General features: G+C 59.3%; 55 protein-coding genes (1 of these 55 cut by a window edge). 6 read left to right on the top strand and 49 right to left on the bottom strand.

Going from position 1 to position 57,671, the window contains the following annotated elements:
• The 13 genes from PD282_RS08460 to cymR form a co-directional block, all read right to left on the bottom strand.
• Positions 1 to 153, bottom strand: the beginning of a protein-coding gene (locus tag PD282_RS08460) for a peptidase U32 family protein (protein ID WP_274650075.1). Its footprint begins 1,098 nt before the window's first position; 153 of the gene's 1,251 nt are visible here — the first part of the coding sequence; the start codon lies at positions 151 to 153; the stop codon falls past the left edge of the window.
• Positions 154 to 185: 32 nt separating this feature from the next.
• Positions 186 to 1,130 carry a peptidase U32 family protein gene (locus PD282_RS08455; RefSeq protein WP_274650073.1) on the bottom strand — a complete coding sequence of 315 codons (945 nt, stop codon included), beginning with the start codon at positions 1,128 to 1,130 and terminating at the stop codon, positions 186 to 188.
• Positions 1,130 to 2,263 carry an endolytic transglycosylase MltG gene (mltG, locus tag PD282_RS08450; protein WP_274655102.1) on the bottom strand — a complete coding sequence of 378 codons (1,134 nt, stop codon included), beginning with the start codon at positions 2,261 to 2,263 and terminating at the stop codon, positions 1,130 to 1,132. The genes PD282_RS08455 and mltG overlap by 1 nt, the downstream gene beginning before the upstream one ends.
• 126 nt (positions 2,264 to 2,389) lie before the next feature.
• Entirely contained in the window at positions 2,390 to 2,689 is a 300-nt protein-coding gene (locus tag PD282_RS08445; protein WP_274650071.1) for a DUF1292 domain-containing protein, read from the bottom strand.
• Positions 2,690 to 2,726: 37 nt separating this feature from the next.
• A complete protein-coding gene (locus tag PD282_RS08440) occupies positions 2,727 to 3,029 on the bottom strand; it encodes a DUF1292 domain-containing protein (protein ID WP_274650069.1) in 303 nt (100 codons plus the stop codon).
• A 9-nt stretch (positions 3,030 to 3,038) separates the two neighbouring features.
• The gene (gene ruvX, locus PD282_RS08435; protein ID WP_274650067.1) at positions 3,039 to 3,455 is read right to left on the bottom strand and encodes a Holliday junction resolvase RuvX; all 417 of its coding nucleotides are present in this window, start codon (positions 3,453 to 3,455) and stop codon (positions 3,039 to 3,041) included.
• A 21-nt stretch (positions 3,456 to 3,476) separates the two neighbouring features.
• Positions 3,477 to 3,743 (bottom strand): IreB family regulatory phosphoprotein, encoded by a 267-nt coding sequence (locus PD282_RS08430; protein ID WP_274650065.1) that lies wholly within the window; start codon positions 3,741 to 3,743, stop codon positions 3,477 to 3,479.
• Between the two features lie 49 nt (positions 3,744 to 3,792).
• Positions 3,793 to 6,429 (bottom strand): alanine--tRNA ligase, encoded by a 2,637-nt coding sequence (alaS, locus tag PD282_RS08425; protein WP_274655100.1) that lies wholly within the window; start codon positions 6,427 to 6,429, stop codon positions 3,793 to 3,795.
• 448 nt (positions 6,430 to 6,877) lie between these two features.
• Positions 6,878 to 7,948 (bottom strand): AI-2E family transporter, encoded by a 1,071-nt coding sequence (locus PD282_RS08420; protein ID WP_274655098.1) that lies wholly within the window; start codon positions 7,946 to 7,948, stop codon positions 6,878 to 6,880.
• A gap of 150 nt (positions 7,949 to 8,098) precedes the next feature.
• Positions 8,099 to 8,293 (bottom strand): hypothetical protein, encoded by a 195-nt coding sequence (locus tag PD282_RS08415; protein WP_274650063.1) that lies wholly within the window; start codon positions 8,291 to 8,293, stop codon positions 8,099 to 8,101.
• Entirely contained in the window at positions 8,290 to 8,841 is a 552-nt protein-coding gene (locus PD282_RS08410) for a PRC-barrel domain-containing protein (protein ID WP_274650061.1), read from the bottom strand. The genes PD282_RS08415 and PD282_RS08410 overlap by 4 nt, the downstream gene beginning before the upstream one ends.
• Positions 8,842 to 8,857: 16 nt before the next feature.
• Positions 8,858 to 10,012 carry a cysteine desulfurase family protein gene (locus PD282_RS08405; protein ID WP_274650059.1) on the bottom strand — a complete coding sequence of 385 codons (1,155 nt, stop codon included), beginning with the start codon at positions 10,010 to 10,012 and terminating at the stop codon, positions 8,858 to 8,860.
• 15 nt (positions 10,013 to 10,027) lie between these two features.
• Positions 10,028 to 10,447 (bottom strand): cysteine metabolism transcriptional regulator CymR, encoded by a 420-nt coding sequence (gene cymR, locus PD282_RS08400; RefSeq protein ID WP_274650057.1) that lies wholly within the window; start codon positions 10,445 to 10,447, stop codon positions 10,028 to 10,030.
• Positions 10,448 to 10,681: 234 nt separating this feature from the next.
• On the opposite strand from cymR, the gene mnmA reads away from it, so the two are divergent.
• Positions 10,682 to 11,833: a tRNA 2-thiouridine(34) synthase MnmA gene (mnmA, locus tag PD282_RS08395; RefSeq protein WP_274650055.1), complete on the top strand. Its 1,152-nt coding sequence runs from the start codon at positions 10,682 to 10,684 to the stop codon at positions 11,831 to 11,833.
• Positions 11,834 to 11,894: 61 nt separating this feature from the next.
• On the opposite strand, the gene PD282_RS08390 is transcribed toward mnmA, so the two are convergent.
• From PD282_RS08390 to hisS, 7 genes are all read right to left on the bottom strand, one after another.
• Complete coding sequence (locus PD282_RS08390) at positions 11,895 to 13,238, bottom strand: hemolysin family protein (protein WP_274650053.1); 1,344 nt, start codon at positions 13,236 to 13,238, stop codon at positions 11,895 to 11,897.
• A gap of 243 nt (positions 13,239 to 13,481) precedes the next feature.
• Positions 13,482 to 14,792 carry a replication-associated recombination protein A gene (locus PD282_RS08385; protein ID WP_274650051.1) on the bottom strand — a complete coding sequence of 437 codons (1,311 nt, stop codon included), beginning with the start codon at positions 14,790 to 14,792 and terminating at the stop codon, positions 13,482 to 13,484.
• Positions 14,793 to 14,956: 164 nt separating this feature from the next.
• On the bottom strand, positions 14,957 to 16,309 hold the full coding sequence (locus tag PD282_RS08380; protein WP_420832279.1) for an Nramp family divalent metal transporter: 1,353 nt from the start codon (positions 16,307 to 16,309) through the stop codon (positions 14,957 to 14,959).
• 202 nt (positions 16,310 to 16,511) lie between these two features.
• On the bottom strand, positions 16,512 to 17,195 hold the full coding sequence (locus PD282_RS08375; protein WP_274650049.1) for a YdeI/OmpD-associated family protein: 684 nt from the start codon (positions 17,193 to 17,195) through the stop codon (positions 16,512 to 16,514).
• Positions 17,192 to 17,947 (bottom strand): tRNA threonylcarbamoyladenosine dehydratase, encoded by a 756-nt coding sequence (locus PD282_RS08370; protein ID WP_274650047.1) that lies wholly within the window; start codon positions 17,945 to 17,947, stop codon positions 17,192 to 17,194. Before PD282_RS08370 ends, PD282_RS08375 begins: the two co-directional genes overlap by 4 nt.
• Positions 17,948 to 17,966: 19 nt before the next feature.
• Entirely contained in the window at positions 17,967 to 19,775 is a 1,809-nt protein-coding gene (aspS, locus tag PD282_RS08365; protein WP_274650045.1) for an aspartate--tRNA ligase, read from the bottom strand.
• Between the two features lie 27 nt (positions 19,776 to 19,802).
• The gene (hisS, locus tag PD282_RS08360; RefSeq protein WP_274650043.1) at positions 19,803 to 21,062 is read right to left on the bottom strand and encodes a histidine--tRNA ligase; all 1,260 of its coding nucleotides are present in this window, start codon (positions 21,060 to 21,062) and stop codon (positions 19,803 to 19,805) included.
• Positions 21,063 to 21,798: 736 nt separating this feature from the next.
• On the opposite strand from hisS, the gene PD282_RS08355 reads away from it, so the two are divergent.
• Positions 21,799 to 22,545, top strand: coding sequence for an SDR family NAD(P)-dependent oxidoreductase (locus PD282_RS08355; protein WP_274650041.1), 747 nt, complete (start codon positions 21,799 to 21,801; stop codon positions 22,543 to 22,545).
• Positions 22,546 to 22,880: 335 nt separating this feature from the next.
• Here PD282_RS08355 and PD282_RS08350 read toward each other — a convergent pair whose 3' ends face one another.
• From PD282_RS08350 to PD282_RS08305, 10 genes are all read right to left on the bottom strand, one after another.
• On the bottom strand, positions 22,881 to 24,404 hold the full coding sequence (locus PD282_RS08350; RefSeq protein WP_274650040.1) for a coproporphyrinogen III oxidase: 1,524 nt from the start codon (positions 24,402 to 24,404) through the stop codon (positions 22,881 to 22,883).
• Positions 24,405 to 24,490: 86 nt separating this feature from the next.
• Entirely contained in the window at positions 24,491 to 24,667 is a 177-nt protein-coding gene (locus PD282_RS08345; RefSeq protein ID WP_274650039.1) for a hypothetical protein, read from the bottom strand.
• Positions 24,668 to 24,801: 134 nt separating this feature from the next.
• Complete coding sequence (gene dtd, locus PD282_RS08340; protein WP_274650037.1) at positions 24,802 to 25,245, bottom strand: D-aminoacyl-tRNA deacylase; 444 nt, start codon at positions 25,243 to 25,245, stop codon at positions 24,802 to 24,804.
• A 17-nt stretch (positions 25,246 to 25,262) separates the two neighbouring features.
• Positions 25,263 to 27,446: a RelA/SpoT family protein gene (locus tag PD282_RS08335; protein ID WP_274650035.1), complete on the bottom strand. Its 2,184-nt coding sequence runs from the start codon at positions 27,444 to 27,446 to the stop codon at positions 25,263 to 25,265.
• A gap of 270 nt (positions 27,447 to 27,716) precedes the next feature.
• Positions 27,717 to 28,229, bottom strand: coding sequence for an adenine phosphoribosyltransferase (locus tag PD282_RS08330; protein WP_274650033.1), 513 nt, complete (start codon positions 28,227 to 28,229; stop codon positions 27,717 to 27,719).
• The gene (recJ, locus tag PD282_RS08325) at positions 28,226 to 30,658 is read right to left on the bottom strand and encodes a single-stranded-DNA-specific exonuclease RecJ (protein WP_274650031.1); all 2,433 of its coding nucleotides are present in this window, start codon (positions 30,656 to 30,658) and stop codon (positions 28,226 to 28,228) included. Before recJ ends, PD282_RS08330 begins: the two co-directional genes overlap by 4 nt.
• Positions 30,659 to 30,717: 59 nt before the next feature.
• A complete protein-coding gene (locus tag PD282_RS08320; protein WP_274650029.1) occupies positions 30,718 to 31,629 on the bottom strand; it encodes a cation diffusion facilitator family transporter in 912 nt (303 codons plus the stop codon).
• 27 nt (positions 31,630 to 31,656) lie between these two features.
• Positions 31,657 to 32,583, bottom strand: coding sequence for a protein translocase subunit SecF (secF, locus tag PD282_RS08315; protein WP_274650027.1), 927 nt, complete (start codon positions 32,581 to 32,583; stop codon positions 31,657 to 31,659).
• Entirely contained in the window at positions 32,573 to 33,841 is a 1,269-nt protein-coding gene (gene secD, locus PD282_RS08310; protein ID WP_274650025.1) for a protein translocase subunit SecD, read from the bottom strand. The genes secF and secD overlap by 11 nt, the downstream gene beginning before the upstream one ends.
• 88 nt (positions 33,842 to 33,929) lie before the next feature.
• Positions 33,930 to 34,169: a post-transcriptional regulator gene (locus PD282_RS08305; RefSeq protein WP_420832278.1), complete on the bottom strand. Its 240-nt coding sequence runs from the start codon at positions 34,167 to 34,169 to the stop codon at positions 33,930 to 33,932.
• Between the two features lie 343 nt (positions 34,170 to 34,512).
• On the opposite strand from PD282_RS08305, the gene PD282_RS08300 reads away from it, so the two are divergent.
• Positions 34,513 to 36,147, top strand: coding sequence for a putative polysaccharide biosynthesis protein (locus PD282_RS08300; protein ID WP_274650022.1), 1,635 nt, complete (start codon positions 34,513 to 34,515; stop codon positions 36,145 to 36,147).
• A 42-nt stretch (positions 36,148 to 36,189) separates the two neighbouring features.
• Here PD282_RS08300 and PD282_RS08295 read toward each other — a convergent pair whose 3' ends face one another.
• Positions 36,190 to 36,939: a YetF domain-containing protein gene (locus tag PD282_RS08295; protein ID WP_274650020.1), complete on the bottom strand. Its 750-nt coding sequence runs from the start codon at positions 36,937 to 36,939 to the stop codon at positions 36,190 to 36,192.
• Positions 36,940 to 37,211: 272 nt separating this feature from the next.
• On the opposite strand from PD282_RS08295, the gene PD282_RS08290 reads away from it, so the two are divergent.
• Positions 37,212 to 37,595: a TIGR04086 family membrane protein gene (locus PD282_RS08290; RefSeq protein WP_274650019.1), complete on the top strand. Its 384-nt coding sequence runs from the start codon at positions 37,212 to 37,214 to the stop codon at positions 37,593 to 37,595.
• Between the two features lie 132 nt (positions 37,596 to 37,727).
• A complete protein-coding gene (locus PD282_RS08285; protein WP_274650018.1) occupies positions 37,728 to 38,588 on the top strand; it encodes a phosphatase PAP2 family protein in 861 nt (286 codons plus the stop codon).
• A 157-nt stretch (positions 38,589 to 38,745) separates the two neighbouring features.
• Here the strand turns inward: PD282_RS08285 and yajC are convergent, their stop codons facing one another.
• The 16 genes from yajC to PD282_RS08205 form a co-directional block, all read right to left on the bottom strand.
• Positions 38,746 to 39,090, bottom strand: coding sequence for a preprotein translocase subunit YajC (yajC, locus tag PD282_RS08280; RefSeq protein WP_274650016.1), 345 nt, complete (start codon positions 39,088 to 39,090; stop codon positions 38,746 to 38,748).
• A 16-nt stretch (positions 39,091 to 39,106) separates the two neighbouring features.
• A complete protein-coding gene (gene tgt / locus PD282_RS08275) occupies positions 39,107 to 40,240 on the bottom strand; it encodes a tRNA guanosine(34) transglycosylase Tgt (protein ID WP_274650014.1) in 1,134 nt (377 codons plus the stop codon).
• Positions 40,241 to 40,258: 18 nt separating this feature from the next.
• A complete protein-coding gene (queA, locus tag PD282_RS08270; protein WP_274650012.1) occupies positions 40,259 to 41,305 on the bottom strand; it encodes a tRNA preQ1(34) S-adenosylmethionine ribosyltransferase-isomerase QueA in 1,047 nt (348 codons plus the stop codon).
• Positions 41,306 to 41,313: 8 nt separating this feature from the next.
• Positions 41,314 to 43,419, bottom strand: a complete 2,106-nt coding sequence (locus tag PD282_RS08265) for a SpoIID/LytB domain-containing protein (protein ID WP_274650010.1) — start codon at positions 43,417 to 43,419, stop codon at positions 41,314 to 41,316.
• Between the two features lie 7 nt (positions 43,420 to 43,426).
• On the bottom strand, positions 43,427 to 43,876 hold the full coding sequence (locus PD282_RS08260; protein WP_274650008.1) for a thiol-disulfide oxidoreductase DCC family protein: 450 nt from the start codon (positions 43,874 to 43,876) through the stop codon (positions 43,427 to 43,429).
• 46 nt (positions 43,877 to 43,922) lie between these two features.
• A complete protein-coding gene (gene ruvB, locus PD282_RS08255; protein ID WP_274650006.1) occupies positions 43,923 to 44,960 on the bottom strand; it encodes a Holliday junction branch migration DNA helicase RuvB in 1,038 nt (345 codons plus the stop codon).
• Positions 44,961 to 44,983: 23 nt separating this feature from the next.
• Positions 44,984 to 45,619 (bottom strand): Holliday junction branch migration protein RuvA, encoded by a 636-nt coding sequence (gene ruvA / locus PD282_RS08250; protein WP_274650004.1) that lies wholly within the window; start codon positions 45,617 to 45,619, stop codon positions 44,984 to 44,986.
• Complete coding sequence (gene ruvC / locus PD282_RS08245) at positions 45,616 to 46,119, bottom strand: crossover junction endodeoxyribonuclease RuvC (protein ID WP_274650002.1); 504 nt, start codon at positions 46,117 to 46,119, stop codon at positions 45,616 to 45,618. The genes ruvA and ruvC overlap by 4 nt, the downstream gene beginning before the upstream one ends.
• A gap of 265 nt (positions 46,120 to 46,384) precedes the next feature.
• Positions 46,385 to 47,014 carry a BofC C-terminal domain-containing protein gene (locus tag PD282_RS08240; protein WP_274655092.1) on the bottom strand — a complete coding sequence of 210 codons (630 nt, stop codon included), beginning with the start codon at positions 47,012 to 47,014 and terminating at the stop codon, positions 46,385 to 46,387.
• A 147-nt stretch (positions 47,015 to 47,161) separates the two neighbouring features.
• A complete protein-coding gene (locus PD282_RS08235; protein ID WP_274650000.1) occupies positions 47,162 to 49,273 on the bottom strand; it encodes a LysM peptidoglycan-binding domain-containing protein in 2,112 nt (703 codons plus the stop codon).
• A 169-nt stretch (positions 49,274 to 49,442) separates the two neighbouring features.
• Positions 49,443 to 50,324: a branched-chain-amino-acid transaminase gene (gene ilvE / locus PD282_RS08230; protein WP_274649998.1), complete on the bottom strand. Its 882-nt coding sequence runs from the start codon at positions 50,322 to 50,324 to the stop codon at positions 49,443 to 49,445.
• A 69-nt stretch (positions 50,325 to 50,393) separates the two neighbouring features.
• Positions 50,394 to 51,260 (bottom strand): prephenate dehydratase, encoded by an 867-nt coding sequence (pheA, locus tag PD282_RS08225; RefSeq protein ID WP_274649996.1) that lies wholly within the window; start codon positions 51,258 to 51,260, stop codon positions 50,394 to 50,396.
• On the bottom strand, positions 51,257 to 52,231 hold the full coding sequence (gene thrB, locus PD282_RS08220; protein ID WP_274649994.1) for a homoserine kinase: 975 nt from the start codon (positions 52,229 to 52,231) through the stop codon (positions 51,257 to 51,259). Before thrB ends, pheA begins: the two co-directional genes overlap by 4 nt.
• Positions 52,232 to 53,299, bottom strand: a complete 1,068-nt coding sequence (gene thrC / locus PD282_RS08215; protein ID WP_274649992.1) for a threonine synthase — start codon at positions 53,297 to 53,299, stop codon at positions 52,232 to 52,234.
• Positions 53,300 to 53,345: 46 nt separating this feature from the next.
• Entirely contained in the window at positions 53,346 to 54,632 is a 1,287-nt protein-coding gene (locus PD282_RS08210; RefSeq protein WP_274649990.1) for a homoserine dehydrogenase, read from the bottom strand.
• A gap of 22 nt (positions 54,633 to 54,654) precedes the next feature.
• The gene (locus tag PD282_RS08205; protein WP_274649988.1) at positions 54,655 to 55,092 is read right to left on the bottom strand and encodes an ACT domain-containing protein; all 438 of its coding nucleotides are present in this window, start codon (positions 55,090 to 55,092) and stop codon (positions 54,655 to 54,657) included.
• 153 nt (positions 55,093 to 55,245) lie between these two features.
• On the opposite strand from PD282_RS08205, the gene PD282_RS08200 reads away from it, so the two are divergent.
• Positions 55,246 to 55,431 (top strand): hypothetical protein, encoded by a 186-nt coding sequence (locus PD282_RS08200; protein WP_274649985.1) that lies wholly within the window; start codon positions 55,246 to 55,248, stop codon positions 55,429 to 55,431.
• On the opposite strand, the gene obgE is transcribed toward PD282_RS08200, so the two are convergent.
• Positions 55,422 to 56,744: a GTPase ObgE gene (gene obgE / locus PD282_RS08195; protein ID WP_274649983.1), complete on the bottom strand. Its 1,323-nt coding sequence runs from the start codon at positions 56,742 to 56,744 to the stop codon at positions 55,422 to 55,424. The two genes, PD282_RS08200 and obgE, sit on opposite strands and share 10 nt — an antisense overlap.
• A 14-nt stretch (positions 56,745 to 56,758) precedes the next feature.
• Positions 56,759 to 57,496 carry a Spo0B domain-containing protein gene (locus tag PD282_RS08190; RefSeq protein WP_274649981.1) on the bottom strand — a complete coding sequence of 246 codons (738 nt, stop codon included), beginning with the start codon at positions 57,494 to 57,496 and terminating at the stop codon, positions 56,759 to 56,761.
• Between the last annotated feature and the right edge of the window lie 175 nt (positions 57,497 to 57,671).

Here is a 57,671-nt window from a genome sequence, read left to right as displayed (position 1 = left end):
CAGGCCGTATTTTTGCCCTCCGATATAGACCGCATCCGCGCCGTAATGAACGGCGAATTTCAGCTTCTCCAAATTACCCGCCGGAGCGAGCAGCTCCGGCTTGGCGAGGCGGTGCCTTTTCCCTGTCAAACGCGGCTTTGTTTGTGTTGTCATGACTTGTTTCACCTCCTGTTGCTTTGCTTTGTTTAATAGACCTGCTCCTTATAGAAAAAGCCGTAAGACAGCTCGCGGTGCGGATCCTGTACGGCGCGAATTTCATCCAGCCAGCGCTCCTGGAATTCGTAGCTCGCCGGATTGGCACAATACGCGTCGATAGCGGCCCGGTAATTCCGAATGACCGTCTCGTTATACTCGGGCGTCTTCAACAGCCCTTCGATGCGGAAGCTGTCGATCTCCGCTTCCATCAGCTCGTGCAGGTTCTCGATCATGCAAATATCGTCCGAGCTCATGATATGGGTGCCGCCGGCGTCCTCGTAGATCGGAAACCGTTCATCCGGCCGCTCCGTCTCCACCAAAACCAGGCCTTCTTCGATCGTTCCCGCAGGCGCATTCGGCGGCAGATCGCCGCGGTCCTCCCGGTGCTTGAAATAGTTTTGAACGAGCGGCCGCTTGGAATGGTAAATGTTCGTCGGGCCGTGCACCTGAACCTGAACCTCGAGCTGCGTATGCCGTTTCGCTTCGATAATCTGCTCCAAGTTCAGCTCGCGTGCCGCGACAAAGCGGGTAGCCCCGCGCCGGCCCCAATAATTGGCCGTTTCGTAGTTCGTCGACGTCATCTCCGCGTTCCAATGCAGCTTCATGGACGGCGCCGCTTGCCGGACGGCCATCAGAACGGCGGGATCGCCGAACGTAATGGCGTCAACGCCAGCATCGGCAACTCCGTGCACGTAATCCGCGAGCGAAGCGACAGCCGCATTGTCCAGCACGTTCGTCATCGCGGCGTAAATGCGTACCCCTCGCGGTTTTGCCAGCCGTACGGCATCGGCGATCTGCTGCAGGCCGAACTCCCCCGGCAATCGGACGCCGTAAGGGGACTCCCCGACGATGAAGGCATCCGCTCCGGCATTCATATAACGCTCCAGCTCTTCCAGCGAGGCGGCGCCGGTCAGCAGCTCCGGTTTTCGCACCATTATGTTGCGCCTCCCTGCTTCGCGATTTCGTTGCTTTTCTCGATGTTGTGGTTGTGCTCCGCCAGCGTACGGGCAAATAAATGCTCGCGGCTGCCGTCTTTCTTCGTGACATAATAATAATAATCGGTTTTGGCCGGGTAAAGCGCGGCTTCGATCGATTTCAAGCTGGGCGATGCGATCGGACCGGGCGGCAATCCTTTAACCAAATACGTATTGTACGGGCTGTCCACCTTCAAGTCTTTTTCGAACAGGCGCTCCTTCGGCTTGCCCAGCGCGTACTGAACCGTCGCGTCGATTTGCAGCGGCATGCCTTTGGCTAACCGGTTGTAAATGATTCCCGCGACGATCGGGCGTTCTTTGTCCACGACCACTTCGCGCTCGATCAGAGACGCAATCGTCATCATCTGATGAAAATCGATTTTCCGATTGGCAAGTGCGGTTTCCCAATTGTCCGGCAGACTGTCGAGCTTGCGGTCAAGCTCGGTCAGCATGCGTTCGATCAGGTCCTCCGGCTTCGAATTCTTCGGCATTTCGTACGTTTCCGGGAACAGATAGCCTTCCAGACGATGCTCCAGCTTTGCCGATTTCGGAATATTGCGCACCGCCGCGGCTTCGCCCCAATCCCGGTCGGCATCCGCCGCCTTCAGAAAAGCGGCTTTATCCGCGATCCCCTTCTGGCTTAGCAAATCGGCAATTTGCTCGACCGTATAGCCCTCCGGAATCGTAAAACGAACCGTTTCCGGCTTTACGATCTGGCCGGCGTTCACCTTCGCAATGATCGCATCCCTCGTCATGCCGGGCGTCAGCTCGTAGACGCCGGCCTGAAAATGCGGCCCTTCATGCTTATAGCGCAGATAATATTTGAACAGAAAAGCATTTCGGATCACGCCTTCGTTTTCGAGCGCCTCCGCAAACTGAAACGGCGACATTCCCTTCTTCAGCTCGACTTTGACCGGCGCTCCCGCAGAAGCCGGACGCAGACCGTTCCAAACGTATAATGCGGTTCCGCCCAGGACGGCCGCGATAAGGCCGAGCAGCGTGAGTACGACCCACATCGTGATGCGTCCGCGTCCCGGCCCGGCCGATTTTCGATGATTGCCTGCCGGTCTGCCTTCCGCCGGCTGCTGCTCCATTTGATTCAAACGAAATCCTCCATTGTCCGTCTCATCTATGCCTGAATTCGCGGAAAAAGGGCGGCTGAGCCGCCCCTCCCGTCATCGTATTCGACTGCCGCCCGATAACGAGCGGTCTACGCTGCTTCAGGGGGTCTCGCCGCCGCCGAAAACCAAATCGTCGTACGCTTCGGCCGCCAGCTCCCATTCGTCCTCGTCGTCGATCGTCTCAAGCTCCGGCTCCGAGCCGGCCGTTACGGAAATACGGAAAAACGCCGTCTCGTCGTTTTTCCGCATTTCCCGCGTCTGCAAGCCGGCATAAGCCCGGCCGCCGATTTCAAATTCGGCTGCAATCCGGTACGGCTCGGTCTGGCCATCCTCGCCGACCAATTCGACCTCGGTCCCGTACAACGGCTGCAGCACCGATATCCGTTTCACTTCGGTCACGCTAAAACAGCTCCTTTCATGAAGGCGCCGGCGCGGCCTAGTCGTTCTCGTCGATTTCGGCCAGGAGCGTATTGAACGTTTCCTCGACCATGTTCCATTCTTCTTCGTCTTCGATGGTGTACAGCTTCAAATCGTCGCCTTCTTCTTCGTAGCGGAAGGCGTAAACTTCGTCGGCTTCATCGTCCTCCGATTCCGAATTGAGCGGTACGACCATCATATATTTCTGGTCGGAGCCGTCGACCTCGAACTTCATGACAACCTCGAACTCTTCCTCGTTGCCGTCTTCATCCGGAATGTAGATGATTTCGGGCTCTTCGTACTGCATGTCGTCCTTTGCCATCGTCAACCCTCACCTTTTCGTTTTAGAATCGAGATAATTTTGCAAAATGAGCGCTGCCGCCATTTTGTCCACCACTAATTTTCGCTTCTTTCGGCTGACATCCGCTTCCAGCAGCGTGCGTTCCGCGGCTACCGTCGTCAGCCGTTCGTCCCAAAGGTGAACGGGTACATTTAGTTTTTGCTGCAAATCCTGTGCGAATGCGATGCAAATTTCGCCACGCGGGCCGATGGTGCCATTCATGTTCTTCGGTAATCCGACTACGAATTCGGTTACTTCATGCTCGCTTGCCAGTTTGGCAATGGCCTCGAACTCGCCGCCGTCGCGGCGCTTCTGCACGACGCCGACGCCTTGCGCGGTCCAGCCGAACGCGTCGCTGACGGCGACGCCGATGTTGCGGTCGCCGTAATCCAAACCCATGACGCGCATAGGAGCCTCATTTCTATTCCGTTATGATTTGCGATGCTGACTCAAATAGGAACGGACCAGTTCTTCAATCAGCTCGTCTCGCTCTTTTCGGCGAATTAAACTTCTGGCGTTGTTGTGCCGCGGAATGTACGCGGGATCTCCGGAAAGCAAATAGCCGACGATTTGGTTGATCGGATTGTAGTCCTTCTCCTGCAGCGCATCGTAAACCGACAGCAGAATCTCCTTTGAAGAAGTTTCGGGACCGTCCGCCTTAACGTCGAATTTCATTGTCTTGTCCATGGAACTCATCGCCAGCACCTCACTTTCCAAGCCGCTTGACAGCCGGTTTATATCCCTATCATATCACATTTGCCTGAGTTAGAACCAGATCTTCGGCAATTTGCAGCGCATTGTCCAGCTTAGCCGGATCCTTTCCGCCCGCCTGCGCCATATCGGGCCGTCCGCCGCCTCCGCCGCCGCATGCAGCCGCAGCTTCCTTGACGATTTTGCCCGCGTTGAACCCTTTTTTCACCAGCTCGGGCGATACGGCGGCAACCAGATTGACCTTATCCTCCACGGCAGCTCCGAGTATGATGACGGAGGCGGGCAGCTTCGCTTTCAGCTCGTCGGCGATGCCGCGCAGCGCATCCATGGTAGGAGCGCTGACCTTCGCCGCAAGCACCGTAACGCCGCCGGCCGTCTTCGCCTTCGACTCGAGCGATCCCGCTTCGATGCGGCTCAGCTTGCCCTGCAGCGATTCGTTCTCGCGGGCGAGCTCCTTCAGCTGCGCGAACTGCGTTTCGATCCGCTTCGGAACGTCGCCGACGTTCGATTTCAGCAGCGCCGCCGCCTGCTTCAGCACATCCAGCTGCTGTTCCACATAAGCGTAAGCGTGCCGGCCGGTCACGGCTTCAATGCGGCGGACGCCGGAGCCGATACCGCTCTCGCCGGTCAGCTTGAACAGGCCGATCTGGGCCGTGTTCACCACGTGGCAGCCTCCGCAAAGCTCCAGGCTGTAATCGCCGATGCGCACGACGCGCACGACATCGCCGTATTTCTCGCCGAAGAGCGCCATCGCGCCCATCGCCTTCGCCTCGGCCAGCGATTTATTGTCGATCTGGAGCTCGGTGCCCCGCCAAATCTGCTCGTTGACCCGGCGCTCGATATCCGCAAGCTCCGCCGGGCTGATGCTGCCGAAGTGGGAAAAGTCGAAGCGCAGCCGCTCCGGCTCGACAAGCGATCCCGCCTGGTTAACATGCTCGCCAAGCACGTCCTTGAGCGCGCGGTGCAGCAGATGCGTCGCCGTATGGTTCTTGACGATATCCTCGCGGATCTCCGCGGTTACGGCAGCCGTAACCGTATCGCCTGTGCGCACCGTCCCGCTCGACACGAGCGCGTGATGAACCGGCTGACCGTGCGGCGCCTTGGTGACGTCTTCGACTAACAGGCGGAAGCCGGCGCCGGCGATTTCGCCTTTATCCCCGATCTGTCCGCCGCTTTCCGCGTAGAATGGCGTCCGATCCAGCAGCACCAAGACGCGGCTGCCCTCGCCGGCCGTTTCGACGAGCCCGCCGTCTTCGACAATCGCAATAATGCGAGAGCCCTCGGCCGTCAGCCGGCCGTAGCCGACAAACTCCGATTTGCCGGTAAAATCGGCAAGCGGGCCGCCCTGCACGTTCATGCCGCCGGTTTCCTGACGGGCCGCCCTTGCCCGTTCGCGCTGCGCTTCCATCGCTTCCTCGAAGCCCGCCCGGTCGACGGTCATGCCCTGCTCGGAGGCGTAATCCTCCGTCAGATCGAACGGAAAGCCGTACGTATCGTACAGCTTGAACGCATCCCGGCCGGCAATTTCGTTGCGCCCTGCAGCCCGGTTTGCCTCCGTCAGCTCGGCCAGCAGCGTAAGGCCTTCCGTCAGCGTCTCATGGAAACGCTCTTCCTCGGTACGGATGACCCGTTCGATAAACTCGCGTTTCTCAACCACTTCCGGATAATAGACACCCATAATCTCGCCGACGACCCCGACCAGCTCGTGCAGGAACGGACGGTCGACGCCGATCGTTTTGCCGTAGCGGACGGCGCGGCGGAGCAGCCGCCGGATGACGTACCCGCGCCCTTCGTTCGAAGGCATGACGCCGTCGCCTACCGCAAACGCGACCGTACGGATATGATCGGCGATCACCTTCAGAGCGACGTCGGTATCCTCGTTCTCATGATAGCGGACGCCTGCGATTTCGCACGTTCTGTCGATGATCGGCCGGAACAGGTCGGTATCGAAATTCGAATCGACGTCCTGCAAAATCGACGCAAACCGTTCGAGCCCCGCCCCGGTATCGATGTTTTTGTTCGGGAGCGGCGTATAGCTGCCGTCTTTATTATGATTATATTGCGAAAATACGAGATTCCATACTTCGAGGAACCGCTCGTTCTCGCCGCCGGGCCAGCATTCGGGATCGCTCAGATCGCCGTATTTGTCGCCCCGGTCGTAGAAAATTTCCGTGCACGGTCCGCAAGGACCTTCGCCGATGTCCCAGAAGTTATCCTCAAGCTTATAGATCCGCTCGGCAGGCAGACCGATTTTCTCGTGCCAATAGCGGAACGCCTCTTCGTCCTCGGGATACACGGTCACGGACAGCCGCTCCGGATCGAAGCCGATCCACTGCGGGCTCGTCAGAAACTCCCAAGCCCATGTAATCACTTCTTCTTTAAAGTAATCGCCGATCGAGAAATTGCCGAGCATCTCGAAAAACGTATGGTGCCGGCGCGTTTTGCCGACGTTCTCGATGTCGTTGGTGCGGATGCATTTCTGCGAGTTGGCGATCCGCGGGTTATCCGGCTTCACGCGCCCGTCGAAATACGGCTTCAGCGGCGCCATCCCGGCATTAATCCAGAGCAGAGACGGATCGTTATGCGGCACGAGCGAAGCGCTCGGCTCGATTTTATGACCTTTGCTCTCAAAAAAAGCGAGCCACTTGGAACGGATTTCACTAGCTTTCATCATCGGTCATTGCCTCCACGGAATTAAAATTCACTCCAATTCGATGCGATCTCCGAAGCCGGCTCCTTTCCGCAAACAGGCAAAGAAAGGCTTCCTTCGGAGAAAATAAAAAACGCCCCCGTAAAACAGGGACGAATCGTTCGCGGTACCACCCTGGTTATTGCCCGGCTTCAAGCTCCGGACGCAGACAACCGCCGCATCCCGGCACCCTGCCGGCAATCTCCTCAAAGGCGTTAACGGGCCTGCCCGGTGAAGTTCGTTCACACTCCGAAACCAGCTTTCCGCTGTCCTTCGCCTATAGAATTTTCGCAGCCGACACGCGCAGATGGCGCGTGAAGAAATTCTTTCTCTGGAAGGCGGGCTACAGCGTACTTCGATTTCATCGCCGATTTGAGCCATATACTTTTCACAGACTTGTCAATAGTATAATAGCAAAAACAGCCGGTTGTCAAATCGTTTTCCGCCGAACGTAATAAGCGAACATATGCTGCACGATCACCTTCAGCGCGGCGAAGATCGGCACAGCCAAAATCATCCCGACAATGCCTGCCAGCTCCCCGCCGACAAGCAGCGCGAAAATGATCGACAGCGGGTGCATATGCAGCGTCCGGCCGACGACCTGCGGCGATACAACGTTGCCCTCGAGCGTCTGGCAGATCATGTTGACGATGATCACCATCAGCATCATTTTAAACGACACCGTCGAGGCTACGACAAGCGCCGGCGCGGCGCCGAAGAACGGGCCGAGATAGGGGATGATATTGGTCACCGCCACAATGCTCGCAAGGAGCAGCGAATACGGGATACCGATGATCAAATAGCCGATATAAGCAAGTATGCCGACGATCAAACAGACGATAAACTGCCCCCGGATATAGCTTCCAAGCGCGTTGTCGATATCCTTCAGCAAACGGACGGCATGCTTGCGGTGCGGCTTGGGCACATAGGTCAGCACCGTCCGTTCGAACACATCGAAATCCTTTAGGATGTAGAATGCGAGGAACGGGATAATAAACCCGAGAAACACAACGTTCAGCAATTGGCCGATATTGTTGATCACGCTGAAAATCGCGTCCGACGCCTGCTTTTCAAGCTTGTACAGCGCATTATTGACGCCATCGCGAAAGCTTTCGGGCAGAAACGACGAATTGTTGAGGTCGTTCACGATGCTTTGCGCCCGCATCGTCAGGTCAGGCATATGCCGGTTCAGCTCCTGCAGCTGCTCCAAAAACATCGGAATCGCGTTCACGAGCACAACGGCAAGCGACGCGCAAAATACCGCATAAATGAGCAGGATGGCGGCCGTTCTCGGCACCTTTCGCTCATGCAGCAGACTGACGACCGGGTTCAGCACGTACGAAATGATCATGGCGATCAGGAAAGGAGCCAGCACGGCGCGCAAGAACACATAAATATTGACGATGATCGGCTTCAGCAGCAGCAGCAAATACAGCACGATCAGCCCGAGGATCGTATAGACGAGCCAGACGAACAGGCGATTTTTCGTAAAGCGTTCCAGGCGCAATCCCTCCCTCCCCGAAAATCCCAGCCTTCACCTTGTTACAGTATATGTACAAGTCCTGCAAAACATCCTTCCTCTCCGGCGGCCGCCGGGCAAAAAGAAAGACGGCCCTGCTGGCAGGGCCGTCCGCTTCTCTCGCTTAACGCATCAGTTTGCATGTACTTGAGGCATTTCCTCTTCGAAGAACAAATCGTCCAGCGAGCTGAGCGTTCCGTCTTCCTCGACTTGAAAGACCGACATTTTGTCGCCGTTAACGGTCAATTCGATGAAGCATCCCCAGCAATAATATTGATGGGATCCGATTTTACCGATATCTTTCGAGCTGCAGTTTGGGCATTTCATAGTCCATTTCTCCCTATATCCGAATCAGAAGCGGCGACCGGCTCCAAACGGTTTTCACTGCCGGCCGGAACGATAATCGCATCTTCGCCTAGCATGACGGCGTCGGGATCCTCCGGCGACGGGAGCCACCAGCGGCCCTCCATCAAATCCGATACAAAACCGTCCGTCAGTTCATAGCCTACTATCTGTGTACCCTGAAAACCTTCAAAATAAACATCCGATAAACGTCCGAGCTGCTGGCCGTCGATCGTGACGACAGGCAAATCCTTGAGCCGGATCAACCCGGTATAAAAAGAACGCTGTACCTCGGCCGCTTTGCTTTTGCGAACGGAATCTGCGCTCATGATGAGAACGGCATCGTCACCGCAAACGAGTACGTGGTGCCACCGAACGGATTTCATCGGCGTAAGAAAACGCCTCCCGGCGTCCAGCACAATGCCGTCCAGCCGCCAATGCTCGTCGAACCACGCGTCCTTCACGTAGCCGACGCGTTTGCCGGCGTCCGTCTCGATGACGGGAAGCCCGATAACATGCTGCAATCGTATCACGTCGAGGGAAATCCTCCTAGGAATTTTTACGAATGCGGCCCAAAAAAGTTGCAACTTTTTGCGCCGCAGCGTCGAGTTCCTCCAAAGTATTCCCCAAACCGAAGCTGAAACGTACAGCCGAATCGATTCGCTCCTCAGGCAGCCCCATCGCTCTCAGGACGTGCGATTTCTCCAGCGCGCCCGCCGTGCAGGCCGAGCCGCCCGAAGCCGCGATGCCCGCCATGTCCAGGTTCATCAGCATCGTTTCCGTATCGACGCCGATGAAGCTGATGTTGACGATGTGCGGCAGCCTCTCCGAAGGGTGACCGTTTACCGCAAGCCTGTCCCGGCCGAAAATATCGGTCATCCGTTCTACCCATTTATAACGAATCAGCTCGAGAAAAGGTTTCTTCTCCGCCATGGAATTCACAGAAAGTTCAATCGATTTCGCAAACCCTGCGATACCGGCGACATTTTCAGTCCCCGGACGCCGTTTGCGCTCCTGGGAGCCGCCGAAAAACGTCGGTTCGAACGGCGCGGACTTGTTAATGTACAACGCGCCGACGCCCTGCGGCCCGTTAACTTTATGGCTTGAAAAGCTCATCAGATCGACCGGGAGCCGCTTCAGATCGATCGGCAGCAGGCCGAGCGTCTGCACGGCGTCGACATGGAAAAGCGCGCCGCGCTTCCGGGAGATCTCGCCGATCTCGGCGATCGGCTGAATCGTGCCCGTTTCATTATTGGCGTGCATGACGCTGACGAGCGCCGTCTCGGGTCCGACGGCAGCCTCGGCGTCGGCCGGCGAAACGCGCCCGTTCCCGTCAACCGGCAGGAACGTGACCCGGAATCCGTCCCGTTCCAGCGCTTCCGCTGCATCGAGTACGGCATGATGCTCAGCCGCGCTCGTTACGATATGATTCTTGCCGCGAGCGCGCCCGGCTCTCGCGGCGCCGAATAACGCGATATTGTCGCTTTCCGTTCCCCCGGAGGTGAATACCAGCTCCGATGGGCTGCAGCCGACCGCCTCCGCGATTCGCTCCCGCGCCCGGCTGACCAGCGACCTTGCGCTGCGGCCGAAGCTGTGCAGGCTCGAAGCGTTGCCCGGAGCGCCGGCGTATATCTCCATCATGACCTTGACGACCTCCGGATGAACCGGCGAAGAAGCCGCGTGGTCGAAATAAAACCGTTCCATAGTCACCGGCATCCTTTAAATATAAAACATGTACGAGTCGACCTGGCCCTCGTCCTTGTAGGCAATCAGATCGGCGAGCGTCGTCGAGTCCAGCACCTCTGCAATGCCGTCGCGGATACGGAGCCACAGGTCCCGCTTGGCCGGGTCGTCTTCTTCGGTAAAGTCGACCGGCGAAATCGGTCCTTCCAGGATTCGGATCACATCGCCGGATGTAATTCCCTCCGGCTCGCGCGACAATATATAGCCGCCGTAAGCACCGCGGATACTTTTAACGAGTCCCGCATTGCGCAGCGGAGCGATCAGCTGCTCCAAATAATGCTCGGACAGCTGATTGCGTTCGGCGATGCTTTTCAGCGAAGTCGGGCCTTCCCCGTATTTGGCCGCAAGCTCCATCATAATCGTAAGACCGTAACGGCCCTTTGTTGAAATTTTCAATTCGGACACCTCTTCCCAGCAGCGTGCATCACAGCGTATTTCGATATGAAAGCCGCATCCAGCCGGCTGAATCTCATTCTTTTTATACCCATATCATTTACATGTTAGCACACTGTAAGACGTTTTTGTAAAAAAAGCTTGTCTTCTTCATGAAAATGTTTCAGAAAATGTGTTACAATAAAGAAATATGGGGCCAAAACGGCCTCATTTTTATCATAAAGGCGGTGGAACGGGATGAGCAACGCGAATACGCGGGTCGTCGTCGGAATGTCCGGCGGCGTCGATTCTTCGGTGACGGCTTTGCTGCTGAAGCGGCAGGGGTACGACGTCATCGGCATCTTTATGAAAAACTGGGACGATACAGACGAATTCGGCCATTGCACGGCCGATGAGGATGCAGAGGACGTCAGACGCGTCTGCGATCAAATCGGCATCCCTTATTATACGGTCAATTTCGAGAAGCAGTATTACGACAAGGTGTTCGCTTATTTTCTGGACGAATACCGGCGGGGCCGGACGCCGAACCCGGACGTCATGTGCAACCGCGAAATCAAATTCGGCGATTTTCTGCTCAAGGCGGAAAGCCTCGGGGCCGACTATTTGGCGACCGGGCATTACGCCCGCATCGAGCGCGGACCGGCAGGAGAAGTCAAGCTGCTGCGCGGCGTCGATCCCGGCAAAGACCAGACGTATTTCCTCCATGCTTTAAATCAGGGGCAGCTGGCGAAAACGATGTTTCCGATCGGGGACCTGCCGAAATCGGAGGTGCGCCGCATTGCGTCGGAAGCGGGTCTCGCGACCGCCAGAAAAAAAGACAGCACCGGCATCTGCTTTATCGGCGAACGCAATTTCAGGGAATTTCTGAGCCGCTATCTTCCGGCCCAGCCGGGCGCGATGGTCGACATCGCCAGCGGCGAAACGAAAGGACGTCACGACGGGCTCATGTATTACACGCTCGGTCAGCGTCAGGGGCTCGGCATCGGCGGCTCCGGCACCGGCGAGCCCTGGTTCGTGGCGGAAAAAGACCTGGAGGCTAATATTTTGTATGTCGTGCAGGGAGACCATCACCCCAGCTTGTACTCCTCCGGCTTGACCGCCGCGGACATCAATTGGATCGGCGGCACTCCGCCTGAAGGAGCGATTCGCTGCACGGCGAAGTTCCGCTACCGGCAGCCGGACCAAGGCGTAACGCTTTCGTTTCGCGCCGACGGGCGGACGGGAGACGTCGTCTTCGATGAGCCGCAGAAGGCGATTACGCCGGGACAAGCGGTCGTGTTTTACGACGGGGAGGTATGCCTCGGCGGAGGAACGATCGACCGGGTGCACAAAGCGGGTGCCGGACAAGGGCAATCCGCGGTGTCCAAGGACGGTGTCATCCTGAAGTAACGAAAACAAAGGCGCGCAATCCGTTTTCCGCGGATGCGCGCCTTTTTTTGCCGCTTGCCTTTTAACCCGTCTCTGCCTGAAGCTCTTCCTCCGGTCCGTCTTCCTCCGGAAGCTTCCGGATCAGCACGCGGGAAATACGCAGATGATCCGTTTCTTCAATAATAAATTCAAAGCCGTCCGGATGCAGCACTCGCTGGTTCCGCTTGGGCGGAATTTCGATCTGCGAGTACAGCCAGCCGCCGAGCGTATCGTAATCGTCCGTTGGGATGTCGAGGCCGAAATAGCTGTTCACTTCTTCGATCAGGACGAGTCCGTTGACGGAATGGGAATCGTCGTCTTTACGTTCGATGTCGGCCCGTTCTTCGTCGAATTCATCCTGAATTTCGCCGACGATCTCTTCCATGATATCTTCCAGCGTCACAAGTCCCGAGGTGCCGCCGTATTCGTCGATCAAAATGGAGATCTGCGTTTTCTTCTTCTGCATCAGCTTCAGGAGCGAGCTGATCTGCATCGATTCCGGCACCGTCGTAATCGGGCGCATGATGAGACGCATATCCGACATTCCATGGGCCGTTACCTTCAGCATGTCTTTAATATGCACGAATCCGATGATGTTGTCCTTATCGCCGTCGCACACCGGAAAACGGGTATGCATCTCTTTGAGCGCAATCTCCTGATTCTCCTCAAAGGAAAGATTTGCGTATAGACAAACCATTTCCGTCCGCGGGATCATGATTTCTCTTGCGTGGGTCTCGGCAAAATCGAATATATTGTCGACGAGCGTCAATTCCGTGTTGTCGATGAGACCGGATTTGTGGCTCTCTTTCATCAAAATGCGGATTTCTTCCTCGGTATGCGCCGAATCGTGCTCGGACGCAGGTTCGATGCCGATTCGTTTCAGCATCCAGTTGGCGGTCCCGTTAAGCAGCCAGATGAACGGAGACATGACTTGCCGGAAGCCGATCAGCGGAATGGCGGTCAGCAGTGTCACCGATTCCGACTTGCGGATCGCGAACGTCTTCGGCGCCAGCTCGCCAAGCACAATATGCAGCACCGTAATAAAGGAAAACGCGATAATAAACGATATCGTGTGAATGACCGTTTCCCCGGCGCCAAGCTGAAGGAGCCAAGGCTCAATGGCATCCTTGACAGTCGGCTCGCCGATCCAGCCGAGACCAAGCGAAGCGAGCGTAATGCCCAGCTGGCAGGCGGACAAGTAAGCGTCCAAATTGTCCGTCAGACGCGAAGCGAATCGCGCGCGCCGGTTCCCTTCCTGAATCAAGGTGTCGATCCGGCTGCTTCTTACTTTTACCATCGCAAACTCGGCCGCAACGAAAAATCCGTTCAACAGCACAAGCAGCAAAATAAGCAAGAGATTCCCTAATAGGGGTAAAGGATCACTCAACGATTTCCTGTCTGCCCCATGCCGTCCGGGACGGCTTGCAGGAACGACAGGTGCACCTCCCTCAAGTTAAAAATATAAATAAAGTTTATAATCATAGCTTAGTTCAGCCGCGGTGCTTCCGTCAAATGCCGGTTTGGAAGCGGCAGCGCCGTTTTCGTCGGTTTAGTCATGTTTATTCGCAGAAGGTCGGCCATTATGCGCCATTTCCTTGCTCCTGCTTCCGTTTAAGAAGAAACCGGACCGCTACTTCCCGTCACGGCGCATCTGATTGAGCCTGATTTTGTCCTCCATCCCCTGCTCCGAAGCTTTGTAGAACGTTTTGCCCCGGACCGGATCGGGCAAATACTGCTGCTTGACATAGTGCCCCGGATAATCGTGCGGATATTTGTAGCCGACATGTCCGAGCTTGACGGCTCCGCTGTAATGGGCGTCGCGCAAATGCAGCGGCACCTCGAACGTCCCGGCGGACTCCAGCGTCTGCATGACTCGTCCGATCGCCTGCGTGGCCGCATCCGATTTCGGGCTTTCCACCGCGAAGAGAATCGCCTGGGCAATATTGTATTTCGCTTCCGGCCAGCCGATTTTATGATAAGCGTCCATCGCCGTCACCGCCTGCACCATCGCCTGCGGATTGGCCAGTCCGATATCCTCGCTGCAGGCGACGATCAGCCGCCGGAGAAACGTCATCGGGTCCATGCCAAGCCGTTCCACCGCATACAGAAACCAGAACAGCGCGGCGTCGCTCGATCCTCTCACGCTTTTGTGAAAGGCCGACAGGACGTCGTACTGCGTCGACTCATCGGCGCGGATCGTCGGCTTCCGGATCGATTCCTCCGCCACCTCGAGCGTGACGCGGACGGATCCGTCGGGCGCGGACGGGGTCGTGACGGCTGCCAGTTCAAGCGCATTAAGCGCCCGCCGGATATCTCCGCCGGCCATGTTGGCGATATGCCGCAGCGCTTCCTCGTCGACCGCAAGATCCATGAAGCCGAGCCCGCGCTCGCGGTCCGCCAGCGCCCGCCGCATCGCTTCCAGCGCGTCCTTCTTCGTCAGCGATTCCAGCTGAAACAGCGTCGACCGCGACAAAAGCGCCCCGTTGACCGAATGAAACGGATTTTCCGTCGTCGCCCCGATGAAAACGATGATCCCCTGCTCCACAGCCGGGAGCAGCGCATCCTGCCGGGAGGCGTTGAAGCGGTGCACCTCGTCGAGAAACAGGATCGTTTTGCGCCCGTACATCGATTTGTTCAGCTGCGCCCGGTCGATCACCTCGCGCACATCCTTGACGGTCGCCTCGACCGCGTTCAGCTTGACGAACTCCCCCTCCGTCCGCCTCGAAATAATGTGGGCGAGCGTCGTTTTCCCGCAGCCCGGGGGGCCGTACAGCAGGATGGAGGACACCTGATCGGCCTCGATCGCCCGGCGCAGCAGCTTGCCCGGCCCGACGATATGGGCTTGACCGATATATTCGTCAATCGTCCGCGGCCGCATCCGGTCGGCAAGCAGCTTGGCTTGCGGCGCGTTCACCTCGTCTTGATACGAAAATAAATCCATGCGTACACAACCTTCACGGAATGATTCATCGAACGCCAATGTTTACCGTCATCATACCATATCCGCACACACGTTCGCCACATCTGCCGAAGGACTGTCGTCTCCGCCAAAATACCGAAGACCCGCCCAGAGCGCCGCGCGCTTCGGACGGGTCTTCTTTTCGATCAGCCGAAAAACGTTTGGATGAGCAGCACCGTGTTAAGCACCGCGATTACGCTCGCCACGGTCCAGGCCAGCAGCTTCAGCCACAGCGGATTCGCGAACTCGCCCATCTTCCTTTTGTCGCTTGTGAATTTGACAAGCGGGATGACGGCGAAGGATAGCTGCAGGCTCAGGATCACCTGGCTCAAAATAAGCAGATCCGCCGTACCGCCGGGGCCGTAAAGGCCGGTGACGATGACGGCCGGCACGACGGCGATCAGACGGGTGATAAGGCGTCTAAGCCAAGGCGGCAGCCGGATGTTCAGAAAGCCTTCCATGACGATCTGGCCGGCGAGCGTGCCGGTGAGCGTCGAATTTTGCCCGGAGGCGAGCAGCGCGACTCCGAACAGGACGCTGGCGGCCGCCGTGCCGAGCAGCGGAGTCAGCAGGTGGTACGCATCCTCGATTTCCGCCACGTCGGTGTGTCCGCTCGAGTGAAACGTTGCCGCGGAAATGACGAGAATGGCGGCATTAATGAACAGGGCGAAGAACAGGGCAATCGTTGAATCCCAGGTCGCAAATTTGATCGCCTGGCGTTTGCCGAGCGCGGTTTGCTCGAATTTGCGCGTTTGCACGATGGAAGAGTGCAGGTACAAGTTATGCGGCATGACCGTCGCGCCCAAAATGCCGATTGCGATATAGAGCATCGTCGGGTTGGCAATAATTTCGCCGCTCGGGACGAAGCCGCCGAGAACGCCGCCCATATCGGGCTTTGCCAGGAAAAGATCGACGAGGAAGCAGCATCCGATCGTCGCGATCAGCGTAATGACCAGCGTTTCGATGAAGCGGAAGCCTTTATGCTGGAGCATCAGCACGAGCAGGACGTCGAACATCGTAATGAGCACGCCGTAGATGAGCGGGATGCCGAACAGCAAATTAAGGGCGATCGCCGAGCCGATGACTTCGGCAAGGTCGCAGGCTGCGATGGCCAGCTCGCACAATACCCACAGCCCCATCGCCACCGGCTTGCTGTAATGATCCCGGCACGCCTGGGCCAGATCGCGGCCGGTCACGATGCCCAGCTTGCCTGCGAGCGCCTGAAGCAAAATCGCCATCAGGTTCGAAAGCAAAATGACCGAAAGCAGCGTATAACCGAACATGGAGCCGCCGGCGAGATCGGTCGCCCAGTTGCCCGGGTCCATATAACCGACTGCAACCAAATAGCCCGGACCGGCAAATGCGAGAAACTTCCGGATCCACGATCCGTTTTTCGGTATTTTAAGCGAGCGGTACACCTCGGGGAGCGTCGACTGCGTCCGTTCCCGGCGCCACCCGCTTTCCTTGGCGAGCGGGGTCAAATTTTCGTTCATCATCATTCATCACCTCGCGTATTTGGACCACTGTCTATTCCACCTGTATGCGGAATTGAAATCAATGTTTCCTATTTCTATTGTACACAGACAAAAAAGTTTGTCAAAGGCAACATTTGTTGTGCAGGACAAAATTTTCGCGCAAAAAATCCGTCAAACCGCCTGCGATCTCGCGCTGGCTTCTTGACGGATTTATTTTCATCGTTTTTCAGTTTTGCGGCTTGTCCGACGGGCGTTTTAATTTCTGCAGCAGCTTGTCCACCGCGCCGCTTATTCGGACGGCCCGCGTCTCCTCCCGCTTCGCCTCCGTAATCCACCGGATATATTCTTTGCGGTGCGAAGGCGCGAGGCCGTTAAAATAAGCTTCCGCTTCCGGAGCGGCGGCAAGCGCCGCGTTCAGGTCGGCCGGAGCTTCAAGCGGCTGCGAGCCGACCGCAGCCGCGGCGGCGCTGCGCGTATCCGCTCTTCCGCTGCGGCCCGATCCGGACTGCCCGGCCGGCCGAAACCGCATCGCGGACCAGATTTCGTCGAAGGAAACGAGCGAGACGCCTTCCCAGCCTTCGGAGGCGACCGCTGCCCACCCGCGGTCGCGGTTCAGGTCGCTTTTCATTTTGGACGTGCCTTTCGGATAGCAGATCCACAGCAAGCCGTCCCGTTTGACCGCCTTCAGGGCGAGCGGCGCGCTTTCGTTGAGTGCGGCGGTATCGCGCGCGAACAGCAGCACGAAATCGAACGTGCCCGCTTCGGCCTCGGCTTTCGCTTCGGCATCCGCCTGCTCGGCGTCTTCGGCGGATAAACCCAGCTGTTCAGGGACCGAAGGATCCGGCGTATGAAGCAGTAAAGCTTTGCCGCCGAGCGGATAGTGCAGCTTCTTCAGCAGTGCCGTATTCATGCCGGATGCCCTCCTGCCGCCAGCAAGTCGCGGACGACGACGCTCGTCATCACGAGGCCCGCGGCGGCCGGGACGAACGCGTTGCTCGCCGGCGGCTGCTGCGCCTTGCGGATTTCGGGCGCGTTCTCCGGCACTATCCGCTGCGTGACATCCTCGCGCGGCTTCATCGGCTGCTCCGTCGAGAAGACGACCTTAACGCCTTTACGGATGCCATCCTTGCGCAGCTTCTGGCGGATTACCCGGGCGATCGGGTCCATCGACGTTTTGGAAATGTCGGCAACCTGAAACTTCGTCGGATCCATTTTGTTCGCGGCGCCCATGCTGGAGACAAGCGGAATGTTCCGCTCCAGACACTGCTTGATCAAGTGAATTTTGTACATAATCGTATCCGACGCGTCGACCACATAATCCAGTTTGTACTCGAACAGCTTTTCGTACGTTTCTTCCGTATAAAACATCCTAAGCGCAACAGCGTCGCAATCGGGATTAATCAGCTTGATGCGTTCGCGCATCAGGTCGGCCTTCGGCTGTCCGACCGTCGTCGTCAGCGCGTGCAGCTGGCGGTTGACATTCGTAATATCGACGACGTCCTTGTCGATCAGAATGATCCGGCCGATGCCGGTGCGCGCAAGCGCCTCGGCCGCCATGGAGCCGACGCCGCCGACGCCCAGCACCGCGACGGTGCTGCGCTTCATAATATCGAGCCCTTCAGGGCCGATGGCAAGTTCCGTTCGCGAAAATTGGTGTAGCATTTTAAGCCCCCCTAAAGGTTCAGGCCGACGTACCGCCGGCTGCCGCCGCTTCCTGCTGCTTCTGCGGCTTCGGCATGGTGCGGATATGAAGTTGCTGCAGCTGGGCAAGATCGACCTCGGACGGCGCACTCGTGAGCAGGTCGGTCGCGCTTGCCGTTTTCGGGAATGCGATCGTTTCGCGCAGGTTCGTGCGGCCTGCCAGCAGCATGACAAGGCGGTCGAAGCCGAAGGCGATGCCGCCGTGCGGCGGCGTGCCGTATTCGAACGCGTCGAGCAGATAGCCGAATTTATCGTGCGCCTCCTCCGGCGTAAAGCCGAGCGCCTTGAACATCCGCTCCTGCACGTCGCGTTTGTAAATCCGCATCGAGCCGCCGCCGACTTCATAGCCGTTCAGCACGAGGTCATACGCCTGAGCGCGGATTTGGCCCGGATCGCTGTCGAACAGCGGCAGATCGTCATCGTTCGGCCGTGTAAACGGATGATGCTCGGCGACATAGCGCTTCTCTTCTTCATCCCAGCCGAGCAGCGGGAAATCGACGACCCAGGCGAATTTGTAGACCGATTCGTCGATCAGGCCGAGCTCCTTGCCGATTTTCAGGCGCAGGTTGCCGAGCACGTCGGCGACGACCTTTTTCTTGTCGGCGGAGAACAGCAGCAGGTCGCCTTCCTCCACGGCGAGGCGCTCGGTCAGCGCGGCGATTTCCTCGGGCTTGAAAAATTTCACGATCGGGCCGCGCCACTCGCCTTCCTTGACCGTAACCCACGCCAGCCCTTTGCCGCCGTAACGGGCCGCGAACGGCTGCAGATCGTCGAGCTCCTTGCGGCTCCAGCTCGCACAGCCTTTGGCGTTCAGCGCCTTAACGACGCCGCCGCTCGACGCCACGGAAGCGAATACTTTGACGTCGCTCTCGCGGACGATATCCGTAATGTCCTCCATTTCCAGACCAAAGCGGAGGTCAGGCTTGTCGGAGCCATATTTGTTCATCGCATCGGCGTACGTGATCCGCTGGAACGGAGCCTCGAGCTCATAGCCGGCGGTTTCGCGGAACAGTCGCGCGACGAGCCGTTCCATCATTTCGAGCAGCTGGTCCCGCGACAGGAACGACGTCTCGATGTCGACCTGCGTAAATTCCGGCTGCCGGTCGGCGCGAAGATCCTCGTCGCGGAAACAGCGCGCGATCTGGTAGTAGCGCTCCAGCCCGCCGACCATCAGCAGCTGCTTGAAAATTTGCGGCGACTGCGGCAGCGCGAAAAATTCGCCCGGATGAACGCGGCTCGGTACGAGGTAATCGCGCGCGCCTTCCGGCGAGCTTTTCGTCAAAATCGGCGTTTCCACTTCGACGAACCCTTCGCCGTCCAGGAAATCGCGGAAAATTTTGGCCGCTTTCGAGCGCAGCAGCAGCGTTTTCTGCATTTCCGGCCGGCGCAGGTCGAGATAGCGGTATTTGAGGCGAACCGATTCGTCGACCTCGACGCCGTCCTCGATCGGGAACGGCGGCGTTTTGGATGCGTTCATGATTTCGATTTCGGTAATGCGGACTTCGATTTCGCCGGTCGAAATGTTCGGGTTGACCGTTTCCGCGTCGCGTTCGACGACCTGGCCGCTCACGGCCAGCACGTATTCGCTGCGGGCGCGGTCCGCGATCGCCAGCGCGTCGCCCGAGAAATCCGGGTTAAACACGATCTGCACAATGCCGGTGCGGTCGCGCAGGTCGATGAACAGCACGCCGCCCAAATCGCGGCGCCGCTGCACCCAGCCGTTCAGCGTCACGGTTTGGCCGACCTCCGCTTTGGAAAGCAGGCCGCAGGAATGAGTTTTGAGCATCATGATTCATAATCTCCTTTAGGTTTGAAATTAAGATTTGCGTTGTCCGGATAGCTCGGCCGCAAGGTTGTCCAGCGGAACAAACCGCTGCTCGCCCGTTGCCATCTCCTTCAAGGCGATTTCGCCGCGGGCCAGCTCGTCGTCGCCGAGAATCGCCGCAAAACGCGCCTGCAGGCGGTCCGCCGATTTCAGCTGGGCTTTCATTTTCCGGCCCTGGTAATCGCGCTCGGCCGACAGGCCCTTCTGCCTAAGCCCGTATATCAGACGGGAAATTTCCCGTTCCGCCGCTTCGCCGAGGCCGATCATGTAGACGTCCACCTGGTGCAGCCGTTCCGGATCGGCGTTCTGGCTGTCCAGCAGCAGGACGGTCCGCTCGAGTCCGATTCCGAAGCCGACGCCCGGCTGATCCGGCCCGCCGATTTCCCCGACCAGTCCGTTATAGCGTCCGCCTCCGCCGATCGTATCGATCGCTCCGATGCCTTCGGCTTTAAATTCGAACGCCGTATGTGTGTAATAATCGAGTCCGCGGACCAGCCTCGGGTTGATGTCGAACGGAATGCCCATTGCCGACAAATCGCGCCGTACCGCCTCAAAATGCGTCCGACACTCCTCGTCCAGGCTGTCCAGAATCGACGGCGCCCCGACAAAATGATGCTGATCGACCTTGCAGTCCAGCACCCGCAGCGGGTTACGGTCCATGCGGGACCGGCAGTCCTCGCACAGCTGGTCGCGCTTCGGCTCCAGAAACGCGAGCAGCTTCTCCCGATACGAAGCCCGCACCGCCGGCGTCCCGACCGAGTTGATCTCGACGCGTACGCCTTCGAGTCCCACCTCGGTATAAAAGGCATACCCCAGTGCGATGACTTCCACATCGAGCGCCGGGTCGGCCGAGCCGAGCGCCTCGACCCCGAATTGGTGGAACTGCCGGTAGCGTCCGGCCTGCTGGCGTTCATAGCGGAACATCGGCCCGATATAATACAGCTTCGTCAAGTCCGGTTCCCCATACAGCTTGTTTTCGACGAAAGCGCGAACGACACCCGCCGTCCCTTCCGGACGAAGCGTCATGCTGCGGTCGCCGCGGTCGGTAAAGGTATACATTTCTTTCTCGACGATGTCCGTCGTCTCGCCGACGCCGCGCTTGAACAGCTCGGTCGCCTCAAATATCGGCGTGCGGATTTCGCGGAAATTGAACCGGCGGCAAATGTCGCGCGCTTTGCTTTCTACAAACTGCCAGGTGTCAACCGAGCCCGGCAAAAAATCCTGCGTGCCCGGCGGTTTTTGAAAACCCATCGTTAGCCCCTCCAAACGAATCGTGATAACCGCATGCCGCCATGCCCGATGAAATCGATGGCACCGTCCTCGAGCGGCGAAGCAGGGATTCTCCTTTTACTAAAAAAGCCCCCGCCCTCGCCTGTCACAGGCAAAAGGGACGGGAGCTGTCGCAAACGCGAAGCGCCGTGGTACCACCCACATTCCGAGATTGACGCCCACGCAGGCGCATCGTCTCGCTTTCATCGGTTAACGCCCTGACTACGCAGACGGCTAATGAGCGGCAGGTAACGAAAGCCTGTCGCCGTTCACCGGCTGTCCTCCGGGAAGTCTGTTCGTTCAGGCACGCTAAGGATTCTTGCAGCCGGGGAATCCCTCTCTGGCTAGGTGCGGTTGAACGACGCGGTCCCATCGCTGGATCGGCACAATATAACATTCATTGTAATAAAGCCCCCGCTGCCTGTCAAGTACGGCAAATGGCCGAAGCTTGTTGCGAATGGCCGAGGCTTGTTCCCGAGATTTCCGCGTTTGCGAACCAGCTTGCAAAAAGTTGCCTCATTCGGGGACCGGACCCCCGGCCGGACGCGTTCAACCCGATCCGGAACCTTTGGAACAGACGATGCCTCCAGCGTCGGCCGGAAATATTTTAAAACAATATATTTCTGGAGTTGACAATCCAAAATGGTTAAGGTAACATTGGGGTCAGTTCTATAATGGATTAAACACTCCAAAAAAAATCCGGAAGGGGAAATGAATCATGGCAAATCAAACGGGAAAAACGGCACTGATCACAGGAGGAACAAGCGGTATCGGACGGGCGGCGGCCAAGCAGCTGGCTGAGCTCGGCGTTCATGTCGTCGTGGCAGGCCGTTCTGCGGAACGCGGCGAGCAGACGGTCGCAGATATTCGATCGGCTGGAGGAAAAGCCGATTTTGTGCAGACGGATCTTCAGGATGCGTCAAGCGCGCGCGAGCTTGCGAAAAAAGCGGTCGAGCTCGGTAACGGCCGCGTCGATATTTTAGTGAACAATGCGGGCATTTTCCCGTTCGGTGCAACGCATGACATGAGCGAGGACGATTTCGAGCGCGTTTACGCCGTGAATGTAAAAGCGCCTTATTTCCTTGTCGCCGAGCTTGCGCCTCGGATGGCGGAACACGGGGGCGGCGCGATTGTGAACGTCACGACGATGGTCGCCGATTACGGCGCGGCTGGCATGAGCCTTTACGGCTCGAGCAAAGCGGCGCTGACGCTGCTCACGAAAGCATGGGCGGCCGAATACGGGCCGAGCGGCGTCCGCGTCAATGCCGTCAGCCCCGGACCGACAAGGACGGAAGGCACGGACGTAATGGGCGAGGGCTTGGATCAATTGGCCGCCCAGGCACCGGCCGGACGTCCCGCGTCGGCGGACGAAATCGCGGAAGCGATCGTGTTTCTGGCAACCGACCGTTCCAGCTTCATCTATGGCGCGACGCTCCCCGTCGACGGAGGCCGCACCGCCGTCTAACCGCGGACAAAACCAAAACAGCCATCCCGTTTCCCGAAAGGAAGCGGAATGGCTGTTTTTGCGATCGGTACGGAGCCGCAAATGCCTTGAAAACAGAAAAAAACCTACAAACAAGTTGTAGGTCCGTCAAAGGATATATTTTAAAAAAGGGGGTCGATATTCATTATAGACGGGACATATTATCGGAACATTGAAATGAGATTACAGTTACATTACAAAACAGTAAGCGTTTCCTGCCCGGCGGTTTCCGCCAAAAATACACCAACTACCTCCCCGACTGTAAAGGTTCATCGAGGCGGAGACGCCGATTTTGATGAAAAGCTCGCCGGAGCAGCTTAGGAGGTAACCTTCCCGCTTATGCGGAACAGCCGGTTCAACGCCTCGATTTTGGCATCGGTGCACGCGAGATACGTCTCGTTGTACGCCTTCGGCTCCTTCGGATTGGCCAGCCGCGAAATCTCGCCGGTGTACGGATCGACGAATTTGCTGCTCGCCCCGCACCCGAGGCCGATAATCGACTGCATCTCCTCGATGATCAAAATATTGTACAAGCTCTCGATGCCCGGCTTCGCGTAGCCGACATTTTCGAGGTTGCCGAGAATGTTTTTCTGCCGGTACAAATAATACGGCGCATACCCGTAGCTGTCTGTCCACTCCACCGCGCGCCGCATCATCCGGTTGATTTCGTCACGGCCGGCCACTTTATATTTCGTATCGCCGCGGTGGCGGGTCATCTCCGACGCCCTTTTGAAGGATAACGTATGAATCGTCAGCGACTCCGGCATCAGCTTGGCCGTTTCCGCCAGCGTATGCTCGAATTCCGCTTCGCCTTCGCCAGGCAGGCCGATAATGAGGTCCATGTTAATATTGTCCATCCCCGATGTGCGCGCAAGCTCAAACTTGTCGATCGTCTCCTGCACCGTATGGTGCCGGCCGATCAAATCCAGCGTATTCTGGATATACGATTGCGGGTTGATGCTGATGCGGTCGATGCCCCATTTGCGCAGGACGGCAAGCTTCTCCGGCGTGATTGTATCCGGACGGCCCGCTTCCACCGTAATTTCGCGGACGTGCTCCACGTCCGGAAAATGATCGTACATCGCGGCGTACAATTCATCCATCTCTTCGGCCGTGATGCTGGTCGGCGTTCCCCCGCCGAAATAAATCGTCGTCACCGTGACCTCATGACGCTTCAGCCATTCTCCGATTTCGCGCATTTCGTAATGCAGCCCGCTTAAGAATCCGCCGACCGAGCCCTGACGGCCGTTAATATCGTAAGCGGGAAACGTGCAATACGCGCATTTGGTGGGGCAGAACGGGATGCCGATATAAAGGCTTACTTCGCCGCGCAGCTCGTATAAATCGGGCAAAGCGGCCAGCTGCCGTTCGACGATTCGCTCCATGAGCGCGATTTTTTCCTCGGAAATCAGATAATCGCCCTGCAGCTCGCGCCGCGCCCGCTCCATCGGCACGCCCTTCCGCATCCGCTCGTGGAGCAGCTTCGTCGGCCGCACGCCGGTCAGGATGCCCCACGGCTGAACGATGCCCGTCCGCCGCTGCAGCACGTCGAGCAGCACGAAGCTCAGCGACAGCCGAAGCGCTTTTCGCAGCTCTTCGCCGGACGCGTCCGCGGCCGTTTTCCTCGCATGGCGCGCCGTGAGCGGCTCTCCTTCGTCCATAAGACGGGCGGCCGCTATGACCTGTCCGTCTTCCCTGGACGTTTCGAGCGCAATCGTCATCTCCGCCCCGCCGCCGGATTCGGTGCTGCATGTAATCTTCGCATCCTCGAAGAAAAGCGCGGCGATATGGGACAAAGACCGTTCAAACGAAAGGTCCTCCACCTGCAGATGGATATGCATGACGTTCATTCTCCTTCGATCGCATGAGCTCGCCGCAAACGAAAAGCGCCTTGCGGCGCCGCCTCGTTCGTACCCGTCTCATCCGGTTAAATTCCGCGTTCCCCGCTTGGGTCGGGCCGTTTCGGTGCTCCGCCGGCCGCCCAATCCGCCGCCGCTTCGATATCGTCCTCCAGCTCCGAGAAAACAAGCGCTTCCCGGCGGTCGGCGTGAAGCATTCTGCGCGAGGTCCGTTCCAAGCCTTGCTCCTTGCGCGATTGATGCATGGCAGGCACGCTCCTTCGTTCCCTCGAAATCGAGCGCGGCCGGCGGCCGAAGCAGGCCGCCGCGCCGCGGGTCTCCGGTTTCTAGTGTTGCCCGCCCTGCCGATTCTAACCGCCGTCCCGCCCGATTAACTCCGTCACGCTTTACTGTCGAGGATGAGCGTAACCGGGCCGTCGTTGACGAGCGAAACGTCCATCATGGCGCCGAAGCGTCCCGTTTCGACCGGAAGCCCCGCTCCGCGAAGCGCGCCGTTAAACGCTTCGTACAGCGATTCGGCGTGCTCCGGCCGGGCCGCCGCCATAAAATTCGGGCGTCTGCCTTTGCGGCAGTCCCCGTAAAGCGTAAACTGCGATACCGACAGCACGCTGCCGCCGGTATCGACGACGGATCGGTTCATTTTGCCGGCTTCGTCCTCGAAAATGCGAAGCCCCGATATTTTATCGGCCATCCACCTGACATCCGCCTCGGTATCCTCGTGCGTGATGCCGACGAGCAGCACGAGCCCGCCCTGAATCTCGCCGACCGTTTCGCCGCAGACGGTCACGGCTGCGCGTTTGCTGCGCTGTACGACCACTCTCATTGCGCCTATACTCCTTGCTACTGCATGATCCGCTGGACGGAATAGACGTCCCGGACCCGTTTGATTTTCTCAACAACCGACTGCAAATGCTCGATGTTCCGGATGAGAATCGTCATGTGGATCATCGCCATTTTATTTTTATCCGAGCGGCCGGCGACCGACGACATGTTCGTCTTGCTTTCCGAAACCGCCTGAAGCACCTCGTTCAGCAAACCCGGACGGTCGTGGCCGGTAATTTCGATGTCGACGCTGTAATTCGCTTCGACAGACTGCTCCCATTCGACCTCGATGACGCGCGCCGCTTCCTCGCAATCCGAGTCGAGCGGAATATTCTGGCAGTCGACGCGATGCACCGAAACGCCGCGGCCGCGCGTAATATAGCCGATAATCTCGTCGCCAGGCACCGGGTTGCAGCACCGGGCGAACCGGACAAGCAGATTGTCCACGCCTTTGACCGAAACGCCGTGCGTCGGCCGGGTTTTGCGCAGCGTCGGCGCCGTCTTCATTTCCTTCATCTCGCCGGTCAGCTCGATCTGCTGCGCTTCCTCGGCTTCCTTGCGCAGCTTCTCGGTCAGCTTCGTGCAAATTTGCGCGGCGGTAATGCCCCCGAAGCCGATTGCGGACAGCATATCCTCGATATCGTTAAACGTAAACTTGTTCGCGGCTTCCAGCAGCTTCTCATCCGTCATCCACTGCGGAGGCTCGAGACCGATCCGCTTCAGCTCGCGCTCGAGCAGCTCGCGGCCTTTGGCGACGTTCTCCTCGCGCTTCTCCTTCTTGAACCACTGCTTGATTTTGCTTCGGGCATGCGACGACTGCGCGATTTTCACCCAGTCCTGGCTCGGCCCGTACGAATGCTTGGACGTTAAAATTTCAACGATATCGCCCGTACGCAGCTTATGGTCGAGCGGCACGATCCGCCCGTTCACCTTCGCGCCGATCGTCCGGTTGCCGACCTCCGTATGCACGCGGTAAGCAAAATCGAGCGGCACCGAACCGGCCGGCAGCTCGAACACCTCTCCTTTCGGCGTAAACACGAAGACGAGATCGGAGAAAAAGTCCATTTTGAGCGATTCGACGAATTCGGACGCATCGCGCGCTTCATGCTGCAGCTCGATAATTTCGCGGAACAGCGACATTTTGTCCTCGAAGCTGTTGCCGGGCACGACCGTGCCTTCCTTGTACGCCCAGTGGGCGGCGATCCCGTATTCGCTCGTCCGGTGCATCTCCCAGGTGCGGATCTGCACCTCAGTCGGCTCCCCGGTCGGCCCGATAACGGTCGTATGGAGCGACTGGTACATGTTCACCTTCGGCATGGCGATGTAATCCTTGAAGCGGCCGGGCATCGGCTTCCAAAGCGTATGAATGATACCGAGCGTGGCATAACAATCTTTTATATTATCGACAATGATCCGGATCGCGAGCAGGTCGTAAATTTCGTTGAACTGCTTGTTTTTGCCGGTCATTTTCTTGTAAATGCTGTAGATGTGCTTCGGCCGCCCGGAAATGTCCCCTTGGATGCCCATTTCCTCCAGCTTCTCCGAAATGCGCGTGATGACGTCGGAAATATACTGCTCGCGTTCCGCCCGCTTTTTCTTCATCAGATTGGCAATCCGATAATACTGCTGCGGGTTGAGATAACGGAGCGCGATATCCTCCATCTCCCATTTAATTGCCGAAATCCCGAGCCGGTGGGCGATCGGGCAAAAAATTTCGAGCGTCTCGTAAGCGATCCGCCGCTGCGCCTCCTCCGACTGGTATTTCAGCGTCCGCATATTGTGAAGCCGGTCCGCAAGCTTGATCAGAATAACCCGGATATCCTGCGCCATCGCGATGAACATTTTCCGGTAGTTTTCATTCTGCTGCTCTTCCTTGGACCGGAACTGAATTTTCTCAAGTTTGGTCAAGCCGTCCACGACGGTGGCGCATGCTTCGCCGAAACGGGTTCTCACCTCTTCGAGCGGGACGGTCGTATCCTCGACGACATCGTGGAGCAGCGCCGCAATGATCGACAACACGTCCATTTGCATGTTGACGAGAATTTCCGCGACGGCAACCGGATGCAAAATATACGGCTCGCCCGACTTGCGCACCTGGCCGTCATGGGCCCTGTCGGCAAAATCGTACGCTTCGCGGATGCGGCTTAAATCCTGCTCCTTCATATAGGCCGATGCTTTGTCAAGCAGCTGTTCAATCCCCATGTAGGTCCCTTTCCCAAAAAAATTTGTGGCCTTGACGTTCAGGCCAGCGCCGTCCCTGCCGGGGACGATGCCGAACACCGCTTCATGTATAGCAACAAAAACAACCGCAAAAAGCGGCCGCCCTGGTGGAATCCGTCGTGTTTCTATTATTATGCCTGTTTGCCCCGCGTGCCGTCAACCCGAGGGGCGGCGAACGGTCCGCGCATGGCAAAACGTGCCGGCAGCGGCGACAACAAGTCCCGCGCCGGCACGAATGTCGGTCCGTTCATTTTAATAGGTTACGAGAGAAAAAACGTCGATGCCCGGCAGCTTGACGCGGCCGTTCAAATAGCTCAGCTCGATCAGGAAAGCCGCGCCGATCACCTCGCCGCCGAGCTGCCGAATCAGGCTCGCCGTAGTGGAAATGGTGCCGCCCGTCGCGAGCAAATCGTCGGCGATCAGGATCCGCTGGCCCGGCTTGATCGCATCCTTGTGCATGGCCAGTTTGTCTTTGCCGTATTCAAGGTCGTAGCCCGCTTCGATCACGTCGGCGGGCAGCTTGCCGCTTTTGCGAATCGGCACAAAGCCGACGCCGAGCTCGACGGCCAGCGGCGCGCCGACGATAAACCCCCGCGCTTCGGGACCCGCGATCAGATCGATGCCCTTGTCCTGAACAGCCTCTTTAACGGCCAGAATCGCGGCGCGGTAAGCTTCGCCGTTATTCGTCAGCGTCGTGATGTCTTTGAACCGGATGCCCGGCTGCGGATAATCCGGGATGACGCGAATATAATCCTTGAAATTCATGAGATGTCAGCTCCTTCTTGGATGGTGGATTGCGGCGCGCCTTCGGATTGACTGCGAATCCACTCGGCAAACGCCTTCGTTTCCGCAAACAGGATCAGGTCCGATTCGCGTCTGTGCCCCGCTTCGCGGTACAGCGCCGAACGGGACAAATCCTTCTTCTCCGGCGCATCGGCCAGCATGAGCGTTCCGTTCGCCAGCGACACAAATTCCAGTTCGGCAAAAACGTTCAGCATAAACCGTACCCGTTCCGCCTGCCAACCCAGCATCGTCGCCAGACGTCCGGCGGCGTCTTCACCTGTCAGCGGAGAGACGCGGCGAAGCGTCGTATACAGCCTGCCGAACTGCTCCCGGTCCGGTACGTCCACAGCCCGTCCGGACCGCGCCGTTGTACCGTAGAGGGCGTATACCGCGCCGATATCCCGGAACGCGCGAAGCGCCTCGGCCAGCTTGGCCGCCGAAGGCGGCGTTCCAAGCAAAATCAGCTCGGGGCATATCTGCCCTTCGGATAAATGGCCGATGTCATCGTATGTATAAACGGCTGAGAGATGCGGAAGCTTCGACGGGCCTGCCGCTTCGAGGACTTCTTTCCAGGCCGGGGATGGAACAAGCGCCGTGCAGGAAGCGACGGCATATCGATCCGCCAGCTTCGCGAGCGCCGGGACCGGCTCGGTTAATGCTTCCAGCCGGCAGTCGATCAGCTGGACATGCGGCACACACATATCGCTGACCATAAACTGGGCGCGCCTTCGCCCGTTCCATTCATTGACGGCGAGCTCACCCACGAGCTCGATGTGCGCGCCTTCCGTCAGCCGAGGAGCCAACTCGCCGCACCCGAAGCCGACGGCATCCAGCAGACGGCCGCCTCCGGAAATCGACAGCTTCAGATGCTTGCCTTCCTTGCCCATCGTTCTCCGGTCGGCGACCGTGCCTCCCCGCAGCAGCAGCTTCGGGGCCGGATTGCCTGCGCCGAACGGCTCCAGCCGCTGCAGCTCCGTCAGCACGTCAAGGGTCGCTTCCTCGACTCCGCAGGCGAGATCGATCCTCGTCTTCGGTACCCGGTCGTCGGCGGTCAGCCATTCGTCCGCCAAACGGAAGAGCGACTCCTCCAGCTCGCCGAGCCGGCTGCGGTGGAGGCTCATTCCGGCCGCCGCCTGATGGCCGCCGAAATGGTCCAGCAGCTCCGCGCACCGCGTCAATGCGGCATGCAGATCGAAGCCTTCGACCGACCTGGCCGAACCTTTGCACATGCCGGTTTCGGCATCGATGCCGAGCACCAGCGTCGGCTTATAAAACCGTTCGATCAGCTTGGAGGCGACGATTCCGACGACGCCGGCATTCCAGCCCACGCCGGCCAGGACGATCACCGATGGCTCCGGCCTGTCTTCCGCCTCGGCGCGGGAGCACCTGTCCGCCCACATCGCCAGCGCTTCCCGGACGATCTCGTCGACGACCCGCTGCCGCTCCCGGTTCAGGTTGTCGAGCGTGAACGCGGCCGCCGCGGCCGATTCGGAATCGGCGGCGGTCAGCAGGCGCACCGCTTCGTCCGCATGCTCAAGGCGTCCGGCGGCATTGATGCGCGGCGCCATGCCGAAGGCGATATTCGTCGCTTGGATCGATGCCAGGTCGATCCCCGCTACGTCGGCTAGCGCCGCTAAGCCGGGCTCCCCGCCCTCCTGCAGCCGTTGGAGGCCGAGCCGAACAAGGATGCGGTTCTCGCCTTGCAGCGGCATCAGGTCGGCGATCGTGCCCAGCGCGACGATATCGGTCCATTCGACCGGCGGCTCGCCGAGCAGCGCTTCGGCCAGCTTGAAGGCGACGCCGACGCCCGCCAGCCCTTTAAACGGATACGGGCAATCGTCCTGCTTCGGATTAATGAGCGCAAGCGCCTCCGGAAGGCGCTGCGGAGGCTCGTGATGATCGGTCACAATGACATCGATGCCGAGCGACCGGGCATAGGCGATTTGTTCCACGGCGCTGATGCCGGTATCCACCGTAACGATGAGCGTCACGCCGGCTTCGGCGGCCTTCGCGATCGCCGCCTCGTTTAAGCCGTAGCCCTCCAGCGTGCGGTGGGGGATATAATAATCGAAGCGGAGCCCCAGCCGGCCAAACAGCCGGATCATCAGCGCCGTCGACGACACGCCGTCGGCGTCGTAATCGCCGTATATGCGCACGCGCTCTCCGCGCTCGGCAGCGTCGCGAATGCGCGCGGCCGCTTCCTTCATCCCTTTCAGCAGGAACGGGTCGTGGAGACGTTCGACTCCGCCGAACAGAAATTTCCGGGCCGATTCGAGGTCGGCATAACCCCGCTGAACGAGCAGCCTTGCAACGATCGGCGGCAGCTTCAGCTTCGCCGCCAGCTCCTCCGCCCGTACCCGATCATCCATCCCCAGGTCGGCGATTTCCCAGCGGGTATTCGGTCTAATCAATGGAGCGGCACCTCCTTCGGTATGAACGCTGAACGCTTTTCATAAAAAAGACGCCGCTGCTACTGCAGCAGCGTCGGCATCTGCTCCTGATTCGGGTCGTGATTCGTTTTGTACGGATAGCCCGGGTCGTACGGCGTGACATGGACGGAAACGTCCGTCACGTGCGAAAACCGCTTCATCAGAAACAGCTTGACCCGCTTGGCGATTTCGCTGCCTTCGAGAACCGAAATGCGCGGATTGACGCTGATCGTCACATCGGCGATCACATAATGGCCATGCTCGCGCGCATGCAGCTCTTCGACCGCAATGACGCCTTCGATGCGCTGCACCGCCGCCATAAATTCGTTGCGGTCGGCCTGCTCCACCTCGCCGGTGCGGCTGCGCAGCGCGGAGGCCGTTACCACGCGGTACCCGCCCGCAAATACGAGGACGACTAAAATAAGCGACGCGGCCGGATCGAAATAATAGAGCATCGGCATGTCCAGCGGCTTCCCGAGCGACGCGCCGCCCGTACCGATGACCGCCGCAATCGAGGCGTACAAATCCGAACGGCGCTCCTTGACGGGAAAGAAAATTTCCTTCAGCACGAATGCGGCGACGACGACGGCCGCCGAAGGCCAGCCCGGTCCTTCATCCACGCCTTCGGCGAGCGAACGGACCGCCGAGATGCCGATTTCCAAACCTGCGATCATCAGCAGGATCGAAGCCAGCACGCCGGTGACCGCCTCGGTTTTTCCCCGGTGCGCGGAAGCGGCCGGATCCTGGGCGCCCTGCCTGTGCGAGCGGCGGATGCCTGTCAAGGAGACGAACGAGGAAGCCGCTTCGGAGGCGGAGCGGCAGGCATCGGCCAGAAGCGTTTTGCTTCCGGTCTGCATGCCGATGCCTCCTTTAACCGCCGCGATGCAGACGTTTCCGATCAACCCGGTCCATGCTGCCCCTTCCGCCTTGGCGTAACGATGGTTCGCTGACATGGTCGCCTCCTGTTAATGAGCGATGAATTAAGACGCCGCAGGCGTTTTAGCCGCCATTTTCGGCTTCTGCCGGTTTTTCAGCACCAGCCACAGCTGGCTCGCGATAAAGATCGAAGAGTACGCGCCGCTGATGAGTCCGAACAGCATGGCGAGCGAAAACAGCTTGATCGATTCGCCGCCGAAAATAAACAGACAGAGCGCGGCGATCAAAACCGTCATGACCGTGTTGATCGAACGCGTCAGCGTCTGCCAAATGCTGGCATTCACAAGGTTCGCCAAATCGGCACCCGTTTTGATTTTCGCAAACCGGAGGTTCTCGCGGATCCGGTCGAAAATAACGATCGTATCGTTGATGGAATAACCGATAATCGTCAGCACCGCCACGATAAACGGCAAATTGACCTCCAGCCGGAAGATCGAGAACAAGCTGATGACGATAAACGCATCGTGCAGCAGCGCTACGATTCCCGCCACCGCAAACCGCCATTCGAACCGGATGCTGACGTACAGGATGATGCCGATGCTCGCGATGGCGACCGCCTTCAGGGCGTTTAACTGCAGCTCTCTCGCCATCTCGGGATCGACCGTGTTCACTTCCGCCGAAGCGCTTTTATCGAACTTCGAGGCGAAATCGGCCTTGAGCTTTTCTTCCTTGTCCTGCTGCAGCGTATCCGGGAAACGCATCGTGACCCGGTTCGTGCCGACGGTCAGCGCGGGGCTGCCGTAGCCTTCGTCGGTCAAAAACTGCTGAATGGCGTTTTTTTGTCCGGACAGATCTTTCTTCACAGAGAAGTCCACGCTGGAGCCGGCCTTGAAATCGACGCCGTAATGAAGGCCGGCGAAGGCGAGCGTCAAAACGCCGAGCACCGTGATGACGATCGATAGAATAAAGAAATACCGCGCTTTGCCGACAAAGCTGAACCTCTTTTCGGATTCGGTAAATTTATAGCGCACGGATTTCACTCTCCTTAATGCCGAAATACGCAGGTTTGACGAGCTTGTTGCTGCGGATGAGCAAATGAAGGAGCAGCCGCGAGTAGCCTACGTTCGTAATGATGCTGACGACGATACTCAGAATGAGCGTAACCGCAAAGCCTTTTACCGCCCCGGTGCCGATAAAGAACAGCACTAGCCCGGCGATGACGGTCGTCACATGCGCATCGATGATGGTGCGGAACGAGTTTTTGGAGCCGGCTTTGAGCGAGGACAGCACGCTTTTGCCGCTGCGCATCTCTTCCCGGATCCGCTCGAACGTAATGATGTTGGCGTCGACGGCCATCCCAATGCCGAGAATGAACGCTGCGATGCCCGGCAGCGTCAGCGTCGCGTCCATCAGATAGAAGCCGAGCAGCAGCATCCAGATGTAGACGATGATCGCAAAGCTGGCGATCGCGCCCGGAATGCGGTAAAACACAAACATGAAGAGCAGGATGAGCACCGTAGCCAGGCCGCCCGCAAACAGCGTCTCCTGCAGCGACAGCTGACCGAGCGTCGCGCCGACGCTCTGCGTATATTTCTCGGTGAGCTTCAGCGGAAGCGCGCCGAGGTTGATCGTGTTTTTCAGGTTGTTCGCTTCGTCCAGCGTGAAGCTGCCGGTTATCGAAGCGGTGTTGCTGTTGATTTCCTCATTGACGTTCGGCGCGGAAATTTGCTGATCGTCCAGGTAGATGGCCAGCTGGTTATTTCCGGTTGATGCAAGCTTCGCGATGTCGCCTGTCACTTTGGCGAATTTCGAAGCGTCCTTCAGCTTGATGTCGATTTCGTAAGCGTTCAGATTCGACTGTCGCACGCTCGCGCCGTTCGGAACGAAATCGCTGCCGTTCAGTTCAGTCTTGCAGTAGCCTTGCTGGGGGGTGCAGCCGACCGCGCTGCGGAACGTCAGGTTCGCCGGCTTGCTCAGCACTTCGCGCACCTTCGCCTCGTCGGTGACGCCGGCGATTTTGACGCGAATCCGGTTCGTGCCCTCGATCGACACATCCGGCTCGGCGACGCCGGTGCGGTTCGCGCGCTCCTCCAGACTTCGGGCCGTCTGAACGAGCGAATCCTTCGACACTTTCCCTCCGCCGTCAAGTGGCGACGCCTCGTACAGGATTTCAAATCCGCCTTTCAGGTCCAGGCCCAGCTTGATTTGCTTTACGAGCCAGGGGCTGGTCGCTCCGACGACGCCTGCGGATAAGACGACGATGAGCACAAATGTTAACAATCGGTTCATAATGCCGTTGGTTCCCCCTTGTAAGAGCTTGTCAATATTCCTATTATAGCGACGCCGGAAAAACGAGTCAAAAAAAAGAGCCCCGCCGTCAAAATTGGGACCCCTTGAACGCACTTAACGTCATGTAGTTCATAAACCGTGTCGCCTTGAGCGACAAGATGTCGTTGACGACCCGATGCAATGCCGGCTGCCCGGTTTTCGCGTATTTGTCGCTGACGCATTCCCACACTTCCTTGGCGGTCACATGCTCATAGCCGACCAGCCTGAATTCCTCCGCTTTGCTTTCGCACAGCGCTTCGATCGTTTCGGCCCACTCCACGTCCGTCACCTGCGTTATCCTCCTCCGCCGAAATCGGCATCCAGCCTTAAACCTATTTCGCCGCCCCCCTGCGCGATTCCTGCACGTCCGCCGCCAAAAATCGCAGGAGGAATGTTCAACAATAACAAAGCGTGCCTCCGGACCTGGTTTCGTTTCATTTCCGGCGGCTCCGGAATAATGCCCGCTCCATAAAAATTACGGCATGGGAGCGGACATGCCGCGCATATGCTTGAGCATAGGACAGGTTTAAGAGCATTTCCGATCGCCGGCAGCCTTAAAAGCGGTTTCCGGTTCTGCTTCGGGTATCCCGAATGATGAAAATTTCGAGAAAGAACAAAGAGAGGGAGCGAACGTGACCAAGCAATCTTTTATGAAAGGCGCGCTCATCCTGCTGGCAGCCGGGATCGTCAACCGCATTCTCGGTTTCGTCCCCCGCATCGCGATGCCCCGGATTATCGGCGCGGAAGGCGTCGGGCTGTACCAGCTCGGCTGGCCGTTCCTGATCGTCATGCTTACGCTCGTGACCGGCGGCATTCCGCTGGCGGTCGCCAAATGGATCGCCGAGGCGGAATCGCAGGGCGACCGCAGACGGGTGAAGCAGATCCTTCGCACGGCCATGCTGCTCACCGTCAGCCTGTCGGTCGTCATTACGGCGGTCTTCATGATTTTGACCCCATGGATTACGAAGCACCTGATGACCGATCCGCGGGTCTACCAAACGTTCCTGTGTATGAGCCCCCTGCTGCTTATTATCGGCATTTCCTCCGTATACCGGGGTTATTTTCAGGGGAAGCAAAATATGATGCCGACCGCCCTGTCAACGACGGTCGAATCACTGTTCCGGATCGTCTTCCAGCTGCTGCTCGCCCGGATGCTGCTGCCGCTCGGGCTTGCATGGGCGGCAGCCGGCGCGATGCTCGGCGTCGTCGCCGGCGAAATCGCCGGCTTCGCCGTCCTATACTGGCAGTATGTGCACGACCGGCTGAAGGAACGTAAAGCCGGCAGCGCCGGCCCTGCCTCAGGGAAGACGGATGAGGCTTCCAATGGTGCAGTAGATGTGGCGCAACCGGTAGCGAACAAATGGATTTCGGGGTCCCGGCCGCTCTCCCGCAGACCGGTGCTCCGGCGTCTGCTCGGCTTGTCCGTTCCGGTCACGTTCAGCCGGATGATCGGCTCGCTTTCGTATTTGCTGGAGTCGATCCTGACCGCGAGAGCGCTTGCCGTTGCCGGCATCGCGACCGGCGCCGCCACGGCCCAATACGGCGCGCTGCAGGGGATGATCATCCCGATTCTGCTGCTGCCGACCGCCCTGACCTACTCGCTGGCCGTTTCGCTCGTCCCGTCGCTGTCCGAAGCCGCAGCCAAAGGCGACCGCGCGACCATTCACAAGCGGCTGCATCAATCGATGCGCCTTGCGCTCGTGACCGGCGCGCCGTTCATCGTCGTCATGGCGCTGTTCGCCGAGCCGATCTGCCGGCTGCTCTACCATCACGCCGAAATCGCGCCGATGCTGAAATGGATGGCGCCGGTCGGCCTGTTCATTTACCTCCAGGCCCCGCTGCAGGCCGCCCTGCAGGCGCTGGACAAGCCGGGCACGGCGCTCATGAACACCTTCATCGGCGCATTGGTCAAGCTAGTGCTTATCATGAAGCTCGCTTCGATGCCGGAGCTCGGCATTTACGGCGCGCTGATCGCCATCAACGTCAATATCGTCCTCGTCACCGTGCTGCATTTTATCAGCGTCGTCCGTTTTATCGGCTTCCGCATGGAGCTGTTCGACTTTATTAAAGTCGGGGCCGCCATGACGATTATGGGGGCCGCAGCTTTATGGGTCATGAACCGCGGGGCGCTTCCCGCCTTATGGCTGAATATGACGATGGCCTGTACGGCCGGCTTTATCGTTTACCTGGTCGTCATTATGGCGACCGGCATTATCGACCGCTACGACGCTTCCCGCCTCCCCCTGATCGGCCGTTGGTTCCGATGAAGAAAAAACAAACGCCGGGGCGCCGCCTTTCGATCGGCGGCGTTAAGACCCCGGCTTATTGCGGCTGTCGACATAAAGCTTGCCTTTATGGTCGATCGTGCACAGGTACACCTGCTTCAAATCGGTCACGCCCCGCTGCTTCAGCTGATTGTTCAGCCAAAACCGGTCCTTCCCGAGCCGGTTCAAATTGTCGCCGACAAGCTTGCCGTCCATAATAAGCGGAATGGGCAGCGACTCGAACCGGTAATGCTCCGGAAAAGGGGGCGGCAGCTTGTGCGGATCTTCTTTTTCTCCCCTGCCGCGATGTTCTGCCGATTCATCGAAAAAGCCCGTTCGGCGCTCCTTGTCCTTTTCCAAAATCGACAGCTTGCCGCTTGTCTCCAGCACCGCAAATTCGACGTCCTCAACCGTTCCGATCTTATTGGCCCGTAGCTGGTGAAGCAAATCGTCCAAATTATAGCGCTGCTTGCGCATCGCTTCCCGGTTCAAATGCCCGTTCTCGATCAGGACCGTCGGCTTGCCGTCGAACCAGAGCCGAACCGTGCGGCTTTTGAGCGCAATAAAAGCGATGCCGATCTGAATCAGCATGAGCGCGCACATCGGGACGATGCCATCGGTTAACGGACGATCCGTATCTTCAATGACGATGACCGCAATTTCGGCGATCATGACGGAAATGACGAGGTCGAAGACGGAGAGCTTGCCGATTTCCCGTTTGCCCATGAACCTTAGGATGAGAAAAACGACAAAATAAGTTAAAACGGTCCGGATCAGGATACTCCAAATCTCCATTAATCAAACCGCCCTCCTTATTTGTTCCCGATTAGTTCCCGGCCGGGCCCCGCTCCGAATGGACGCTCTGAAGAGCCCGCCGGCCGTAAAGCTATTGTCACCTGAGGGAAGGACCGTCATACGGAGGGTGTTATTCGAATTTATGGCAGCGGATGTTCCGAAGGCGATTCTTTCGATGAACAGGCACGGGAACGGACTTGTACTATTTTTTCTGGCCCCGCCATATGCTCTATTAACGATAATCACTTTCAAATGGAGGGGGATAACGCGCGATGAAAAATGTGACGAAGGTGCAGGCGACTTCTCCGATGCTGTCCGGCATCCTGTGCGCCGCCGTCTGGCTGGCGATCGGAGCGGCCGTGCTCTCGCTGCTGCTCCGCTTCGGCAGCATGGACGAAGCTTCGCTGCCGCTCTACAGCCTGATTGTGCACGGCGCCGCCGCGCTGGCGGGGGGCTTCGTATCCGGCAAACGATCCGGACAACGCGGCTGGTATTACGGGGGCATACTCGGCCTGGCTTACGGCATTCTCATACTGCTTACCGGGTTCCTTGCCGCGAATGCGGGCATCGGTGTCCGTACGCTGACGATGCTGGCGGTGGCGGCGGCTGCCGGCGCATTGGGCGGCATGTTCGGCGTCAACGCCAGGAGGAGCTGAAGCATCATTCGAATGGAGGCCGGCGCCGGCCGTTTCTTGTGAACTCCGCACCGATATGTGCTATACTAGATCGAGCCTTCTTTATGGACTGGAGCGCCAGCAGCCCGGGGCGGTTAGGGGGAACAAGAAGCGATGATTTTATTCGACAGCATGAGAACTGTAACCTTATATACGATTGGCGCCGTCATTTTGATGATGTGGTACGCGACCAAAGCGAACCCGTTCCTGATCGGAGGCTTATTTCTCCGTGAGCTGATGTGGAAACCGAAATTTTTAATCCATTTTGTGGCGCTCATTTTTATGCTGTTCCTCAATAAGTTCGAGCTGAAAATCGAAAACAAGATGGGCGGAAGCACGCATGATTTCGCCGGCTTCTTTCAAACCTATGAAGGACATTTTACGTTTCATCTGCAGCAGGCGCTTGAAAACCCGGTGCTTACGGCCGTGCTCTCTTTCATCTATGTCGTGATGCTGCAGGGGCTCTTGGTCGCATCGGTCGGCATTTACACCTATGAACAAAACCGAAGGCCGATGTTTTACGCGACCTGTTACGCGATCATGATCAACTATTTGGCTTCGATTCCGTTCTATTTGTTTTTCCCGGTCAACGAGGTCTGGTTTCACGATCCGACGGTCCGGTTTCTCATCCCGGACGTTTTTCCGAACTTTGAAACCCAATACCGGGCGCTGTCCGGCATCAACAACTGTTTTCCGAGCCTGCATACGTCGATTTCGGTGACGATCGCCCTGCTCGCGATTCGCTCCGGGAACAAGCGGTGGGCGTGGTTCAGCGGGACATGCGCGGTGCTGATTATGTTTGCGACGCTGTATCTCGGCATTCACTGGCTGACGGATTTGGGCGGCGGCCTGCTGCTTGCTCTGGCGGCGGCCGAGGCGGGAATTCGCTTGAGCCGCTTGAGCGTTAAGCTATCCGCCCGCCGCAGCCAAGCGCTTAAAGCCGGGATCAATTACGCGCAGGAAGATATTCAATAAATGCTGCTTTAGTCTCCCAATGGTTGGAGAAATGCTGGCTTCTAAAGCGATAAAAGCCGGGCCCCTGGAAGAATCGAAATTCTTCCGGGCCCGGCTTTTATGTACGTACGGAGCTCTGAACCGCTCGCGTCCATCGCCGCGATCGCCGAACGGCGGATTAAGCTTTCACTTCGCCCGACTGTTCGTTCTCTTTTTTCTCTTCCTTCTTGTCCTCCGCCTTCATGGCGCTCGAGACGGCTGCCTGTGCCGTTACGTTATTGATCGAGCTGCGGTCGAACGTGATCTTCGTTGCATCGTTGACGCGAAGAACGACCGTATCGTCCGTAATTTCCATAATCGTGCCGTGCATGCCTCCGATTGTGACGACCTTGTCGCCTTTCTTCAGCTGACCCAGCATGGAGTTGCGCTGCTTCTGTTTGCGCTGCTGCGGACGAATCAGCAGGAAATAAAATACCGCAAACATCAATACAAAAGGAAGGATCGTACCTAAACCGCCGCCCATTCCATAACCCCTTTCATCAAAACCCTTTATCGTTGTTGTTCAAGCCGTATTTGGCGAAGAAGGCATCCCGGAAATCAAGCAGCCGGTCTTCCTGAATCGCCTGGCGCACCTCCCGCATGAGCTGAAGCAGGAAATGCAGATTGTGGTACGTCGTCAGCCGGATGCCAAATGTCTCGTCCGCCTTGATCAAATGGCGGATGTAGGCCCGCGAGTAATTCGTGCAGGTATAACACGAGCATTCCGGATCCAGCGGCCCGAAATCGTCTGTGTACTTTGCATTCCGGATGACAAGCCGGCCCGAGCTGGTCATCGTCGTTCCGTTGCGCGCGATACGGGTCGGCAGCACGCAGTCGAACATATCGATGCCTCGGATTGAACCTTCCAGCAGCGCATCCGGAGAACCGACGCCCATTAAATACCGCGGTTTACCGCCCGGCAGCAGCGGAACCGTCGCCTCGAGCACGTGGTACATCAGCTCTTTCGGCTCGCCTACACTGAGTCCCCCAATAGCATACCCCGGGAAATCCATGGAAGTCAACTCAGCCGCGCTCTGCTTCCGCAAATCCTCGTACATGCCGCCCTGCACGATGGCGAACAGCCCCTGGTCGTGCGGACGGGCATGCGCCTTCAGGCACCGCTCCGCCCAGCGCGTCGTGCGTTCCAGCGACTGCTTCACGTAATCGTATTCGGCCGGATACGGCGCGCATTCGTCGAACGCCATCATAATGTCGGAGCCGAGCGCGTTCTGGATTTCCATCGCTTTCTCGGGAGAAATAAAAAGCTTGTCGCCGTTCAAATGCGAGCGGAATTCGACGCCCTCCTCGCGGATTTTGCGAATGTCGCTCAGGCTGAACACCTGGAAGCCGCCGCTGTCGGTCAGAATCGGCCGGTCCCAGTTCATGAAGCGGTGAAGCCCGCCCGCCTGCCTGACAATCTCGTGTCCCGGCCGGATGAACAAATGATATGTGTTGCTCAAAATAATATGAGCATCCATGGCCTTCAGCTCTTCAGGGCTCATGGTCTTCACCGTCGCCTGCGTGCCGACGGGCATGAACGCCGGCGTCTCGATGACGCCGTGCGGCGTATGCACCCGTCCCAGCCGGGCGCCGGACTGCTTGCATGTCTTAATCAGTTCGTATGTGATCGCCACTTTGCACTCTCTTTCGGGTTAATAGATGAACATCGCGTCTCCAAAGCTGAAAAACCGGTATTGGCGCTCGACGGCTTCGCGGTAAGCGTTCAGCACCGCCTCCCGGCCCGCCAGCGCGCTGACCAGCATCACAAGCGTCGACTTCGGCAGATGAAAGTTCGTCAGCAGCGCGTCGACCAGCCTGAACGTATAGCCCGGATAAATAAAGATATCGGTCCAACCGCTGCAGGCCTCCACCTGTCCGTCCGCCATGCGGGAAGCTGCCGTTTCCAGCGTTCTGGCCGAGGTGGTCCCGACGGCGACGATCCGTCCGCCGCGGCTGCGCGTTTCATTCAGCAGCGCGGCCGTTTCACGGCTGAGCTCGAAATATTCCGCGTGCATCTTGTGCTCTTCCACCCGCTCAGCCGACATCGGGCGGAAGGTGCCGAGACCGACATGCAGCGTAATATAGGCGATCCGAACACCTTTTTCTACGAGCCTGCGCAAAAAAGGTTCCGTAAAATGCAGCCCGGCCGTCGGAGCGGCAGCCGAGCCTTCGTTCTTCGCATACACGGTCTGGTATCGCTCGCGGTCATGAAGCCGCTCTTTTATATAAGGCGGGAGCGGCATCTCACCCAGCTTGTCCAGCAGCTCGTTGAAGATGCCGTCGTAGGAAAACTCGACCTCGCGCGCTCCCATCTCGCCTTCCGCCGTCACCTTTGCGCGCAGCAGCGGCGCTCCGCCGCCGTCGTCGCCGAATAGAAGCTCGGTGCCGGGACGCAGCCGCTTCGCCGGCTTTGCAAGCGTCTCCCAGCGGTCGCCGCTCAGCTGCCGGAGCAGCAGCAGCTCGATCCGGGCGCCGGTATCCGGCTTGACGCCGATCAGCCGCGCGGGGATGACGCGGGTATCGTTCAGCACCAGCGTATCGCCCGCCCGCAGAAGCTCCTCGAGCTCGGTAAACCGGTGATGCCGGGTCTCTCCGGTAGCTTTGTTCAGCGACAGAAGCCGGGAAGACGTCCGTTCGGAAAGCGGTGTCTGCGCAATCAACGACTCGGGCAGTTCAAAATCAAAATCGTCCACATTCATTCGTCGGTTCAGTCCTCGTCCTTAACTATACTAGCGCCTTTATAGTAGTATTTCAAAATATATTGATAGTCATACCCCGAATCCGCCAGTCCTAACGCGCCGTACTGGGACATGCCGACGCCGTGCCCGTCGCCGTGCCCGATAATGCGGAACGACGGCGACGCCGTCGCCGCGCGGACGGCGCCAGAGCCGTTCAGGATATAGACGCTGCCGTCCGACAGCTCGCTCGCCTGCCCGTTCGCGCCGATGACGGCAAGCGGTCCGCCGTCTCCTGGCCGCTCCCGCGTATTGCCGCCGCCGGCGCCTTCGATCGTCATCCTCGCGGTTTCGTCCACCGTAAACAACGTGCTTGGCAAACCGCCGAGCAGCGAACGAAACTGCTCGGGATATTTGACGTCCAGCGGGCTGCCGTTCGCCAGAAGCTCCAGCGGCCGGCCCGAAGGGCCGGTTTTGCCGACCTCCAGCGAGCGGATCGGTCCCGCGGCTTTGGCGGCTAATTTGCCTTTCAGCATTTTGGTCAAATCATCGGACGAATAGGGACCGCGGATCCAGTTCATTTTGTTCGATTCGGAGGTCTCTTCCAGTACCGTGACGACCGTTCCTTTGTCTATCGTATCCACGACCGGCACGCTGTCCTGTACGAGCGGAACCGGACGTACCTTCACCCCGTCGCCCGTCGAGCGCATGAGTTCAAGCCCGGCATCGTTTTTCTTGCCCGTATCCTCAAGCAGGTCGTCGCGGACGTAGCCGTTCTTTCCCGAATCGAGCACGACGCGGTACCAGCGGTGCAGCCCGGTCTCGGACGTTTCGTCGGGACTGGGCACGCTCTTCAGGTAGGAAACGTCGCTTCCCCAAACTTCCGAAGCGTCGGCCGTTGCGCCGCCGGCGCTGGCGGTGAAGACAGCCTCAATCGGCTTGCCGTCCGCAACCGCGACCTCGCCCTTCGTTGCATCGACGGCCGCGGTCGTCGCCGGCTGCTCCGAACCGATGCCGTTATACGCCTGACTAATCGTCGTATCGACCACCTGCGCCACCTGGAAGCCGAAGCCCTGAAACAAGGCGTACGAACGGGCCGCAACCGCCTGCGCTTTAAGCGCCTCGGCCGGCCAGGAAGCCGGCATTTCCGCGCCGACGACCGAATACAAATACTGCTCGAAGGGCAGCTCGTTAATGACGGCCAGCTTGCTGTTAAATCCGCTCAGCTCAAACTGCCCCCGGTAGCTCCGGCCGTACCGTTCCGACAATTTAATGCCGCCCGCGTCTTCTGTCGACACCCATACTTTCGCTCCGGAAGAGGGAATTTCATACAGCGGCGTCGCCGCATCCGCAGAAGCGGTAACGGTATGATCGTCGCGGAGAGGCAGATAGACGCTTGACGCATCCGTGGGCTTGAGAGCGGTTCCCGGAACGGCATTCGCCGCCGCGGTTTTGACCGCTTTCAGCGAATCGGCATCCGGCTCGTCCCCGACGAGGACGGTAAAGGCTTCGCCGCCGCCGGCCGACGCTTTGACGGCCGGAAACGCATCAACGCCGGCGGCCGACGCGATGCTTTGAGCCGCCTGCCGCGCTTCGTCCGCCGTCTCGTAGGCGCCCGCTTCCAGATGAAGCGGCCCGGTGACGACGGGCTTCGCCGCTCCGGCCAGCTTCGCGACGGAGGGATCGCCGCCGTATTTGTCGCCCGCCGACTTTGCCGCCGACGCCGTCGGATAGGAGCCCTCGAGCACCTGGTAAAGCCGTGCGCCGCCCTTGTCGGCCGACGTCAGCAGCGGCGAACCGCCGAGCTGCGCCACCCGTTTGGCGACCGCCTGCGCCGCCTGGAAATCCGGCGTCTCGGCCAGCTTCGGCTTATAATCGTCAAGCGTGAAGCGCAGGACGCTGCCGGCGGCCGATTGAAATAACGATTGCACGCCGGAGGGCAATCGCAGCCCGACCTGCAGCGCGCCGGCGGAGCCAAGCGTGGTCGCGGCCGTATTCAGCTGATATTTGCCCGGCACGTTGATGAAAATGGCGACCCTTATCGTATCAAGACTCGGCACCGCCCCGTAAGACGGCTGCCCGGTGCCCGCGGAGACGAGCAGCAAAGCGGCCAAAAGCGCGGCTAACATTTTTCTCATGCGCCGGTTATCCTCCTTCTTTCGGTTCGTTCCGCACCGGCAGGGCGCAGGCCCCGCTCTCGCAGCTCTCGTCCGCTTCCCCGAACCATTCGTATCTGCGGTTTGCGATGTACCGGTATAAGGCGTCCATCGCCCGCTTCATGCCCGGCAGCCGGTAAAGCGGCGCCAGCAGCCGGAAGCCCGGAACGGTGCGCAAAATGCGGACAATCCCGTCCGCCCCGGCATACAGCCGCCCTTCGCCGTCGGCGACGTGCATTTTCGCCGCCAGCGTTTCCTTCGGCAGCGCCGCAACCGCTGGGTAGAGCCGCGCGGCGTCCCCGTCAAGTGACTGCAGCGGAATAAACAGGAGCTCCGCAGAAGAGCGCAGCTCCTTCAGCCGTTTGACGCTTGCCAGGCAGAGCCGGCAGCTGCCATCGTAAAAAATATGCAGCGTTTCGCGATCGCCGGTCGTTCCCACGCGGATTCGCCTCCTTTCAGGCTGCGGCGGCCGGACCTCGGCGGCGCTATTCGCCGCTTCCCTGGCCCGTTCCGTCCCGCTGCATCTCATCGGGTAGTGGCAGCCCCAAATGCAGATACGCCTGCTTCGCGACGACACGGCCGCGCGGCGTCCGCTGCAGGAAGCCGATCTGCATCAAATACGGCTCGTAGACGTCCTCGATCGTCTGCGGCTCTTCGCCGATCGTCGCGGCGATCGTATCGAGACCGACCGGGCCGCCGCGGTAATTCGTCACCATCGCCCGCAGCATTTTATGGTCGATCTGGTCGAGCCCGAGCGGGTCGACCTGAATAAGACCCAGCGCCGAGCCGGCGAGCTCCGGCGTGACGATGCCGTCGCCGCGCACCTGCGCGAAATCGCGAACGCGCTTCAGGAGACGGTTGGCAATGCGCGGCGTTCCGCGGGAGCGCATGGCGATTTCCCGCGCGGCTTCGCCCACGACGCTGACGCCGAGAATTTCCGCCGCGCGCGTCACGATATAAGCCAGCTCGTCGATCGTGTAAAATTCCAGCCGGCTGACGACACCGAACCGGTCGCGCAGCGGCGCGGACAGGAGGCCCGCCCGCGTCGTGGCGCCGACAAGCGTGAACGGCGGCAGCTCGAGACGCACCGAGCGCGCGCTCGGTCCTTTGCCAATCATAATATCGAGCGCGTAGTCCTCCATCGCCGGGTACAGCACTTCCTCGACCGTCCGGTGCAGCCGGTGGATCTCGTCGATGAACAGCACGTCGCCCTCCTGCAAATTCGTCAGCAGCGCGGCGAGATCGCCCGGACGCTCGATGGCCGGGCCGCTTGTCGTTCTCAGGTTGACGCCGAGCTCGTTGGCGATAATGTTGGACAGCGTCGTTTTGCCGAGGCCCGGCGGACCGTACAGCAGCACGTGATCGAGCGCTTCCTTGCGGAGCTTGGCCGCCTCGATAAACACCTTCAGGTTCTCTTTCACCTGCGCCTGGCCGATATATTCGGCCAAATACCGGGGACGCAGGCTCAGCTCCACCGCCTGATCCTCCATCATCAGGTTGGCGGATATGATCCGGTCTTCCATTATACGCGGCCCCTCCTCCCCGTTCAGCCTTTAAACAGCTGCTGCAGCGCGCGTTTCATCAGCACGTCGACCGGTTCTTCCGGCGTCAGCGCCTCTTTCATGCCGTGCCAGGCGCGGTCCAGCTCGGCCGCGGTATACCCGAGCGCCGTCAGCGCTTCCCGCGCCTCCCGCCAGGCGGCTCCGCCCTCGGCCGCGGCGTCCGTATCCCCCGTGTCGGCCTGTAAAGCAAGCCCGGCAGCCGCCGCATCGATTCCCGGCGACAAGCCCGTCAGTTTGTCCTTGAGGTCCAAAATCATGCGCTGCGCCGTTTTCCGGCCGATGCCGGGCAGCTTCGTCAGAAATCCGACGTTCTCCTGCCGGATGGCGGCGGCGATCGTCTCCGGGCGGCCTCCGGCCAGGACGCCGAGCGCCACGCGCGGCCCGATTCCCGATACGTCCAGCAGCCTGCGGAACATCGCCTGCTCCTCGCGCGACGCAAAGCCGAACAGCAGCGCGGCATCCTCGCGCACGTGATGGTGGGTATAAATCGTCACGGGCTCTTCGTTCCGCGCAAACGAATACGGATTCGGCGTAAACACCCGGTAGCCGACATCCCGCACGTCGACGACGACGTATTCGCTGTCCACATGAACGACCCGTCCTTTTATGTAATCGATCACCGCCGCGTCACCTCGTCGATCATTTGCGTCATCACGGCGGTATGAGCGTGGCAGATCGCTACGGCAAGCGCGTCCGCCACATCGTCCGGTTTCGGAATCGCACTCAGCTTCAGGAACATGCGGACCATTTCCTGCACCTGGCGCTTCTCGGCTTTGCCGTAGCCGACGATGGCCTGCTTTACCTGCAGCGGCGTATACTCGCTTACCGGGAGCCCGCGCTGGGCCGCAGCCAGGATGATGACGCCGCGAGCCTGGCCGACCGAGAAGGCCGTCGTCACGTTCCGGTTGAAAAAAAGCTTCTCCACCGCAACCGTGTCGGGTTTATACTTTTCCATCAGCGCGCAGGCGGAGTCGTAAACCTGCTTCAGCCGGTCCTCCTGCGGCGTGTGCGCCTCCGTTTCGATCGAGCCGTATTGAACGGGCACGAGCCTGCTTCCGATTTTGTCGATGAATCCGAACCCCGCAATCGCAATCCCCGGGTCGATGCCTAATACGCGCATGACTCCTCTCTCCCTCTTGCCAGTTCGAACGGTCAGAAGAAACGGCCGGAAGCCGCCCCTCTCCTAAAAATGGCTCCTCCCATTATAGCAAAAGTAAGCCCCGATGAGAACACGCGTTTTGTCTTCCTTGCGGCGGCTGCTCGCGGCACGGCCGCTTCAACGCCTTCGCCGGCCGCATTTTCGGGGCCTCGTCCCCATACTCCATCATCCGCAGCAATCAAAAAGGACGCTCCGCATCCGGAACGCCCGTTCATTCTTTGTCGTATCAATAGGCCGGCTTCATGACCCGCTCGCTCTTCTCGAGGGCAAAATCGCTGAAGGTCGACAGCACGCTGTTGTATTCGTCTTTATCGACGACGCGGATGCCGTTCACCAGCTCGTCCATCCTGTTTTTCGGCAGGCTGCTTTCCATGTAATGAACATCGAGCTGAAAAAAGGTCCGCATCACCTTTTTATGCTTCGGCGGTCCGTCGAACAGCGACAGATTGCCGGAATCGTCCACGCTGAAATACGCGCTTTTCTTGCAGCTTTCCGACAAATCGTCGATCAGCTGCTCCATCACAACCGAGCCGTCATTCCCGAGCACCGCCGTCCATTCCGGATGGCTCTGAAGCAGCCCAAGCGCCGAATGGGCGTTCATGCTGCCGAGCGTCTGCATCTCGTCGCCGCACAGATAGATGCGGTGAAGCTTGACGGTAAGCGGCCCGCTCGCATCGCGGAGCGCTTCAATGACGCTTCGTCCGCCCTTTTCCGGACCCGCGGCCCGGGGGGCGGCCGACAGGTCCGCGCCGCCCGGCGCAAGGAGGACAATAAGCAGCGCGCCGCCCAGCGTCCAGAGCGGCTTCCGGCTGCGGCGGAGCTTTTTCTTCAGTTGTTTCCAAAGGCTGAATGCCATCACCTTGGGAACCCCCCTTTATTCCTTTTTTGGTATTGTTTCTCCCGGGTATAGGAAATATGCACGCCATGCAAAAGGCTCCTCCCCCGGCATTCCGGTGCCGGAAGAAGAGCCTTATCTTTGTTCTAGCCGAAAACGCGTTACCGATTAACGGTTAATCCAGGGCAAGCTGCCGCGGCGCTTCGGTTCCTGCGCCCGGAAAGAACGGGCGGACGATTTTTTGACCGGCTTGCGGGAAACGGACGCTTTCGCAACGCGAACCGGCTGCCCGTCATGACCGTCTTGATCGACGCTTTCCGCGTCCTCCTCGCGTTTGTCCTGACAGCCGCATTTGCACGGCTTTTGGCCGAATCCGGCAGGCGAAACCTGACCGTAGCCGGGATAGCCGTACCCGTACGGACCCATTGCGGCCGGCGAGACCGCCGTCGGCATCATGCCGTATCCGTAGCCGCCGTCATACGGGCCCATTGCGGCCGGCGAAACCGCCGTCGGCATCATGCCGTATCCGTGACCGCCGCCGTACGGGCCCATCTCCGCCGGCGAGACTGCCGTCGGCATCATGCCGTATCCGTGGCCGCCGCCGTACGGGCCCATCTCCGCCGGCGAAACCGCCGTCGGCATCATGCCGTATCCATAGCCGCCGCCGTACGGGCCCATCTCCGCCGGCGAGACTGCCGTCGGCATCATTCCATATCCGTGGCCGCCGCCGTACGGGCCCATCTCCGCAGGTGAAACCGCCGTCGGCATCATTCCGTATCCGTGGCCGCCGTCGTATGGTCCCATTTCCGCCGGCGAAACCGCCGTCGGCATCATTCCATATCCGTGGCCGCCGTCATACGGGCCCATTTCCGCCGGCGAAACCGCCGTCGGCATCATTCCGTACCCGTGGCCGCCGTCGTATGGTCCCATTTCCGCCGGCGAAACCGCCGTCGGCATCATGCCGTATCCGTGGCCGCCGCCATACGGGCCCATCTCCGCCGGCGAAACCGCCGTCGGCATCATTCCGTACCCGTGGCCGCCGTCATACGGGCCCATTTCCGCCGGCGAAACCGCCGTCGGCATCATGCCGTACCCGTGTCCGCCGTCGTACGGACCCATTTCCGCCGGCGAAACCGCCGTCGGCATCATTCCGTATCCGCCGTGGCCGCCGTCGTACGGACCCATTTCCGCCGGCGAAACCGCCGTCGGCATCATTCCGTACCCGTGTCCGCCGTCGTACGGACCCATTTCCGCCGGCGAAACCGCCGTCGGCATCATGCCGTACCCGTGTCCGCCGTCGTACGGACCCATTGCGGCCGGGCTTACCGACGGCGAGCCGTAATGCATTTGTACCGGCGCTCCCCAAGGAAGGGCAGACGCCCCCTGCACCTCGCTCGGCGGACACCCGTCCGGTCCGAAGCCCATTGCCGGGCTAACCATGCCCATGTCCTGCGGGTAACCGTACCCGGGCATTTGTCCCGCTGGAGACACCATCCCTTGCGTTTGCGGCATATTATACATTGAAATCACCTCGGTGGCCGGAATTTCGACCTGCTTGAACAGATCGATATGCTCATATTGAACGTGCATCGGATACGTCTTCTTCTCGGCCGGCATTTGCACCGGAGCCGGAACCGGGGCGGCGATGGGAGCCGGAACGGGTTCCGGTGCCGCCGGTACCGGGGCAGCCTCTTGAACGGGCGCCGGCAATGGCGTCGGGATCGGCGCCGGTGCCGCTTCGGCGGCCGGCTGGATCGGACCGGTCGGCTTTTTGCCCATGAACGGAATTTGCGCCGTAGGTATTTTACCGGTCGGAATTTTGCCGATCAATCCCTGGACGCCCTGAATCACCGAAGAAGGGTGCAGCGGATGATGACTTTGCTGCTGCGGCGCCCCGCTCCCGATTCCTCCGTGCGGCGTATGCGACTCACCCATGCCCGGAACGGCGGCGGAAGAGCCGGGCTCCGGAATGTTGACCGTCTCTCCGGTCAGCAGCACGTTCGGATTTTTCAGCTGCGGGTTCGCTTTAATCATCTCGCTGAGCGGCACGCCCCAGGCTTTGGACAGCTTCCACAGCGTATCCCCCTGCTTGACGACATGCTGATGCATGATGTTCATCCCTTCGGGCTTCGATGCCGGAATTTTCACTTTCATGCCGACGTCGATCGAATCGGGATTGGTAATGTCCGGATTGAGCTTTAAAATTTCTTCCATCGGGACGTTATACTTTTGCGCGATTAAATATAACGTATCTCCCTTTTTCACGATGTGGATTTTCACTCGCCACTAACCTCCTGATTACGTTCTCGGTTCGCAGGCGGACGCGGCTGACGCCCGTTTTGCAATCCCTACATCCTATGCAGGAGGTGGGCGGGTGTCACCACCAACGGGCAAAAAAAAGTGCCGGAACCCGTCCGGCATTTACCGGACAAGCTCTGGCACCTTCTTGCTATTCGAACACCTTCACCCCGTCGGACATGACGATTTTGCGGAATTCCGACAGCAGATGCGTCGTAATCGGGCCGGCTTTGCCGGCGCCGATCGTGCGCCCGTCGACCTCGCGCACCGCAATGACCTCCGCCGCCGTGCCCGTAAAGAACACTTCGTCGGCGACATACACATCGTGCAGCGTGAACGGCTCCTCCTTCAGCTTGTAGCCGAGCTTTACGCACAGTTCCATGATCGCGCCGCGCGTAATGCCTTCCAGCGCGCCGATGTAGCAGGGCGGCGTGGTGACGACGCCATTTTTCACGATGAAAATATTGTCGCTGGAGCCTTCCGCCACATAGCCCTGCGCATTCAGCATGATCGCTTCGCCGACGCCGGCCAGGTTCGCCTGGATTTTGACGAGAATGTTATTCAAGTAATTGAGCGATTTAATTTTCGGATTAAGGGCGTCCGGGATGTTGCGGCGCTGGGAGACCGATACCGACACGAGGCCGTCCCGGTACGCTTCCTCCGGGTAAATGGCCAGCTGCTCGACAATAATGATGACCCAGGCGGTCGGACACCGTTTCGGATCGAGTCCGAGGTTGCCCGGCCCGCGAGAGACGACAAGCCGGATATATCCGTCGCGCATTTCGTTGCGGCGGATCGTCTCGACGAGCGCCTGCTGCATTTCGTCATAAGTAAGCGGAATGTCGAGCATAATCGATTTGGCCGAATCGTACAGGCGGTCAAGGTGCTCCTTGCACTTGAAAATATTGCCGCCGTAAATGCGGATGCCTTCAAAAATACCGTCGCCGTACAGGAAGCCGTGGTCGTAAACCGAAACCTTGGCATCCTCTTTACGGACAAAATCGCCGTTCAAATAAATGACTTGCTCTGGCATGATGGACTGGTGCACCTCCGGTAATGGTGAAATTCAAGGCTTCAATTGCTCGTCGGACGGCCGGACGGGCTAGCCGCCGTATTTGAAGCTGGGGTAGCTCCCCAATATACGAACCTGGCAGCCGATCGCCTCGATTTCGGTAATGGCGTACGGCAGCAGGACGGTATCCAGCGACATTTCGATATCGATCAAAAAATAATAGTTGCCGAGCTTCTTCTTGGTCGGCCTCGATTCGATCCGCGACAGGTTGATTCTCCGCCATGCGAACGCGGACAGCACCTGATGAAGCGCTCCCGGGTAATCCTCGGGCAGCGTGACGAGAATCGTCGTCTTCTGCTTATCCGGCGTCCTGCCTTCGAACGGCTTCGGACCGATGAGCAGAAAACGGGTGTAATTGTTGTTGTGATCCGTTACGCCTTCCTTCAGGATGTCGAGCCCGTTGTTTTCCGCCGCCGTCTTCTGGCCGATCGCCGCCCAGCCCGACATCGGATTGTCGCGGACGATCCGCACCGCCTCCGACGTGCTGCCGACATGCTCCAGCTCGGCATGCGGGAGATGCGTTTTCAGAAACTGGTGACACTGGGCCATCGCCACGGGGTGGCTCATCACCTTCATGATTCGTCCGTAGTCGAGCACGCCGTCGTCTCCGGACAGCTCCGTGAGGCGGCCGATCAGATTTTGCAGCGACGGGTATACCCATTCGGCCTGAATCGGTACTTCCACTTCGTTGACCAGCCAGTCCGTATGCAGGCTGACCGAGCCTTCGATCGTATTCTCGATCGGAATGACCGCGAAATCGGTCCGCCCCTGCGCCGTGGACTGAAAAACGTCGGCAATCAGCCGATGATATTCAAACTGCGCGTCAATACCGGAAAACAAATACCGGGCCGCTTCGTCGGACGTGGAGCCCTGCGGCAAACTAGCTACTTTTATCATGCCCTGACTTCTCCTTTAATCCATTCCGTAAGCGTAGGCTCGCCCCGGTCAAGCAGCGTGATTTCCGTGCCGCTCGCGCACGGCTTCAGCCACAACGTTTCGGCGGCGATGCCTTCGCGGGCGAGCGTATCCAGCAGAAACCGCTCCAGCTCGCGTTTGCGGCCGCTGCCGCATTCGATGAGCGCCAGGAGCGTTGGGCCGGCGCCGCTGAGCGCGGCTCCAAGCGCGCCGTGGTCTACGGCCCCTTCCAAAATTTCGGCCATGCCGGGAATAAGCGGCGCCCGGTACGGCTGGTGCAGCCGGTCCCGCATCGCATGCCGGATCAGGTCGAGCCGGCCGCCGGCTAACGCGGCGACAAGCAGCGAGCTGTTCCCGACGTTGAACGCCGCATCGGCCAGCTTAATTTCGGCCGGCAGCGCATGCCGCGCTTTCTCAGTTGCCAGGTGGAAGTCCGGAATCGCCGCCAGCACGTCCAGCTCCGGATGCGGCTCGAGCTTGATATGCTCCGCCCGGCTGCCATCCCAGGAGGTCACGACGATTCCGCCAAACAGCGAGGCGCCGGCATTATCGGGATGACCTTCCAGCTCCGTTGCGATCTGAAACAGCCGGTCGTTATTCAGCGGGCTGCCGATCAGCGCGTTAGCCGCCGCCAGCGCCCCGACGATCGCCGAAGCGCTGCTGCCGAGCCCGCGCGTCAGAGGAATGTCGCTGTACATGGCGATATACAGCTCGGGCACATCCGCACCCGCTTCCCGAAATACCCGCTGAGCGACTTTATAAATCAGGTTGGACTTGTCCCTCGGAATGCCGTCCAGTTCCTCGTTCAGCAGCTCGATGACCGTTTCGCCATCCGCGGGAACCGCCATCTCGATCCAGGCGTACAAGGACAGCGCCATCCCGAGCGTATCGAAGCCCGGCCCAAGGTTGGCCGTACTGGCCGGAACCTTTACGATTACGCGGCGGTCCGCCATTTACGCTTCACCTTCCAGCCGCCGGATCGCCTCCATCACCGCGGCCTCGGAATCCTGCACGACGACGGGATCGGCGTTCACGGTCTTGATCGCGATGTTCGGGTCCTTCAGTCCATGGCCGGTCAGCACGCAGACGACCGTCTCGCCGCCGCGAAAAGCGCCCTGCGCTTTCAGCTTTATGACGCCGGCGATCGATGCGGCCGACGCCGGCTCGGCGAAAATGCCCTCACGCGATGCGATCGTCCGGTATGCATGCAAAATTTCGTCGTCGGTCACGTAGTCGATCCGGCCGCCGGATTCCTCCGCCGCCGCGACGGCCGTCTTCCAGCTCGCCGGGTTGCCGATGCGGATCGCCGTCGCGACCGTCTCCGGATTCGGGATCGGCTCGCCCTTCACGATCGCCATCGCGCCTTCGGCCTCGAAGCCGACCATTTTCGGCAGAGACGCCGATTTGCCCTGCGCATGATATTCCTTGAAGCCTTTCCAGTAGGCCGAAATATTGCCCGCGTTGCCGACCGGGATCGCCAGATAGTCCGGCGCCTTGCCGAGCTGGTCGCACACTTCGAAAGCGGCCGTCTTCTGTCCCTCGATCCGGTACGGATTGACGGAATTGACTAGCGTGATCGGGTGCTTCGCCGTAATTTCGCGCACGATTTCAAGCGCACGGTCGAAATTGCCCTCGATCGCGATCACCTTCGCGCCGTAAATGATCGCCTGCGCCAGCTTGCCGAGCGCGATGTTGTTGTTCGGGATGAGCACGATGCAGTTCAGTCCGCCGCGCGCCGCGTAGGCCGCCGCGGCGGCCGAAGTATTGCCGGTCGAAGCGCACATGACCGTCCGGCTGCCTTCCTCCATCGCTTTGGCGACCGCCATGACCATGCCGCGGTCCTTGAACGAACCGGTCGGGTTCAGCCCCTCGTATTTGAAATAAAGGTCGAGCCCGAGCTCGTCGGACAAATGCTCCGCGCGGACAAGCGGCGTGTTGCCCTCCTGGAGCGTGATGAGCGGCGTCTCGTCCGTCACCGGCAAATATTCCCTGTACGTTTGAAGCAGGCCGAGATATCTCATGATCGCATGAATGCTCCTTTATGTGAAAGATATAATTCGAATGACGCTAGCCTTCGACGCGGTAAACGCTTTTGACCCGCTTTACGGCGTCCAATCCCTCGAACGCCTTCAGCACCTTTTCCATCGCCGCCTTGCTGGCGTCGTGCGAAATAATGATGATTTCCGCTTCCCTGTGGCTCGCGTTCGGCTGCTGAAGCACCGATTCGAGGCTGACCTCGAAATCGGCGAACGTCTGCGTAATCCGGGCGAGCACGCCTGCGCGGTCGTCGACCTGAAGCAGCATAAAATATTTCGAGGCGATCTGCTCGGCGGTTTTCAGCTTCTTCTCCTTGTACGACAAAATCGCCTGCTTGCCGTTGACGCCGAGCCTCATGTTTTTGACGACGGCGACGAGATCGGCGACGACCGAGGTCGCGGTCGGCAGCTCGCCCGCGCCCGCGCCGTAAAACATCGTCTCGCCGACCGCTTCGCCGTACACGTATACGGCGTTAAACACGCCGCCTACGGCGGCGATCGGATGGCTTGTCTTCACCATCGTCGGCTGTACGCCGACGCTGATGAAATCGTCCTGCCGCTCGGCGATGCCGAGCAGCTTGACCTCGTAGCCGAGCCGCTTCGCATAGGCGATATCGTCCCGTGTAACCTTCGAAATGCCCTTTACGTCGACATCCTCGAGCGCCACATTCGCGCGGAAGCCGAGCGAGGCCAAAATCGTCATTTTTCGCGCGGCGTCGAACCCTTCGACATCGGAGGTCGGATCGGATTCGGCATAGCCGAGCTGCTGCGCTTCCTTCAGCACCTCTTCGTAGGCCGCGCCTTCCTGGCTCATTTTCGTCAAAATATAGTTTGTCGTGCCGTTCACGATTCCCATGATCTTCGTAATCCGGTCCGACGAGAAGCCTTCAATCAGCGTCCGGATAATCGGAATGCCTCCCGCAACGCTCGCCTCGTACAGCACATCGCACTGCTGCTCCTGCGCCTTCGCCAAAATTTCCGGGCCGTGCAGCGCCATCAAATCCTTGTTCGCCGTCACGACGTGCTTGCCGGACGCCAGCGCTTCAAGAATATACCCTTTCGTATGCTCGATACCGCCCATGACCTCGACGATGACGTCGATATCCGGATTGCGGATAATGTCCCACGGATCTTCCGTCAGTTTGTCGGCATCGACCGGGAGCACCCGCGCCTTCGCCTTATTTTGCACGAGCACCTTCTCAATCACGATCGGCGAACCGACCTGGCTTTGCAAATCCTCCTGGTGACCCTCCACGATGCGGACGACGCCCGTTCCGACCGTGCCGAATCCGAGCAGCCCCACTTTTACCGGTTTCATCTCTTTACCTCCACCCATCTGTTTACCCTTGGCCGATGACGGACGCCTTGCGGACTCCGCCCTGCCGCCTGACCGCCTCGACCAGCTCCTGCAGCGAGCCGCTCATCCGGGACGTATCGACGGACATGACCACGTTGGCCAGCCCTTGCAGCGGGATCGACTGATTGATCGTCAGCACGTTCCCTTCGGAAACGGCGATCAGCCCGAGCACCTTGGACAGGATGCCCGATCGGTGCTCGAGATCCATCGAGATGGTCGCAATCCGCTCCCGCTGGAGCTCGTTCATCGCATAAACGCCGTCTTTATATTTATAGAAGGCGCTGCGGCTCAGGCCCGTCCGCTCCGTCGCTTCGTGAACGGTCGCCGCTTCGCCGCGCTGGAGCATCTCTTTGGCCTGTATCGTCTTGACAATCGCCTCGGGCAGCAGATCCTCCCGGACGACAACGTATCGCTCCGCCACCATTCGTCCTCCTGTAAAAGACAGTTGTGCGTGTATAATGGACATTATAACGAATCCGCGTGCATCCGGCAATAGGCAATCTAAACCCCAAAACATGACGAGCGCCTTCGAGACTGATTCCGGTTCCTTTTCGGGGACCCAGGGGACAGGCGAATGAACACAGACCCCTCCATTATACCTTATCGGAACTTGCCATGGGAGCACAATCCCGGGAAACCGGAAAGCGGACATCAGGCGACCGGGCAGCAGCCGGAGACGGCCGGACACGAAAAAACCGTCCGGCTAAGCCTGCCGCGAATCGGCGGCAAGCGGCGGGACGGCCCGGCGTTCTATTCGTAAAAATAATCGCTTCCTTCGAAAAATTCGAAGGAAAAATCGCCGATCGTGACGAGATCGCCGTCCTTCGCGCCGATTTTGCGAAGCGCCTCGTCGACGCCCATTTTGCGCATCGTGCGGGCGAACCGCATCACCGCATCGTACGTGTTCAGGTTGACGCGCTTCATGAATTTCTCGATCGCTTCGCTCTCGACGACGAAGCCTTCGTCCTCCTTGCGGACCGTGAACGACTGGTCGTCCTGCTTATCCAGCGTATACACCTTCCGCTCCGCCACGTCCCGCACCTCTTCGATCATCGGCGCCTCCGGCACGGTTTCCAGCAGGTCCGCCGCTTTATAGAGCAACTCCTGCACGCCGCTTCGGGTAAGGCCCGAAATCGGCACGATATCGTAATCGCGGCCGGCCGCGTGCGCCTTCAGCTGCTCGCGGAACAGCTCCAGCTGCGTGTCCGCATCCGGCATATCCATTTTGTTCGCCACGACGATTTGCGGGCGGTCGGCCAGAACGGCGTTGTACAGCCGCAGCTCTTCGTTGATTTTCAGCCAGTCATCGAACGGGTCGCGGCCTTCCGAGCCGGACATATCGACGACGTGCAAAATGACGCGCGTGCGCTCAACGTGCCGGAGAAACTCATGCCCGAGTCCGACGCCCTCGTGCGCGCCTTCGATCAGCCCCGGCAAATCGGCCATGACGAAGCTCCGCCCATCGCCGACCTCGACGACGCCGAGATTCGGCGACAGCGTCGTGAAATGGTAGGCGCCGATTTTCGGCTTCGCTCCCGAAACGACGGACAGCAGCGTCGATTTGCCGACGCTCGGAAAACCGACCAGACCGACGTCCGCCATCACCTTCAGCTCGAGGACGACCCAGCGCTCCTGGCCCTCCTCCCCGTTCTCGGCGAAATCCGGCGCCGGGTTGCTCGCCGTGGCGAAGCGCATATTGCCGCGGCCGCCGCGGCCGCCGCGCGCGACGACCACCTCCTGGCCGTGCCGCGTCATATCGGCGACGATTTCCTGCGTATCGTCGTCGACGATTACCGTGCCCGGCGGAATGCGCACGATCATATCCTCGGCGTTCGCGCCGTGCATCGCCTTCACTTTGCCCCGTTCGCCGCGCTCGCCCTTGAAATGCTTCTGGTACCGGAAGTCCATCAGCGTGCGCAGCCCTTCGTCGACCCGAAAAATGACGTCGCCGCCTTTGCCGCCGTCGCCTCCGGCCGGACCGCCTTCGGGCACATATTTCTCCCTGCGGTAGGAGACGAGCCCGTTGCCCCCGTCTCCCCCCTTCACGTAAATTTTCGCTTTATCTACAAACATGCGTCAGCCTCCGTTTAATTGCCGATCGGCGCCGCCAGGCTCAAGCTCGCCGGCTGCAAATCCGGCTGCGCCGCTTTGAACGGCGAGCCCTTCAGCGCCCGCCTGCACTTCGCTTTCCATTCGCCTTCGTCGCTGATGGCTCCTTCATACTCAAATGCGACGCCGAGCGTCTTCTCGTCGCGCGAGAAGGCGACGCTCAGCCTTGCCGGCACGCCGGCTTCCGGCTTCACGCCGAAGCGGTACGCATTGATGATGTCGGCGACCGCTTCCGCCGCCCGCTGGCCATCGATCGGCAGCTCGGACAAGCTGATTTCGTCCGCGATCTCGATGTCGAGCTGCAGCGAATGCGTAATGGTCCGGAACGACTGCAAAAAAGCGACCAGCGACGGAACGCCCAGCTTGGCGATCTTGCTCTCGGTTGTCATTCGTTCTCTTATCTGTTCCACGCACTGCACGGTCTTATCCGTTTTCTGCATCCGTATGTACCCGTACAGCACCTGCAAATCGTTCATCCAGTCGTGCCGGTGATGGCCCAGCGTCCGGATGGCCGCGGTCTGCATGGCGCTTACCGTCCTGGCCATTCGCAGCGACTGCTCCTTCCGTTCGCACCAGATCCAGACCGCCGATGCCGCCGCGACCCAGGCGACGAACGCCGCCAGCAGCCAGAGCTCGGAGCGCCAGACAAGAACCGCAGCCGCAGGCGCGATCGCCGATGCCGCCGCATAATACTTGGTCGTGCGTAAGCGATTCATGAAAACGAACCCTACTTTCCTGTTTCTTCCCAGCTTCCACAGTATAGCATGCCGGCCGTCAAAGTTCACCCGCCCGGACCACCACGGAATTACGGCGCCGCGCCCGTGCCCGTGCCCGTGCCTGGAGATCAAGAGAAAGGGCTGATGCCCTCACCTGGCGGCGAACCTATTAAAT

Source organism: Paenibacillus humicola (assembly GCF_028826105.1).
Taxonomy (GTDB): Bacteria; Bacillota; Bacilli; order Paenibacillales; family Paenibacillaceae; genus Paenibacillus_Z; species Paenibacillus_Z humicola.
The sequence above is the reverse complement of the archived record's forward strand: the minus strand, read 5'-3'. Positions and strand labels throughout refer to the sequence as shown.

What these genes read in the sequence shown, in the direction of transcription:
- PD282_RS08455 (WP_274650073.1), bottom strand. Translation starts at nt 1,130, where the DNA reads ATGGTGCGAAAACCGGAGCTGCTGACCGGCGCCGCCTCGCTGGAAGAG.
- mltG (WP_274655102.1), bottom strand. Translation starts at nt 2,263, where the DNA reads ATGGAGCAGCAGCCGGCGGAAGGCAGACCGGCAGGCAATCATCGAAAA.
- PD282_RS08440 (WP_274650069.1), bottom strand. Translation starts at nt 3,029, where the DNA reads ATGGCAAAGGACGACATGCAGTACGAAGAGCCCGAAATCATCTACATT.
- ruvX (WP_274650067.1), bottom strand. Translation starts at nt 3,455, where the DNA reads ATGCGCGTCATGGGTTTGGATTACGGCGACCGCAACATCGGCGTCGCC.
- PD282_RS08430 (WP_274650065.1), bottom strand. Translation starts at nt 3,743, where the DNA reads ATGAGTTCCATGGACAAGACAATGAAATTCGACGTTAAGGCGGACGGT.
- alaS (WP_274655100.1), bottom strand. Translation starts at nt 6,429, where the DNA reads ATGAAAGCTAGTGAAATCCGTTCCAAGTGGCTCGCTTTTTTTGAGAGC.
- PD282_RS08415 (WP_274650063.1), bottom strand. Translation starts at nt 8,293, where the DNA reads ATGAAATGCCCAAACTGCAGCTCGAAAGATATCGGTAAAATCGGATCC.
- PD282_RS08405 (WP_274650059.1), bottom strand. Translation starts at nt 10,012, where the DNA reads ATGGAACGGTTTTATTTCGACCACGCGGCTTCTTCGCCGGTTCATCCG.
- mnmA (WP_274650055.1), top strand. Translation starts at nt 10,682, where the DNA reads ATGAGCAACGCGAATACGCGGGTCGTCGTCGGAATGTCCGGCGGCGTC.
- PD282_RS08385 (WP_274650051.1), bottom strand. Translation starts at nt 14,792, where the DNA reads ATGGATTTATTTTCGTATCAAGACGAGGTGAACGCGCCGCAAGCCAAG.
- PD282_RS08380 (WP_420832279.1), bottom strand. Translation starts at nt 16,309, where the DNA reads ATGATGATGAACGAAAATTTGACCCCGCTCGCCAAGGAAAGCGGGTGG.
- PD282_RS08375 (WP_274650049.1), bottom strand. Translation starts at nt 17,195, where the DNA reads ATGAATACGGCACTGCTGAAGAAGCTGCACTATCCGCTCGGCGGCAAA.
- PD282_RS08370 (WP_274650047.1), bottom strand. Translation starts at nt 17,947, where the DNA reads ATGCTACACCAATTTTCGCGAACGGAACTTGCCATCGGCCCTGAAGGG.
- aspS (WP_274650045.1), bottom strand. Translation starts at nt 19,775, where the DNA reads ATGATGCTCAAAACTCATTCCTGCGGCCTGCTTTCCAAAGCGGAGGTC.
- hisS (WP_274650043.1), bottom strand. Translation starts at nt 21,062, where the DNA reads ATGGGTTTTCAAAAACCGCCGGGCACGCAGGATTTTTTGCCGGGCTCG.
- PD282_RS08355 (WP_274650041.1), top strand. Translation starts at nt 21,799, where the DNA reads ATGGCAAATCAAACGGGAAAAACGGCACTGATCACAGGAGGAACAAGC.
- PD282_RS08350 (WP_274650040.1), bottom strand. Translation starts at nt 24,404, where the DNA reads ATGCATATCCATCTGCAGGTGGAGGACCTTTCGTTTGAACGGTCTTTG.
- PD282_RS08345 (WP_274650039.1), bottom strand. Translation starts at nt 24,667, where the DNA reads ATGCATCAATCGCGCAAGGAGCAAGGCTTGGAACGGACCTCGCGCAGA.
- dtd (WP_274650037.1), bottom strand. Translation starts at nt 25,245, where the DNA reads ATGAGAGTGGTCGTACAGCGCAGCAAACGCGCAGCCGTGACCGTCTGC.
- PD282_RS08335 (WP_274650035.1), bottom strand. Translation starts at nt 27,446, where the DNA reads ATGGGGATTGAACAGCTGCTTGACAAAGCATCGGCCTATATGAAGGAG.
- PD282_RS08330 (WP_274650033.1), bottom strand. Translation starts at nt 28,229, where the DNA reads ATGAATTTCAAGGATTATATTCGCGTCATCCCGGATTATCCGCAGCCG.
- PD282_RS08320 (WP_274650029.1), bottom strand. Translation starts at nt 31,629, where the DNA reads ATGTCAGCGAACCATCGTTACGCCAAGGCGGAAGGGGCAGCATGGACC.
- secD (WP_274650025.1), bottom strand. Translation starts at nt 33,841, where the DNA reads ATGAACCGATTGTTAACATTTGTGCTCATCGTCGTCTTATCCGCAGGC.
- PD282_RS08295 (WP_274650020.1), bottom strand. Translation starts at nt 36,939, where the DNA reads ATGGAGATTTGGAGTATCCTGATCCGGACCGTTTTAACTTATTTTGTC.
- PD282_RS08290 (WP_274650019.1), top strand. Translation starts at nt 37,212, where the DNA reads ATGAAAAATGTGACGAAGGTGCAGGCGACTTCTCCGATGCTGTCCGGC.
- PD282_RS08285 (WP_274650018.1), top strand. Translation starts at nt 37,728, where the DNA reads ATGATTTTATTCGACAGCATGAGAACTGTAACCTTATATACGATTGGC.
- yajC (WP_274650016.1), bottom strand. Translation starts at nt 39,090, where the DNA reads ATGGGCGGCGGTTTAGGTACGATCCTTCCTTTTGTATTGATGTTTGCG.
- queA (WP_274650012.1), bottom strand. Translation starts at nt 41,305, where the DNA reads ATGAATGTGGACGATTTTGATTTTGAACTGCCCGAGTCGTTGATTGCG.
- PD282_RS08265 (WP_274650010.1), bottom strand. Translation starts at nt 43,419, where the DNA reads ATGAGAAAAATGTTAGCCGCGCTTTTGGCCGCTTTGCTGCTCGTCTCC.
- ruvB (WP_274650006.1), bottom strand. Translation starts at nt 44,960, where the DNA reads ATGGAAGACCGGATCATATCCGCCAACCTGATGATGGAGGATCAGGCG.
- ruvC (WP_274650002.1), bottom strand. Translation starts at nt 46,119, where the DNA reads ATGCGCGTATTAGGCATCGACCCGGGGATTGCGATTGCGGGGTTCGGA.
- PD282_RS08240 (WP_274655092.1), bottom strand. Translation starts at nt 47,014, where the DNA reads ATGGCATTCAGCCTTTGGAAACAACTGAAGAAAAAGCTCCGCCGCAGC.
- ilvE (WP_274649998.1), bottom strand. Translation starts at nt 50,324, where the DNA reads ATGCCAGAGCAAGTCATTTATTTGAACGGCGATTTTGTCCGTAAAGAG.
- pheA (WP_274649996.1), bottom strand. Translation starts at nt 51,260, where the DNA reads ATGATAAAAGTAGCTAGTTTGCCGCAGGGCTCCACGTCCGACGAAGCG.
- thrB (WP_274649994.1), bottom strand. Translation starts at nt 52,231, where the DNA reads ATGGCGGACCGCCGCGTAATCGTAAAGGTTCCGGCCAGTACGGCCAAC.
- thrC (WP_274649992.1), bottom strand. Translation starts at nt 53,299, where the DNA reads ATGAGATATCTCGGCCTGCTTCAAACGTACAGGGAATATTTGCCGGTG.
- PD282_RS08210 (WP_274649990.1), bottom strand. Translation starts at nt 54,632, where the DNA reads ATGAAACCGGTAAAAGTGGGGCTGCTCGGATTCGGCACGGTCGGAACG.
- PD282_RS08200 (WP_274649985.1), top strand. Translation starts at nt 55,246, where the DNA reads ATGAACACAGACCCCTCCATTATACCTTATCGGAACTTGCCATGGGAG.
- obgE (WP_274649983.1), bottom strand. Translation starts at nt 56,744, where the DNA reads ATGTTTGTAGATAAAGCGAAAATTTACGTGAAGGGGGGAGACGGGGGC.
- PD282_RS08190 (WP_274649981.1), bottom strand. Translation starts at nt 57,496, where the DNA reads ATGAATCGCTTACGCACGACCAAGTATTATGCGGCGGCATCGGCGATC.